Annotated in this window: 47 protein-coding genes (1 of these 47 running past the window's edge); 15 read left to right on the top strand and 32 right to left on the bottom strand. The window is 71.9% G+C overall.

Annotated elements, in window-relative coordinates:
• On the top strand, window positions 1–1428 hold the 3' portion of the coding sequence (locus tag ABTY04_RS33535; RefSeq protein WP_352217211.1) for a cytosine permease. 3 nt of this gene lie to the left of the window's left edge; only the last 1428 of its 1431 coding nucleotides appear in the window; the start codon falls outside the window, past its left edge; the stop codon is at window positions 1426–1428.
• A gap of 82 nt (window positions 1429–1510) precedes the next feature.
• On the opposite strand, the gene ABTY04_RS33530 is transcribed toward ABTY04_RS33535, so the two are convergent.
• The 4 genes from ABTY04_RS33530 to ABTY04_RS33515 all read right to left on the bottom strand — a co-directional run bounded on the left by ABTY04_RS33530 (window position 1511) and on the right by ABTY04_RS33515 (window position 5235).
• Window positions 1511–2596: a branched-chain amino acid aminotransferase gene (locus tag ABTY04_RS33530; protein WP_352217210.1), complete on the bottom strand. Its 1086-nt coding sequence runs from the start codon at window positions 2594–2596 to the stop codon at window positions 1511–1513.
• 231 nt (window positions 2597–2827) lie between these two features.
• Window positions 2828–3868: a 3-isopropylmalate dehydrogenase gene (locus ABTY04_RS33525; protein WP_352217209.1), complete on the bottom strand. Its 1041-nt coding sequence runs from the start codon at window positions 3866–3868 to the stop codon at window positions 2828–2830.
• An 80-nt stretch (window positions 3869–3948) separates the two neighbouring features.
• Entirely contained in the window at window positions 3949–4077 is a 129-nt protein-coding gene (locus tag ABTY04_RS33520; protein WP_352217208.1) for a hypothetical protein, read from the bottom strand.
• Window positions 4078–4338: 261 nt separating this feature from the next.
• Complete coding sequence (locus ABTY04_RS33515) at window positions 4339–5235, bottom strand: LysR family transcriptional regulator (protein ID WP_352217207.1); 897 nt, start codon at window positions 5233–5235, stop codon at window positions 4339–4341.
• Window positions 5236–5336: 101 nt separating this feature from the next.
• Here ABTY04_RS33515 and ABTY04_RS33510 point away from each other — a divergent pair, with 101 nt between their 5' ends.
• Window positions 5337–6353, top strand: coding sequence for an NADP-dependent oxidoreductase (locus ABTY04_RS33510; RefSeq protein ID WP_352217206.1), 1017 nt, complete (start codon window positions 5337–5339; stop codon window positions 6351–6353).
• A 119-nt stretch (window positions 6354–6472) separates the two neighbouring features.
• Window positions 6473–8503: a phosphocholine-specific phospholipase C gene (locus tag ABTY04_RS33505; protein ID WP_352217205.1), complete on the top strand. Its 2031-nt coding sequence runs from the start codon at window positions 6473–6475 to the stop codon at window positions 8501–8503.
• On the opposite strand, the gene ABTY04_RS33500 is transcribed toward ABTY04_RS33505, so the two are convergent.
• Both ABTY04_RS33500 and ABTY04_RS33495 read right to left on the bottom strand, forming a co-directional pair.
• Window positions 8455–8736: a hypothetical protein gene (locus ABTY04_RS33500; protein WP_352217204.1), complete on the bottom strand. Its 282-nt coding sequence runs from the start codon at window positions 8734–8736 to the stop codon at window positions 8455–8457. The two genes, ABTY04_RS33505 and ABTY04_RS33500, sit on opposite strands and share 49 nt — an antisense overlap.
• Window positions 8733–9440, bottom strand: a complete 708-nt coding sequence (locus ABTY04_RS33495; protein WP_352217203.1) for a tyrosine-protein phosphatase — start codon at window positions 9438–9440, stop codon at window positions 8733–8735. The genes ABTY04_RS33500 and ABTY04_RS33495 overlap by 4 nt, the downstream gene beginning before the upstream one ends.
• Window positions 9441–9527: 87 nt before the next feature.
• Here ABTY04_RS33495 and ABTY04_RS33490 point away from each other — a divergent pair, with 87 nt between their 5' ends.
• Window positions 9528–10229, top strand: a complete 702-nt coding sequence (locus ABTY04_RS33490) for a nitroreductase family protein (protein ID WP_352217202.1) — start codon at window positions 9528–9530, stop codon at window positions 10227–10229.
• 11 nt (window positions 10230–10240) lie between these two features.
• Here the strand turns inward: ABTY04_RS33490 and ABTY04_RS33485 are convergent, their stop codons facing one another.
• The gene (locus tag ABTY04_RS33485) at window positions 10241–10696 is read right to left on the bottom strand and encodes a MarR family winged helix-turn-helix transcriptional regulator (RefSeq protein WP_352217201.1); all 456 of its coding nucleotides are present in this window, start codon (window positions 10694–10696) and stop codon (window positions 10241–10243) included.
• A gap of 88 nt (window positions 10697–10784) precedes the next feature.
• Between ABTY04_RS33485 and ABTY04_RS33480 the strand changes: the two genes are divergently transcribed.
• The gene (locus ABTY04_RS33480; RefSeq protein ID WP_352217200.1) at window positions 10785–11807 is read left to right on the top strand and encodes a quinone oxidoreductase family protein; all 1023 of its coding nucleotides are present in this window, start codon (window positions 10785–10787) and stop codon (window positions 11805–11807) included.
• Here the strand turns inward: ABTY04_RS33480 and pruA are convergent.
• Window positions 11789–13420, bottom strand: a complete 1632-nt coding sequence (gene pruA, locus ABTY04_RS33475; RefSeq protein ID WP_352217199.1) for an L-glutamate gamma-semialdehyde dehydrogenase — start codon at window positions 13418–13420, stop codon at window positions 11789–11791. The two genes, ABTY04_RS33480 and pruA, sit on opposite strands and share 19 nt — an antisense overlap.
• A 20-nt stretch (window positions 13421–13440) precedes the next feature.
• Window positions 13441–14367, bottom strand: a complete 927-nt coding sequence (locus tag ABTY04_RS33470; protein WP_352217198.1) for a proline dehydrogenase family protein — start codon at window positions 14365–14367, stop codon at window positions 13441–13443.
• A gap of 200 nt (window positions 14368–14567) precedes the next feature.
• Here ABTY04_RS33470 and ABTY04_RS33465 point away from each other — a divergent pair, with 200 nt between their 5' ends.
• Window positions 14568–16016 (top strand): PucR family transcriptional regulator, encoded by a 1449-nt coding sequence (locus ABTY04_RS33465; protein ID WP_352217197.1) that lies wholly within the window; start codon window positions 14568–14570, stop codon window positions 16014–16016.
• Between the two features lie 46 nt (window positions 16017–16062).
• On the opposite strand, the gene ABTY04_RS33460 is transcribed toward ABTY04_RS33465, so the two are convergent.
• The gene (locus ABTY04_RS33460) at window positions 16063–16650 is read right to left on the bottom strand and encodes a TetR/AcrR family transcriptional regulator (RefSeq protein ID WP_352217196.1); all 588 of its coding nucleotides are present in this window, start codon (window positions 16648–16650) and stop codon (window positions 16063–16065) included.
• A gap of 89 nt (window positions 16651–16739) precedes the next feature.
• On the opposite strand from ABTY04_RS33460, the gene ABTY04_RS33455 reads away from it, so the two are divergent.
• The gene (locus ABTY04_RS33455) at window positions 16740–18269 is read left to right on the top strand and encodes an MFS transporter (protein WP_352217195.1); all 1530 of its coding nucleotides are present in this window, start codon (window positions 16740–16742) and stop codon (window positions 18267–18269) included.
• A gap of 114 nt (window positions 18270–18383) precedes the next feature.
• On the opposite strand, the gene serA is transcribed toward ABTY04_RS33455, so the two are convergent.
• From serA to ABTY04_RS33425, 6 genes are all read right to left on the bottom strand, one after another.
• Window positions 18384–19973 (bottom strand): phosphoglycerate dehydrogenase, encoded by a 1590-nt coding sequence (gene serA / locus ABTY04_RS33450; RefSeq protein ID WP_352217194.1) that lies wholly within the window; start codon window positions 19971–19973, stop codon window positions 18384–18386.
• Window positions 19974–20249: 276 nt separating this feature from the next.
• Window positions 20250–21251 carry a ketol-acid reductoisomerase gene (gene ilvC / locus ABTY04_RS33445; RefSeq protein WP_352217193.1) on the bottom strand — a complete coding sequence of 334 codons (1002 nt, stop codon included), beginning with the start codon at window positions 21249–21251 and terminating at the stop codon, window positions 20250–20252.
• A 145-nt stretch (window positions 21252–21396) separates the two neighbouring features.
• Complete coding sequence (gene ilvN / locus ABTY04_RS33440) at window positions 21397–21921, bottom strand: acetolactate synthase small subunit (RefSeq protein ID WP_352217192.1); 525 nt, start codon at window positions 21919–21921, stop codon at window positions 21397–21399.
• Between the two features lie 33 nt (window positions 21922–21954).
• The gene (locus tag ABTY04_RS33435) at window positions 21955–23841 is read right to left on the bottom strand and encodes an acetolactate synthase large subunit (protein ID WP_352217191.1); all 1887 of its coding nucleotides are present in this window, start codon (window positions 23839–23841) and stop codon (window positions 21955–21957) included.
• Window positions 23842–24045: 204 nt separating this feature from the next.
• Entirely contained in the window at window positions 24046–26907 is a 2862-nt protein-coding gene (locus ABTY04_RS33430) for a putative bifunctional diguanylate cyclase/phosphodiesterase (protein WP_352217190.1), read from the bottom strand.
• A 351-nt stretch (window positions 26908–27258) separates the two neighbouring features.
• The gene (locus tag ABTY04_RS33425; RefSeq protein WP_352217189.1) at window positions 27259–28206 is read right to left on the bottom strand and encodes a 2-hydroxyacid dehydrogenase; all 948 of its coding nucleotides are present in this window, start codon (window positions 28204–28206) and stop codon (window positions 27259–27261) included.
• Window positions 28207–28285: 79 nt separating this feature from the next.
• Here ABTY04_RS33425 and ABTY04_RS33420 point away from each other — a divergent pair, with 79 nt between their 5' ends.
• From ABTY04_RS33420 to ABTY04_RS33410, 3 genes are all read left to right on the top strand, one after another.
• Window positions 28286–29305 carry an aldo/keto reductase gene (locus ABTY04_RS33420; protein ID WP_352217188.1) on the top strand — a complete coding sequence of 340 codons (1020 nt, stop codon included), beginning with the start codon at window positions 28286–28288 and terminating at the stop codon, window positions 29303–29305.
• A gap of 131 nt (window positions 29306–29436) precedes the next feature.
• Entirely contained in the window at window positions 29437–30675 is a 1239-nt protein-coding gene (locus tag ABTY04_RS33415; RefSeq protein WP_352217187.1) for a PQQ-dependent sugar dehydrogenase, read from the top strand.
• 54 nt (window positions 30676–30729) lie between these two features.
• Complete coding sequence (locus tag ABTY04_RS33410) at window positions 30730–30897, top strand: DUF6191 domain-containing protein (protein ID WP_352217222.1); 168 nt, start codon at window positions 30730–30732, stop codon at window positions 30895–30897.
• On the opposite strand, the gene ABTY04_RS33405 is transcribed toward ABTY04_RS33410, so the two are convergent.
• The 6 genes from ABTY04_RS33405 to ABTY04_RS33380 form a co-directional block, all read right to left on the bottom strand.
• Window positions 30863–33916, bottom strand: a complete 3054-nt coding sequence (locus ABTY04_RS33405) for a helix-turn-helix transcriptional regulator (RefSeq protein WP_352217186.1) — start codon at window positions 33914–33916, stop codon at window positions 30863–30865. The two genes, ABTY04_RS33410 and ABTY04_RS33405, sit on opposite strands and share 35 nt — an antisense overlap.
• An 80-nt stretch (window positions 33917–33996) precedes the next feature.
• Window positions 33997–34164 carry a hypothetical protein gene (locus tag ABTY04_RS33400; RefSeq protein WP_352217185.1) on the bottom strand — a complete coding sequence of 56 codons (168 nt, stop codon included), beginning with the start codon at window positions 34162–34164 and terminating at the stop codon, window positions 33997–33999.
• Between the two features lie 168 nt (window positions 34165–34332).
• Window positions 34333–34926: a hypothetical protein gene (locus ABTY04_RS33395; protein WP_352217184.1), complete on the bottom strand. Its 594-nt coding sequence runs from the start codon at window positions 34924–34926 to the stop codon at window positions 34333–34335.
• A gap of 103 nt (window positions 34927–35029) precedes the next feature.
• The gene (locus tag ABTY04_RS33390; RefSeq protein WP_352217183.1) at window positions 35030–35584 is read right to left on the bottom strand and encodes a GNAT family N-acetyltransferase; all 555 of its coding nucleotides are present in this window, start codon (window positions 35582–35584) and stop codon (window positions 35030–35032) included.
• A gap of 36 nt (window positions 35585–35620) precedes the next feature.
• Window positions 35621–37870, bottom strand: coding sequence for an MMPL family transporter (locus ABTY04_RS33385; RefSeq protein WP_352217182.1), 2250 nt, complete (start codon window positions 37868–37870; stop codon window positions 35621–35623).
• Between the two features lie 174 nt (window positions 37871–38044).
• The gene (locus ABTY04_RS33380) at window positions 38045–38425 is read right to left on the bottom strand and encodes a cupin domain-containing protein (RefSeq protein WP_352217181.1); all 381 of its coding nucleotides are present in this window, start codon (window positions 38423–38425) and stop codon (window positions 38045–38047) included.
• A gap of 60 nt (window positions 38426–38485) precedes the next feature.
• Between ABTY04_RS33380 and ABTY04_RS33375 the strand changes: the two genes are divergently transcribed.
• From ABTY04_RS33375 to ABTY04_RS33360, 4 genes are all read left to right on the top strand, one after another.
• Complete coding sequence (locus tag ABTY04_RS33375) at window positions 38486–39283, top strand: GNAT family N-acetyltransferase (RefSeq protein ID WP_352217221.1); 798 nt, start codon at window positions 38486–38488, stop codon at window positions 39281–39283.
• Window positions 39284–39366: 83 nt separating this feature from the next.
• A complete protein-coding gene (locus tag ABTY04_RS33370) occupies window positions 39367–39867 on the top strand; it encodes a DinB family protein (protein ID WP_352217180.1) in 501 nt (166 codons plus the stop codon).
• Between the two features lie 126 nt (window positions 39868–39993).
• On the top strand, window positions 39994–42114 hold the full coding sequence (locus ABTY04_RS33365) for a penicillin acylase family protein (protein ID WP_352217179.1): 2121 nt from the start codon (window positions 39994–39996) through the stop codon (window positions 42112–42114).
• The gene (locus ABTY04_RS33360; RefSeq protein WP_352217178.1) at window positions 42111–42713 is read left to right on the top strand and encodes a GNAT family N-acetyltransferase; all 603 of its coding nucleotides are present in this window, start codon (window positions 42111–42113) and stop codon (window positions 42711–42713) included. The genes ABTY04_RS33365 and ABTY04_RS33360 overlap by 4 nt, the downstream gene beginning before the upstream one ends.
• Here ABTY04_RS33360 and ABTY04_RS33355 read toward each other — a convergent pair.
• A complete protein-coding gene (locus ABTY04_RS33355) occupies window positions 42703–43746 on the bottom strand; it encodes a S66 family peptidase (RefSeq protein ID WP_352217220.1) in 1044 nt (347 codons plus the stop codon). The two genes, ABTY04_RS33360 and ABTY04_RS33355, sit on opposite strands and share 11 nt — an antisense overlap.
• Before the next feature lie 222 nt (window positions 43747–43968).
• Here ABTY04_RS33355 and ABTY04_RS33350 point away from each other — a divergent pair, with 222 nt between their 5' ends.
• Entirely contained in the window at window positions 43969–45825 is a 1857-nt protein-coding gene (locus ABTY04_RS33350) for a protein kinase domain-containing protein (protein ID WP_352217177.1), read from the top strand.
• On the opposite strand, the gene ABTY04_RS33345 is transcribed toward ABTY04_RS33350, so the two are convergent.
• The 9 genes from ABTY04_RS33345 to ABTY04_RS33305 form a co-directional block, all read right to left on the bottom strand.
• Complete coding sequence (locus ABTY04_RS33345; RefSeq protein ID WP_352217176.1) at window positions 45815–46036, bottom strand: hypothetical protein; 222 nt, start codon at window positions 46034–46036, stop codon at window positions 45815–45817. The two genes, ABTY04_RS33350 and ABTY04_RS33345, sit on opposite strands and share 11 nt — an antisense overlap.
• A 155-nt stretch (window positions 46037–46191) precedes the next feature.
• Window positions 46192–47703, bottom strand: coding sequence for an Asp-tRNA(Asn)/Glu-tRNA(Gln) amidotransferase subunit GatB (gene gatB / locus ABTY04_RS33340; protein WP_352217175.1), 1512 nt, complete (start codon window positions 47701–47703; stop codon window positions 46192–46194).
• Between the two features lie 15 nt (window positions 47704–47718).
• On the bottom strand, window positions 47719–47964 hold the full coding sequence (locus ABTY04_RS33335) for a hypothetical protein (RefSeq protein ID WP_266842460.1): 246 nt from the start codon (window positions 47962–47964) through the stop codon (window positions 47719–47721).
• Window positions 47961–49457: an Asp-tRNA(Asn)/Glu-tRNA(Gln) amidotransferase subunit GatA gene (gene gatA, locus ABTY04_RS33330; protein ID WP_352217174.1), complete on the bottom strand. Its 1497-nt coding sequence runs from the start codon at window positions 49455–49457 to the stop codon at window positions 47961–47963. The genes ABTY04_RS33335 and gatA overlap by 4 nt, the downstream gene beginning before the upstream one ends.
• A 5-nt stretch (window positions 49458–49462) precedes the next feature.
• Complete coding sequence (gene gatC / locus ABTY04_RS33325) at window positions 49463–49759, bottom strand: Asp-tRNA(Asn)/Glu-tRNA(Gln) amidotransferase subunit GatC (protein ID WP_007266718.1); 297 nt, start codon at window positions 49757–49759, stop codon at window positions 49463–49465.
• A gap of 257 nt (window positions 49760–50016) precedes the next feature.
• Window positions 50017–52215 (bottom strand): putative bifunctional diguanylate cyclase/phosphodiesterase, encoded by a 2199-nt coding sequence (locus ABTY04_RS33320; RefSeq protein ID WP_502996770.1) that lies wholly within the window; start codon window positions 52213–52215, stop codon window positions 50017–50019.
• A 398-nt stretch (window positions 52216–52613) separates the two neighbouring features.
• Window positions 52614–54827: an NAD-dependent DNA ligase LigA gene (gene ligA, locus ABTY04_RS33315; RefSeq protein ID WP_352217173.1), complete on the bottom strand. Its 2214-nt coding sequence runs from the start codon at window positions 54825–54827 to the stop codon at window positions 52614–52616.
• Window positions 54828–54858: 31 nt separating this feature from the next.
• Entirely contained in the window at window positions 54859–55842 is a 984-nt protein-coding gene (locus tag ABTY04_RS33310; protein WP_352217172.1) for a methionine synthase, read from the bottom strand.
• On the bottom strand, window positions 55839–56528 hold the full coding sequence (locus tag ABTY04_RS33305; protein WP_352217171.1) for an SDR family oxidoreductase: 690 nt from the start codon (window positions 56526–56528) through the stop codon (window positions 55839–55841). The genes ABTY04_RS33310 and ABTY04_RS33305 overlap by 4 nt, the downstream gene beginning before the upstream one ends.
• Window positions 56529–56651 lie beyond the last annotated feature (123 nt).

Here is a 56651-nt window from a genome sequence, read left to right as displayed (position 1 = left end):
CCCATCGAACAGCGCGGAGTCGACACCATCCCCGAGGAGGAGCGGACGAGCGGTCCCCGTGACCTGATCTCGATCCTGCTCGGCTCCAACCTCTGCCTCGGCGTGATCGTCTTCGGCTGGCTGCCCCCGTCGTTCGGACTGGGCCTGTGGCCCTCGGTCACGGCCATCGTGACCGGCACGCTGGTCGGCATCGCCTTCACCGCGCCGCTGGCGCTGGTGTCGCTGCGCACGGCGACCAACCTCTCCACCTCCAGCGGCGCCCAGTTCGGCGTCCGCGGCCGGCTCGTCGGCTCCGTCGTCGGCCTGCTGCTCGCCCTCGGCTACACGGCGCTCACCCTGTGGATCGGCGGCGACGTGATGGCCGCCACCCTGTCCCGGCTCGTCGGTCTGCCGGACACCGGTGTCACGCGGGCCGCGATGTACGGCGTACTGGCCGCCTTCACCGTGGTCGGGGCCGTCTTCGGCTACCGGCTGCTGCTGCGCATGAGCAAGATCCTGTCCATCGGCATGGTGGTCCTGCTCGCCGTCGGCCTGTACGCCTACGCCCCCGGCCTCACCACCGCCGCGCCGCCGCAGACCCCGTACCTGCTCGGCTCCTTCTGGCCGACCTGGCTGCTCGCCGCCGTCGCCGCCGGGCTCAGCGGCCCCGTCGCCTTCATCACCCTGCTCGGCGACTACACCCGCTACATCTCCCCGAGCCGGCACAGCTCCCGCAAGGTGTTCTGGGCCACCGGTCTCGGCCTGCTGATCGGCCTGCTGATACCGCAGCTGTTCGGCACCTACACCGCCCTCGCCGCCAAGGCCGGCGCCGACTACGCCGGGCCCCTCGTCGAGGCCGCGCCGTTCTGGTACCTGCTTCCGCTGCTCGCCGCCGCCGCGGCCGGCTCGGTGGGCAACGCCGGGCTGATGCTCTACTCCATGGGCCTCGACCTCGACGCCATCGTGCCCAAGGCCACCCGGGCCAAGGCCACGCTGGTCGCCGCAGGCATCGCCACCGGCTTCGTCTTCATCGGCTCCTTCGAGTGGGACGTGCAGTCCGCGATGACCTCGTTCGTCCTGCTGCTGACCGCGATCGGCACCCCGTGGGCCGTCATCACCCTGACCGGCTACGTCCGCTGCCGCGGGCAGTACGACGCCGACGCCCTCCAGGTCTTCAACCGCCGCTCGGTGGGCGGGATCTACTGGTACCGCGGAGGCTGGAACGTGGCCGCGACGCTCTCCTGGGCCGTCGGCGCCGGCGTCGGGCTGCTCGCCGTGACCACCCCGTTCTACGAGGGCCCGCTGCTCGCCCTGACCGGCGGAGTGGACTGCTCCTTCGTCCTCTCCGGCCTGGCGGGCGGCCTGCTCTACACGGCCCTCACCGCCGGGCGCTCCCCCGCCCCGGTCCCCGCTCCCGCCGCCCCCGCCGAGGAGCCGGCCGCCGTCTGACCGTGCCCCGTACGCACGAAGCCCGCTCCCGGATCCGGGAGCGGGCTTCGTGCGTGTGCGGGCCGCGGGCCGCGGATGCGGACTAGCCGAGCGGGTGCATCCAGCCGTGGGTGTCGGCGGTGTGGCCGGTCTGGAGGTCCAGCAGCGCCTTGCGGAGCTTCATGGTGACCTCGCCGGGCTCGCCGCTGCCCTGGGTCCAGTTGGCGCGGTCGGACTTCACCGAGCCGACCGGGGTGATGACCGCGGCGGTGCCGCAGGCGAACACCTCGGTCAGGGTGCCGTTCTCGTTGTCGCGCTTCCAGTCCTCGGTGGAGATACGTCCCTCCTCGGCGGTGTAGCCGAGGTCGCGGGCGATGGTGAGGAGCGAGTCGCGGGTGATGCCCGGCAGGAGCGAGCCGGTCAGCTCCGGGGTGACGATGCGGTCGCCGTACACGAAGTACAGGTTCATGCCGCCCATCTCCTCGATCCAGCGGTGCTCGACGGCGTCGAGCCAGACCACCTGGTCGCAGCCGTGCTCGGCGGCCTGCGCCTGGGCGACGAGGGAAGCCGCGTAGTTGCCGCCGGTCTTGGCCGCGCCCGTACCGCCCTTGACGGCGCGGACGTACTCCTCGGAGAGCCAGACCGAGACGGGCTTGACGCCGCCGGGGAAGTACGCGCCAGCGGGCGAGGCGATGACCATGAAGAGGAACTCGTTGGCCGGGCGGACGCCCAGGCCGACCTCGGACGCGAACATGAACGGCCGCAGGTACAGGGAGGCTTCGCCGGACGAGGGCACCCAGGCGCTGTCCTGCTTGATGAGCGCGTCGCAGGCCTCGATGAAGAGCTCGGCCGGCAGCTCCGGCATCGCCATGCGGCGGGCGGAGGCCTGGAACCGCTCGGCGTTGGCCTGCGGGCGGAAGGAGGCGACGGTTCCGTCGGGCTGGCGGTAGGCCTTGAGGCCCTCGAAGATCGTCTGCGCGTAGTGCAGGGTCATGTTCGCCGGGTCCATCGACAGCGGCGCGTACGGGACCAGCTCGGCGTCGTGCCAGCCGCGGCCCTCGGTCCACTTGATCGTCACCATGTGGTCGGTGAAGTGGCGGCCGAAGCCGGGGCTGGCCAGGATCGCTTCGCGCTCCGCATCGGACAGCGGGTTCGAGGAGGGCTTGAGCTCGATCGTGGGCGTCGTCATGAGTGCTTGTCCTTCACCGGTTGTGTATGGCGGACCGCGCTCACGGCGTACCAGGACGTCCGAGCTTCCCCGCATTCCGCGGTCTCGCGTTCGATTATCGCGCGCAAGGTGCCTTCGGTGAAGCGGGGTAATGCGGCCCAGGGGAGATGGTGGCACCCGGGGCCGCACAGGAAAAGCCGCCGGGTGCGTTGATCGCGCGACCCGGCGGCTTCCTGAGGTGGAGCTGCCGGGTCAGCCGGCTACCCGAGCGGCGAGCGCGTCGCCGATCTGGTCGGTGGTGCGGAAGGTGCCGTCGCGCTCCGCCAGGTCGGCGGAGACCGCGTCCTCGATGCGGACGGCCTGGTCCTCGTGGCCGAGGTGGCGCAGCAGGAGGGCAACGGAAAGGATCGTGGCGGTCGGGTCGGCCTTGCCGGTGCCCGCGATGTCCGGGGCCGAGCCGTGGACGGGCTCGAACATGGACGGGAAGGCGCCGGTCGGGTTGATGTTCCCGGAGGCGGCGAGGCCGATTCCGCCGGTCACGGCGGCGGCCAGGTCGGTGAGGATGTCACCGAAGAGGTTGTCCGTGACGATGACGTCGAAGCGCTCGGGCTGGGTGACGAAGAAGATCGTCGCGGCGTCGACGTGCAGGTAGTCGGTGGTGACTTCGGGGTACTCCTGGCCGACCTTGTCGAAGATGTTCTTCCACATGTGGCCCGCGTACACGAGGACGTTGTTCTTGTGGACCAGCGTCAGCTTCTTGCGCGGCCGGGAGTTGGCCCGCTCGTACGCGTCACGGACGACGCGCTCCACGCCGTACGCGGTGTTGATGCTGACCTCGGTGGCCACCTCGGCGGGGGTGCCGGTGCGCAGGCTGCCGCCGTTGCCGGTGTAGGGGCCTTCGGTGCCCTCGCGGACCACGACGAAGTCGATGTCCGGACGGCCGGCGAGCGGGGTGGCCGTGTTGGGGAAGAGCTTCGACGGACGCAGGTTGATGAAGTGGTCGAAGGCGAAGCGGAGCTTCAGCAGCAGGCCGCGCTCCAGGACGCCCGACGGAACCGACGGGTCGCCGATGGCGCCCAGCAGGATCGCGTCGTGGTGCTTGAGGGCCTCCAGCTCCGCGTCCGGGAGGGTCTCACCGGTGCGGTGCCAGCGCTTGGCGCCGAGGTCGTACTCCTTGGTCTCCAGCTTCACATCCTGGGGCAGGACCGCGGTAAGGACCTTGAGGCCCTGAGCCACGACTTCCTGGCCGATGCCATCACCGGGGATCACTGCGAGATTGATGCTGGTCGACATGTCGGAACCGTACTCCCTGTCCCAGCCCTCAGACATCTTGCGTCCACCATGTGGACGCAAGATGTCCCCGGACCGGGCGCTCAGTGGCCGGTCGAGCCGCCGTTGTCCCGCCGGTCCAGGGCGCGCTGCAGCGCGGCGGCGGCGTTCTTGCGGTCGGCGTCGGCGGAGGAGGCCTGGCGGACGCGGCGGGGTGCGGTGGTGGGGGTCATGGTGATCGACTCCTTGAGATCACGGCGTGGCGGGGCCACGGATGAGGGGTTCCTTCAAGGCGCCGGAAGAGGCGGGGAGCAGTGCGCCGCAGGGGTTGCCTGCCAAAGGGCGCGCGCTCTCGACCGCCATTCGCCGGATCAGCGAGACGTTCGGCTTCTACAAAGCTAGGGCAGCTCCGGTTGTATGTCTCCGCAATTACTCGGGCTTCCTACTATCTGAGACAGCCAACCCTCTGAAAGCCCCTCTCCAGGGCATCCGTTTCAGCCTGCCTCGGAGCGAAGTTCCCTGATCAGAGCCCTTACGCCGAAGGTGGCGGCCAATTCCGGCGTGGTGACGTATCCCACGCGTCTCACCGGCCCCGAAGGGCCCAGTCCGGTGATGTCGACGGCCTCCGTGGCCTCGCGGAGCGACAGCTCGGGCAGGATCGCCATGCCGAGCCCGCGCCCGACCATGGTGAGCACCATCCCGTCGTCCTCCGCCTTGACGGTGGCGCTCGGGATCCAGTTCTGGGCCCGCCACCAGTCGCGGGTGTACGAGCCGCAGTTCTCGTCCCAGTCGAGCAGGGGCAGTGTCTTCGGGTCCGGGTGTCCGGCCGGGTGGACCAGCGCGTACGCCTCCTCCCGGAGCACCCCGGTCAGCAGGCCCGCCGCACCGCCCTCCGGTACGGGCCCGGTCGCGTTCAGCGTGGCGATGCCGAGGTCGGCGCGGCCGGCGGCCACCTCCCCGGCCGTGCCGGCGCCGAGCTCGCGCACCACCCGTACCTCGGGGCGGAGGCCGGGGTGGCGGGCTTTGAGCCGTTCCAGGGCCGGGGGCAGCAGGTGCAGGGCCGCGCTGCGGAATGCCGCGATGCGCAGCACCCCGTCGGCCGCCCTGTCCCGGCCGGCGGCGCGCGCTTCGGCGCCGAGGACCTCGTACAAGCGCAGGATCCGGCGGGCGAGGCCGACGGCCCGCTCCCCCGCCGGGGTGGGCGAGGCCCCGGTGCGCCCGCGGTCGAAGAGCACCGCGCCGACCTTGGCCTCGCTGCCGCGCACGGAGTGCGACACGGCCGACTGGGTGAGGCCGAGCCGGGCGGCCGCGGCGGAGAAGCCGCCGGTCTCGGCGACGGCGACCAGGATCCGGAGTTCGTGCGGAGCGAGCTCGGCACTGCTTCCCGCCATGGGCGCTTCCACCTCGTTCTATGAGCGGTGTTCATGGATGTGCGGCTTCCATGAACGCAACCCTCTGCCCGCGCCGTTGATTCCTTCCTAACGTCCTCGCCATGACCACGAACCACACCGCTCACACCGTCCACCAGATCGCCCGCCCCACCGGCTTCCCCGCCGCGACGGACTTCGCTTGCGTCGAGACCCCGGTCCCCTCCCCCGCTCCGGGCACCGCCCTGGTGGAGAACCTGCTGCTCTCGGTGGACCCGTACCACCGCGGGCTGATGGACGGCGACGAGGGCGGCTTCGATCTGAACACCCCGCTGGAGGGCCGCTCGGTGGGCCAGGTGCTCGCCTCCCGCGACCCGGGGCTGCGCGAGGGCGACCTGGTCTTCCACCGCGAGGGCTGGCGCACCCACGCCCTCGTCGCGCTCGGCGTGAACGGCGCCCGGAAGCTGCGCGGCCATCAGGGCGTCCCACTGGAGGCGTACCTGAGCATCCTCGGCGGGACCGGCCTGACCGCGTACGCCGCACTGACCCGGACCGCGGCCCTGCGCGAGGGCGAGGACCTGTTCGTCTCCGCCGCCGCCGGCGGGGTCGGCACCGCGACCGGCCACATCGCCCGGCTGCTGGGCGCCCGCCGGATCATCGGCAGCGCGGGCTCGGCGGCGAAGGTCCGCCACCTCACCGGCGTGCTCGGCTTCGACGCGGCGTTCGACTACCACGACGGGCCGGTCGGCGAGCAGCTCGCGCAGGCCGCACCCGACGGCATCGACGTGTACGTGGACAACGTGGGCGGGGACCACCTGGCGGGCGCCATCGACGTGCTGCGCGAGTACGGGCGGATCGCCTGGGTCGGCGGGATCTCGATGTACAACGGGGACCGCTCGCCGGCGGCACCCCGCAACCTCTTCGAGGTCGTCCACAAGTCGCTGCGCCTGGAAGGGGTATTGGTTCGCAATCACACCAATCTGCAGGATGAGCTGGAAGACTTCCTGGTCCCCCATCTGCGCAGCGGCCGTGTGGGCACGGACACCACCGTTGTCCAGGGAATAGATCACACGGTGGATGCCTTCCTCGGCATGCTCCGGGGGGACAATCTGGGCAAGATGCTCGTCCGTCTCGGGGACTGATTCCGGCCAACCGGATGTTCACCGAGTTCTTGCCGCACGGATGTAGACCTTTGGCCCGGCGCCCGCCACTCTTTCCGTCAATGTGCCAGCGGGGCACGTGAGTTGGAGGCGAGTAGCCAGTGACACCGATCAGCCGCAGAGGTTTCGTGGGAATCGGCGCCGGGCTGATGGCCGGGGCCGCCCTGCCGGCGATCGCGCCGACGTCGGCGGCCGCGGCCGCCGCGGGCGGCACGATCACCGACGTGAAGCACGTGGTGATCCTGATGCAGGAGAACCGCAGCTTCGACCACTACTTCGGCAGGCTGAAGGGTGTCCGCGGCTTCGGCGACCGTGCCGCCGGCAACATCCCGGGCGGCTGGAGCACGTTCAACCAGCCCAACTGGGGCGGCCGCCAGTACCCGTGGAAGCTGTCCGCCACCCCGGCGGCCGGCGGGGTGGACGGCGAGACCCTCGCCCAGTGCAACGGCGACCTCCCGCACAGCTGGACCTCGCAGCACGCAGCCTGGAACAAGGGCCGGATGGACAACTGGGTGATGGGGGTCGGCAACACCCGCACCCTCGGCTACCTGGACCGCGGCGACATACCGTTCCACTACGGGCTCGCCGACAACTACACCGTCTGCGACGCCTACTTCTGCTCCACGCTGAGCGCGACCGGCCCCAACCGCACCTTCCTGTGGAGCGGCAAGGTCGACGCGGGCAGCAAGGACGGCGGCGACGAGTCCGGGCTGACCTGGGAGACGTACGCGGAGGCCCTCCAGCGGGCGGGCATGAGCTGGAAGGTCTACCAGAACGCCCAGGACAACTACGGGGACAACGGCCTGGCCTACTTCAAGAAGTTCACGGACGCGGCGCCCGGCAACCCGCTGTGGGACCGCGGCATGGGCTCCGTCCCGAAGGTCACCGGCTCCACCCCCGACGACATCGCGGCCGCCATCCGGGCGGACGTGGTCGCCGGCACCCTGCCCCAGGTCTCCTGGGTCGTGGCGAACGAGGCCTTCTCGGAGCACCCGTACGCCCCGCCCGGCGACGGCGCGCACTTCGTGGACCTGGTCTACCGGGCGCTGGCCGCGAACCCCGAGGTCTTCGACTCCACCGTCCTCTTCCTGAACTACGACGAGAACGACGGCTTCTTCGACCACGTCCCGCCGCCGGTCGCCCCGCCCGGCACCCCGGACGAGTACATCGACGGCATCCCGGTGGGCCTCGGATTCCGCGTGCCGATGCTGGTCATGTCCCCGTGGACGCGCGGCGGCTGGGTGAGCTCGGAGGTCTTCGACCACACCTCCGTGCTCCGCTTCATGGAGACCTGGACGGCGGCCCTCGGCACCCCGGCGGCCTGCCCGAACATCAGCGCCTGGCGCCGCAGGGTGGTGGGCGACCTGACGGGCGTCTTCGACTTCGCCCACCCGGTGTACGGGGTGCCGTCCGGGCTGCCCTCGACCGCGAAGGTCATCGGCCAGTCGACCTGCGGCCCGCTGCCCAACCCGGCGCCGCAGGACAACGCGCTCCCGGCGCAGGAGGCCGGTACGCGCCCGGCGCGGGCCCTTCCGTACCAGGTGAACGGCAATCTGGACCGCTTCGAGTTCGGCGCGGCCGGCCAGATCCTGGCCTGGTTCTCGATGACCAACCAGGGGGCGCAGGCGAAGCGGGCGGCGCACTTCTCGATCCACCCGCACCAGTACCGGGACACGACGGCCTGGCAGTACACGGTCGACCCGGGCGCGACGTCGACGGACTGGTTCAGCATCGGGCTCGGCAGCGGCTCCGGGAAGTACGACATCTCGATGTACGGGCCGAACCGGTTCCTGCGCCGGTTCATCGGCGACGCCTCGAAGGCGGGCAAGGCGATCGAGGTGGCGGCCCGCTTCGCGGTGGAGCCGGGCACGGGCAAGACGGCGATCTGGTTCAAGATGACGAACACGTCGGCCGCGCCCGTCACGTTCACGATCCGCTCGAACGCCTACCGCTCGGACGGCCCGTGGACGTACACCGTCCCGGCGAACTCCTCGCGCGAGGACTACTTCAACGCGGTCGCCTACAACAAGGGCTGGTACGACTTCACGATCCTCGCGGACAACGACGGCACCTGGTCGCGCCGCTACACGGGGCACATCGAGACGGGCGCGCCCAGCATCAGCGGCTCGTAGCACCGGCGGTCACAGCACGTCTCCGTTGCGCCAGTCGAACCACAGCCCCAGCGGCGGGGTCCGGCAGGACCCCGCCGCCGGGCACCCACAGGTACGTCGCCGCCGGGGGCGTGCTCGAAGTCCTCGTCCGAGAACTCCCCGTCGAAGGCCTCATCGGGCAGGGCGCGTACCTCGCCGAGGACGTCCGCGCCGAGCTGCGAGGTGTGGGCGAGACGGGCGCGGGTGTCGCTCATGCCTCCAGTCTGCCGCGCAGCCGGGCGAGGTCCGCGCAGCTCAGGCCTGCCGCCCGCAGATACTCCTGCGGCTTCAGCCAGGCCGCGGTGGAGCGGGCGAGCTCGTGGACGGTGGCGCCCAGGCCCGCCGTGTACTCCTCGATCCCGGCGGAGTCGTACGGACGGCCCTGCGCGGCGTACATCGCCCGCACCCTGGGTTCGCTCAGCCCGTGGTCGGCGGCGATCTCCTCCGGGTCTGCACCGGCCAGCCTGAGCAGGACCAGCGCGATGATCCCCGTACGGTCGCGGCCCAGTCCGCAGTGGAACGCCACTCCCCCGGGCGGGGCATCGGCGATCGCACGGGCGACGGCGCCCACGCGATCCGGGAACCGTTCCAGGAAAGGCCGGAAATACGCGGGGGTTCCGAAACCCGGAGTGCCCCACCAGACGTCCCAGAAGTCCCGGTGCTCGATCCCGTCGAGGGGGATCCGCAGCGTGGTCAGCCCGGCCGGCCGCGCGGAGTGGTCCACCGCGGCCTCGTCGTCGTTGCGCAGGTCGACGACGGTCCGGATGCCGTGCCGGGTCAAGCTGGTCCAGCCGTGCGCGGTGAGCGCGTCGAGCCGGTCGGCGCGGACCGCGGCCCCCGGCGCGACCCGCCCCACGCCCCCCAGATCCCGCACGTTGAAGCAGCCGTCCCACTCCAGGAATCGACCGGTGGTCGCCATGCGCATAGCCCCCCTGTCAGTACACAACGGACAGTGGGTCATGACGCGGCCCTGGTCCCGCACGGTTCCCGGCGTGAAGATCTGTCCATGTCGCCCGAGACGCAGCAGTGGACCCCGACCCATGGCGAGCCGTATCGCCCCGTCACCTACCGGCCGGAGCGGATGCCGAGCGGGGAATCGCTCGCGCGCTCCGCGGAGTTGCGGGCGCGCATGGGCGAGCGGCGGACCGTCCGCCGGTTCTCCCCCGACCCCGTTCCGGAGCAGGTCATCCGGGACGCCATCGCGTGCGCCGCGACCGCGCCGTCGGGGGCCCACCAGCAGCCGTGGACCTTCGTACTGGTCAAGGACCAGGCCGTGCGCCGACAGATCCGCGACGCCGCCGAGCAGGAGGAGCTGCTCTCCTACGACGGCCGCCTCGGCGACGAGTGGCTCGCCGCCCTGCGCCCCCTGGGGACGGATGCCGTGAAGACCCATCTCACCGACGCCCCGGGCCTGATCGTGGTGTTCCAGCAGCGCTACTGGCTCGGCCCGGACGGCACCAAGCGCAAGCACTACTACGTCGACGAATCGGTCGGCATCGCCGTCGGCATGCTCCTGACCGCCCTCCACCTCGGCGGCCTCTCGGCCCTGATCCACACGCCGAGCCCGATGCGCTTCCTCTCCCACGTCCTGCACCGCCCGGAGAACGAGAAGGCCTTCGCGGTCATCCCGGTCGGCTACCCCGCCGACGACTGCGAGGTCCCGGACCTGCTGCGCAAAACACTCGACCAGGTCATGGTCGAGGTCTGACACCAGGGGCGTCAGGCCTCGGACCCCCCGGAGGCCTCCGCCGCCTCGCGGACGCGGGTCAGCAGGGCCGTCAGGGTGCCCTGCTCCGCCGGGGTCAGCGGGGCGAGGAACTCCGCGTTGGCCGTTTCGGCCAGGGCCGCGCAGCGGGTGAGGGCGGCCGTGCCCGCCGGGGTGAGGGTGATCGCGTTCTTGCGGCGGTCCGCCGGGTCCGGGGCGCGCAGGACGAGGCCGGCGCCTCCCAGGTGGTTCAGGAGGCCGACCAGGTCCTTGGGGTCGATGCCGAGGCGGCGGCCGAGGTCGGCCTGGGCCACCGGGCCGTAGTCGGCGGTCGCCGCCAGTACCGCGTGGTGGGCGAGCTTCAGCCCCTCCGCGGCGAGCGCCTCGGCGACCAGGCTGCGGCCGCGGGCCGCGACCCGGCCGGCGAGCCAGCTCGGCAGGGACTGGATGTGTGCGAGGGCCGGCGTCATGGGCCCAGCCTAGCAATTCATTGGCATTCCCCACGATCTCCCATATCGTTGGGACTCCCAATGAATCCCACATGGTCCGGGAGGCCCTGTGCTGCGCATCCGTTACGCCGTCCCCGGCGGGCCCGAGGTGCTGTTCGCCGAGGAGGTGCCCGTGCCCGCACCCGGGCCCGGGGAGCTGCTCGTGCGGGCCGAGGCCGTCGGGGTCACGCTGCCCGTCGTCCGCAAGGTGCGGGAGGCCTCCGAGCCGATCGCGCTGGGCGGGGAGGTCGCCGGGACGGTGACCGCGCTCGGCGAGGGAGTGACGGGCTTCGCCGTCGGGGAGCGCGTCACCGGGCTGTGCTTCGGCCACGGCTACGCCGAGTACGCCGTCCTGCACACCGCCATGGCCTCCCGCGTGCCCGGCGGAGCCACCTCGGTGGACGCGGTCGCGCTCATGCGCAGCGGGCTCGTCGCCCGCGGCGCGTGGGAGGCCGGGCGGGTCCGGTCCGGGGAGTCGGTCCTGGTCACGGCCGCCGCGAGCGGGGTCGGCAGTCTGGCGCTGCAGCTGGCCCGGGCGGGCACGACCGGCCGGGTGGTGGCCGCCGTGTCCAGCCCGGACAAGGCGGACTTCGTGCGCGGTCTCGGCGCCGACGACGTGGTGCTGTACGAGGACCCCGCATCCTGGGGCGACCCCTACGACGTGGTGCTCGACGGCGTCGGCGGCGAGCTGCTCGGCCCGGCCGTCCGGGCCCTGGCCACGGAAGGGCGGCTGGTGGCGTACGGCTCCGGCGGCGGCACGGTGGAGGCGTACGAACTGCTGGTGCGCGGCGCCTCGGTGACCGGCTTCCAGATCCGGGCGATCGCGCAGGGCCGGCCCGAGGTGTACGAGAGCTGGCGGCGGGCGCTGTGGGAGGCGTACGCGGAGGGAACGCTGCGCCCGGCCGTGCACGAGGAGATCCCGCTGGCCGAGGCGGCCCGCGCGCACCGGCTCGTCGAGGAGCGGCGCAACCTCGGCAAGGTGGTCCTGGTCCCCCGAGGCCCGGGGTCCACTGGAACCGCCCCCGATCCGGACTTGGGGGTACCGGAACGGGGGCGGGGTCGCTGGGGCCGGTGTCAGCCCATGTGCGGGTAGCCGTACTCGGTCGGCGGAACCAGCGTCTCCTTGATGGAGCGGGTCGACACCCAGCGGGTCAGGTTGCTGGCGGCACCGGCCTTGTCGTTGGTGCCCGAGGCCCGGCCGCCGCCGAAGGGCTGCTGACCGACGACGGCGCCGGTCGACTTGTCGTTGATGTAGAAGTTGCCCGCTGCGAAGCGGAGCTTCTGCATCGCGTCCGCGGCCGCGTAGCGGTCGGCGGCGATGATCGAACCGGTCAGCGCGTACGCCGAGACGGACTCCATCTGCGCGAGCATCGCGTCGAAGTCGGCGTCCTCGTAGACGTGGACGGCCAGGATCGGGCCGAAGTACTCGGTCGTGAAGACCTCGTTCTCCGGGTCCGTGCAGGCGATGACGGTCGGGCGGACGAAGTAGCCCTCCGAGTCGTCGTACGTGCCGCCCGCGATGATCGTGCAGGTCGGGTCGGCCTTGGCCCGGTCGATCGCGGCCTTGTTCTTCGCGAACGAGCGCTCGTCGATGACGGCGCCGATGAAGTTGGTCAGGTCGCGGACGTCACCCATGGTGATGCCGTCGACCTCGGCCGCGAAGGCCTCCTTGAAGCCGTCGTTCCAGATCGAGGCCGGGACGTAGGCGCGGGAGGACGCCGAGCACTTCTGGCCCTGGAACTCGAAGGAGCCGCGGGTCAGGGCGGTCTTCAGGATCGCGCGGTCCGCCGAGGGGTGCGCGACGACGAAGTCCTTGCCGCCGGTCTCGCCGACCAGGCGCGGGTAGGAGCGGTACTTCTCGATGTTGTTGCCGACCGTCTTCCACAGGTACTGGAAGGTCTTGGTCGAGCCGGTGAAATGGATGCCGGCCAGTTCGGGGTGGTTCAGGGCCACCTCGGACACGGCGATGCCGTCGCCCGTCACCAGGTTGATGACGCCCTTCGGCAGGCCGGCCTCCTCCAGAAGCTCCATCAGGAGGACCGCGGAGTGGGTCTGCGTCGGGGACGGCTTCCAGACGACCACGTTGCCCATCAGGGCGGGGGCGGTCGGCAGGTTGCCGGCGATGGCCGTGAAGTTGAACGGCGTGATCGCGTAGACGAAGCCCTCGAGCGGGCGGTGGTCGCTGCGGTTCCACACACCGGCGGAGTTCGCCACCGGCTGCTCGGCCAGGATCTGGCGGGCGAAGTGGACGTTGAAGCGCCAGAAGTCGACGAGCTCGCACGGGGTGTCGATCTCGGCCTGCTGCGCGGTCTTCGACTGGCCCAGCATGGTGGAGGCGGCCAGCTTCTCGCGCCACGGGCCGGACAGCAGCTCGGCGGCGCGCAGGATGATCGCGGCGCGGTCGTCGAACGACATCGCGCGCCAGGCCGGGGCGGCGGCCAGGGCGGCGTCGACGGCCTCCTGGGCATCGGCCTGCGTGGCGTTGGCGTAGGTGCCGAGCACGGACTTGTGGTCGTGCGGCTGGACCACGTCGAAGCGCTCGCCCCCGCCCATGCGCTTGACGCCGTTGATCGTCATCGGCAGGTCGATCGGGTTCTCGGACAGCTGCTTGAGCTGCGCTTCGAGACGCGCGCGCTCGGCGCTGCCCGGGGCGTACGAGTGGACCGGCTCGTTGACCGGGGCGGGGACCTGGGTCACAGCATCCATGGGTCTGGTAACTCCTTGACCTAGTTCTTGGTGATCATCGAGCGGAGGAAGAACAGGAGGTTGGCCGGCTTCTCGGCGAGGCGCCGCATGAAGTAGCCGTACCAGTCCGTCCCGTACGCGGTGTAGACGCGCATGCGGTGGCCCTCGGCGGCGAGCCGCAGGTGCTCCTCGCTGCGGATGCCGTACAGCATCTGGAACTCGTACTCGTCCAGCTTGCGCCCGGCCGTGCGGGCGAGCTCCTGGGCGATGGCGATCAGGCGCGGGTCGTGCGACCCGATCATCGGGTAGCCCTCGCCCTCCATCAGCGTCTTCAGGATGCGGACGTACGCCTTGTCGATCTCCGCCTTGTCCTGGTACGCGACCTCGGCGGGCTCCTTGTACGCGCCCTTCACGATCCGGACGCGGCTGCCGGCGGCGGCCAGGCGGCGGGCGTCGGCCTCGGTGCGGAAGAGGTACGCCTGGATCACGCAGCCGGTCTGCGGGAAGTCCCGCCGCAGCTCCTCGTGGATGGCGAACATCGAGTCGAGGGTGGTGTGGTCCTCGGCGTCCAGCGTGACGGTGGTGCCGATGGCCGCGGCGGCCTCGACGACCGGGCGGACGTTGGCGAGCGCGAGCTCGTGGCCGCCCTCCAACGCCTGGCCGAACATCGACAGCTTGACGGACATCTCGACCGTCTCGCCCAGCTCCAGGCCCGCCAGGTGCTCGATGAGTTCGAGGTAGGCGTCGCGCGCGGCGTGGGACTGTTCCACGGTGGTGATGTCCTCGCCGACCACGTCGAGCGTGATTTCGAGGCCCTTCCGCGTGAGGTCCTTGACGATCGGGATGACCTGGTCGACCGTCTCGCCGGGGATGAAGCGGGTCACCACGGGCTTGGTCACGGGGGCGGCAGAGACGATTCGGCGCATCTTGTCGCTGCGTGAAGCGGCGAGGATCGCGGGACCCAGCACGGGGCACCTCCAACAGGTGGCAGAAGCAAGCGGACGGCCTCCGCGGGGGTGGGCGGGGGACGCACGGGAAAACGCGAGTAAAACCACCGTGAAACCTAAGGATCGCTTTGATCCTCTGCCATCGACAGCTGTCACGCATCCCTGTACCCAATCTCATACATCTGTCTGAAGACCGGGTTTCCGGGTGGGAGAATGTCCGGGTGAAGGGCGATTACCAGGACCTGGTCGATGAGATCTCGGCGCTTCTCGGTGCCCCGGCGACGCTGGAGAACCGGGATTTCCGCCTCATTGCCTTCGGCGCGCACGACAGCGACGGCGACGGCGGCGAACTCGTCCTGGACCCGGTGCGCACCAGCTCGATCCTGACCCGGCAGTCGACGGCGGCCGTCCGGGCCTGGTTCGAGGCCTTCGGGATCGCACGGGCCACCGGGCCGGTACGGATCCCGGCGGCGCCGGACGCGGGGGTCTTCCGGGGCCGGATCTGCCTGCCGGTGCGCTACCGGGGGATCGTCCAGGGCTACGTGTGGCTCCTCGACCAGGAGCCGGGCCCCGGGCCGGACGTCCTGGCGGCGGCCATGGAGGTGGCCGAACGGATCGGGATCCTGCTCGCCGAGGAGGCGAAGGCCGGGGCCGACCTGTCGCGGGAGTTCCGGGCGGTGCTCACGGCCGGGCGGGGCGCGCAGGACACGGCGGCGGTCGCACTCCGGGGAGTGCTGGGCCCGGGGGCGGACGGGCTGCACGCGGTGGTGTGCGTGACGCCGTGGGCCGGCGAGGCCCCGGCGTCGGTACCGGGCGCGGCGGCGGTGTGCACCGTCCCCTGGCCGGGGCTCGGGAACGAGGGCGGGCCGGCCCGCCGGGCCGGTGCGGGTCCCGCGTCCGAAGCCGGGTCGGCCACCGGGTCCGGCTCCGCTGCCGGATCCCCTTCCGGATCCGGTTCCACGGCGGGCTCCAGGACCGGACCGGGGGCCGAGGCCGGGCCCGCCGCCGAGGCCGGGGACCGGGCGGACCGGAAGGCCGGCCAGGCACTCGCCGTACTGGTCAGACTCCGCTCGGCGGAGGTGCTCGTCCCCGCCGTGGGCGTCGCGACCCGGCTGCTGAGCCACGGCAACGCGCCGGCCAGGGGCGAGATCCGGGCGCAGCCGGGCCGCCCGGCGGCGGACGGCCGTGTTCCGGGGCACTCCCCGAACGCGCCGGCTGCTGCCGGGGTCACGGCCGCGCGGCCGCACACGGGGCCGACCGCCGGGATCGCGGAGCCCCGCCGGGGGGTGGCCGCCCTGGCCGACGCCTGGGTGGAGGCATCCGCTGCGGCGCAGGCGGCCGCGGCCCAGCCCCGGTTCGGCCCGGTGGCCCGGTGGTCGGCGATCGGTCCGTACCGGATGCTGGCCGCGCTCGCCGCCGCCGGCCTGGCGGACGACCCGGCGACCCGGGTCCTGCTCGGCCCCGCGCACCGGGAACTCGCCCGTACCGCCGAGCTGTTCCTGGACTGCGCGGGCCAGGCGGGGCGCGCGGCGGCGGCCCTGGGCATCCACCGCCAGACCCTGTACTACCGGCTCTCCCGGGTGGAGCAGCTGACCGGCCTGGACCTGGACGAGGGCGAGGACCGGCTGTTGCTCCACATGGCCCTCAAGGCGGCCCGCCTGAAGGGCTGAACGGGAGCGCCGGCGCGCCCCGTACGCGGACGACGGCGCCCGCGGCTCAGGCGGGGGCGCCGCCGCCCTTCACCATCATCTCCGCCACGCGCCGCATGCCCTCCGTCAACTCCTCCGCGGTGAGCGCGCCTTCCGGGTCGAACAGCCACTGCGCCATCACGCCGGTCAGCAGGGTTTCGTATAGCGCGCCGAGCGTCCGCTCGTCCCGCTCGTCGAGGTCGTCCTCGGGAATGCCCGCGAGCAGGGCGACGAGCCCCCTGCGGCCCTCCCCCCGCGAGGCCGTCAGCATCGCCCGCAACTCCGGGAGCCGGTCACGGCTGAGCGCGACCTCCATGCTGGCCGCCCACATCGGGGCCGACTCCTCCTGGCGTTCCATCACGCCTTCGAACACGGAGCGGAAGCGTTCCAGCGAGCCACCCTCGCCGGTGACCTCCGGGGAGAAGGAGTCGCCCCACTCCTGCGCGAGTTCGGTGTAAGCCTGCGTCAGCAGGGCGTCCTTCGAGCCGTAGTGGTAGCCGATCGACGCCAGGTTCGCGCCGGAGGCATTGACGATGTCGCGCGCTGTCGTCCGCACGAACCCCTTCTCGACCAGGCACTTCTTGGCGCCTTCGAGCAGATCTTCACGGTGTCCCATGCCCTCACCGTACCAAGACGGCCGTCACAGACAACGGTCCTACACATCCGTACTAGACAAGCGTTTATGACGCTTGTACATTGCTGCTCATGACGAACTCAGCAGCACGTCTCGCCGGCCGCCGGGAATGGACCGCCTTCACCGTCCTCCTGCTGCCCCTGCTCCTGGTCTCCATGGACGTCTCCGTCCTCTACTTCGCCATCCCCGCCATCACCCAGGAGCTCGACCCGAGCGCCACCCAGCAGCTCTGGATCTTCGACAGCTACGCCTTCGCCCTCGCGGGGCTGCTCATCACCATGGGTTCGCTCGGCGACCGGATCGGCCGCCGCAAGCTGCTGCTGCTCGGAGCGGCCGCCTTCGGGCTCGCCTCCGTCGGCGCCGCCTACGCCACCAGTGCCGAAATGCTGATCGCTGCCCGCGTGCTGCTCGGCGTCGGCGGCGCGACCCTGATGCCCTCCACGCTGGCGCTCGTACGCAACCTCTTCCAGGACGACAGGCAGCGCGGCCAGGCCATCGCCATCTGGTCCGGGGCCATGACCGGCGGCATCGCCCTCGGCTCGGTGCTGAGCGGCCTGATGCTGAACCACTTCTGGTGGGGTTCGGTCTTCCTGATCAACGTGCCCGCGATGCTGCTCCTGCTGATCCTCGTCCCCGTGCTCGTCCCGGAGTTCCAGGACCCGGCCCCCGGCCGCTTCGACCTGCTGAGCGTCCCGCTGTCGACGGCCGCCGTGCTCCCGGTCGTGTACGGCCTCAAGGAGATCGCCGCCGAGGGCCTCGAACCGCTCTACGCCGCCTCCGTGGCCGTCGGCCTCGCCTTCGGCTTCGTCTTCGTCCGCCGCCAGCGCACCCGTGACGACGCCATGGTCAGCCGGAGCCTCTTCCGGGGCCGCGGATTCGGCGCGGGGATCGCCCTCAACACCATCGCCGCCTTCGCCATGATGGGATCGGCCTACTTCACCACCCAGTACCTGCAGTCGGTGCTCGGCATGGGCACGCTGGAGGCCGCCCTGTGGAGCCTCGCCCCCTCCCTCGTCATCGGCGCCGCCGCACCGGTCAGCGCGGCCCTGGCGCAGAAGACCGACCGGGCGTACGTCATCGCCGCCGGCTTCGTCCTCGCCGCCGCCGGCTTCGCCCTGATCAGCCTGGTCGGCGGCGACTCCCTGTGGCTGCTGCTGACCGGCGCCGGCGTGCTGGCCTCCGGCCTGGTCACCGTGATGTCCCTGGTCTCCGACATGGCCCTCGCCTCGACTCCCGCCGAGAAGGCCGGTTCCGCCGCCTCCCTGCTGGAGACCGGCTCGGAGTTCGGCGGGGCGCTGGGCATGGCCGTCCTCGGCAGCCTCGGCACCGCCGTCTACCGCTCCGACCTGTCGGGTGCGGAGCCCGCCGTACAGGAGACCCTGGGCGGCGCCGTCGCCACGGCCCACCAGCTCGGCGGCAGCGCCGGCGAGCAGCTGCTGGCCCTGGCCCGAGAGGCCTTCGTGCACGGCATGCAGTACGCGGCATGGGGCGGTGCGGTCCTGCTGCTGGCGGGCGGCGTCCTCGCGGTGGCCCTGATGCGAGGGCTCCCCGCCCCGGCCCCGGCCGGGGATGCCGAGCCGGCCCAGGCCCTCGCGGGCTGATCCCCGTACGGCCGAACGGAGCAGCGGCGGAACACGAGGAAGGGCCCGGGGAGTTCCCCGGGCCCTTCGTGTACTGCCGGGCGGCCGCCGGTCGGCTGCCGCCCGCTACGGGATTCAGGCGAGGCTGACCGTGCGCGCCGAGACCGCACCGATCTCGGCGGAGATCTCCGCGACGACGTTCACCGGCACCTCTGCGTCGACGGTGAGCACGCCGAGCGCCTCGCCGCCCTCCTCGGCGCGGGCGACCTGCATGCCCGCGATGTTCAGGCCGGCCTCGCCGAGGATGCGGCCGACGGTGCCCACCACGCCCGGGCGGTCGGTGTAGCGCAGCACCAGCATCTGGTCGGCGAGCGCGAGGTCCACGTCGTACTCACCGATGCCGACGATCTTCTGCTGGTGCTTCGGGCCCGCCAGCGTGCCGGAGACCGAGACCTCCTGACCGTCCGACAGGGTGCCGCGCACGGTCACCACGTTGCGGTGGTCCGGGGACTCCGAGCTGGTGGTCAGGCGCACCTCGACACCGCGCTCCTGCGCGAACAGCGGGGCGTTGACGTAGGAGACCGTCTCGTCGACGACGTCCTCGAAGACTCCCTTGAGGGCGGAGAGTTCCAGCACCTTGACGTCGTGCTGGGTGATCTCGCCGCAGACCTCGACGTCGAGGCGGACCGCGACCTCGCCCGCAAGGGCGGTGAAGATGCGGCCGAGCTTCTCCGCGAGCGGCAGGCCCGGACGGACGTCCTCGGCGATGACACCGCCCTGGACGTTGACCGCGTCCGGCACGAGCTCGCCGGCGAGCGCGAGGCGCACCGACTTGGCGACCGCGATGCCGGCCTTCTCCTGGGCCTCGTCCGTGGACGCGCCGAGGTGCGGGGTGCACACGACCTGGTCGAGCTCGAACAGCGGGGAGTCCGTGCAGGGCTCCTTCGCGTACACGTCGAGGCCGGCTCCGGCGACGCGGCCCTCCTTGATGGCCGAGTACAGCGCGGCCTCGTCCACGATCCCGCCGCGCGCGGCGTTGACGATGCGGACGGACGGCTTCACCTTGCGCAGGGCCTCGTCCCCGATGAGACCGATGGTCTCGGGGGTCTTGGGCAGGTGCACGGTGATGAAGTCGGCGACCTCAAGGAGCTCGTCCAGCGTCAGCATCTTGACGCCCATCTGGGCGGCGCGCGCGGGCTGTACGTAGGGGTCGTACGCGACGATCTTCATGCCGAAGGCCGACATGCGCTGGGCGACCAGGACGCCGATGCGGCCGAGGCCGACGACACCGAGGGTCTTCTCGCTGAGCTCGACGCCCGTGTACTTGTTCCGCTTCCACTCGCCGTTCTTCAGGGCGGTGTTGGCCTGCGGGATGTTGCGGGCCGTCGCGACGAGCAGGCCGCAGGCGAGCTCGGCGGCGGTCACGATGTTGGAGGTCGGGGCGTTCACGACCATCACGCCGGCCTTGGTGGCCGAGGAGACATCGACGTTGTCGAGGCCGACACCGGCGCGCGCGACGACCTTCAGCTTCTTGGCGGCGGCGATGGCCTCCGCGTCGACCTTGGTGGCGGAGCGCACCAGGATGGCGTCGACGTCCACGATCGCGGGGAGCAGCTCCGCGCGGTCGGCGCCGTTGACGTGCCGGATCTCGAAGTCCGGACCGAGCGCGTCCACCGTGGCGGGCGACAGCTCTTCGGCGATGAGTACGACAGGTTTCGAGCTCACGTGGGTCCTCACAAGTCCAGTGCGGACGGCCGTCCCGACGGCCGCAGGCGGTGGAGGGGGTAGCCGCGTGGAAGACGCACGACACTGTGGGCCTGACGCGTTGTGTTGAGCAGTGTAGTGGCGGATCCCGGCCGGAATTCCGCCTGTACGGAAGGATCACCCGTCCGAGGTTGGCCGGGGTGGACAAGCCGTACTGCAGAAGGCCGGTATTCCGCCGTTCCGGTGATGGCCTGCGGGGCCGGGACGGCGCACCGTCCCGGCCCCGGGCCCCCGAGATCAGCTCTCGTCGCTGTCGACCCAGCTCATCAGCTTGCGCAGCTTCTTGCCGGTGGTCTCCAGCAGGTGCGCCTCGTCGGCCTTCTTGTACTCGTTGTACTTCGGCAGACCGGCCTTGTACTCGGCCATCCAGGTGTTGGCGAACTCGCCGCTCTGGATCTCGGCGAGGACCTGCTTCATCTCGGCCTTGGTGGCGTCGGTGATGATGCGGGGACCGGTGATGTAGTCGCCCCACTCGGCGGTCTCGGAGACCGACCAGCGCATCTTCTCCAGGCCGCCCTCGTACATGAGGTCCACGATGAGCTTCAGCTCGTGCAGGCACTCGAAGTACGCGATCTCCGGCTGGTAGCCGGCCTCGGTCAGGGTCTCGAAACCGGCCTTGACCAGGGCGGAGGCGCCACCGCAGAGGACGGCCTGCTCACCGAACAGGTCGGTCTCGGTCTCCTCCGTGAAGGTGGTCTTGATGACGCCGGCGCGGGTGCCGCCGATGCCGGCCGCGTACGAGAGCGCGAGGGCGAAGGCACTGCCCGAGAAGTCCTGCTCGACCGCGGCGATGCAGGGCACGCCTCGGCCTTCCTCGTACTGACGGCGGACCAGGTGGCCCGGGCCCTTCGGGGCGACGAGGGCGACGTCCACGTTGGCCGGGGGCTTGATGAAGCCGTAGCGGACGTTGAAGCCGTGGCCGAAGAAGAGCGCGTCGCCCTCCTCAAGGTGGTCCTTGACGGACTCCTCGTAGATCTCGGCCTGGAGCGGGTCCGGAGTGAGGATCATGATGACGTTGGCCCACGCGGCAGCCTCCGACACGGAGACGACCTTCAGGCCCTGCTCCTCGGCCTTGGCCTTGGACTTCGAGCCCTCCTTCAGGCCGACGACGACGTCGACGCCGGAGTCACGCAGCGACAGCGCGTGGGCGTGGCCCTGGCTGCCGTAGCCGATGACCGCGACCTTGCGGCCCTGGATGATGGACAGGTCGGCGTCGTTCTCGTAGAACAGCTCGGCCACTGGGATATCTCCTTGGTGCGCTGGTGTTGCTCCCACCGTACGGCGGGGAACGTGGAGGAAGTTTCTTGGTCTCGCTATGCGAGAGGCAACGCGGCCCGGGGGTGTTGCGATGCCCCGGCACCGCGGTGCCCGTTCGCTGACGTGCTCAGGCGCTGCGGTCGAGCGAGCGCAGGCTGCGGTCCGTGATGGACCGGCCGCCGCGCCCTATGGCGATCGTGCCGGACTGCACGAGCTCCTTGATGCCGAACGGCTCCAGCATCTTGAGCATCGCGCCGAGCTTGTCGGCACCGCCGGTGGCCTCGATGGTGACGGCCTCCGGGGAGACGTCGACCGTCTTGGCGCGGAACAGCTGGACGATCTCGATGATCTGGGAGCGGGTCTCGTTGTCGGCGCGGACCTTCACCAGAACGAGTTCGCGTTCGATGGCGTTGTGCGGCTCCAGCTCGACGATCTTGAGCACGTTGACCAGCTTGTTCAGCTGCTTGGTCACCTGCTCCAGCGGAAGGTCCTCGACGTTCACGACGATGGTGATGCGCGAGATGTCGGGGTGCTCGGTGACGCCGACCGCGAGGGAGTCGATGTTGAACCCGCGGCGGGAGAACAGCGCGGCGATCCGGGCGAGGATGCCGGGCGTGTTCTCGACCAGGACGGAGAGCGTGTGCTTGGACATGTGAGTCGTTCTCTCTCTGAAGGCTCTCGCGGCTCAGTCGTCTTCGTTGTCGCCGAAGTCGGGACGGACGCCCCGGGCTGCCATGACCTCGTCGTTCGAGGTGCCGGCGGCGACCATCGGCCACACCATGGCGTCCTCGTGGACGATGAAGTCGATCACGACGGTACGGTCGTTGATCGCGTTGGCCTCGGCGATGACCTTGTCCAGGTCGGCCGGGTCCTCGCAGCGCAGCGCGACGCAGCCCATCGCCTCGGACAGCTTGACGAAGTCCGGGACGCGGGTGCCCTTGCGGGGGCCGACGGACTCGCCGAGCTGGGAGCCGACGGCGTCGTGGCCCGTCTCGTCAGCGTGCAGAACGGTGCTGGAGTACCGCTGGTTGTAGAACAGGGTCTGCCACTGGCGGACCATGCCCAGCGCACCGTTGTTGATGATCGCGACCTTGATCGGGATGTTGTTCAGCGCGCAGGTGACCAGTTCCTGATTGGTCATCTGGAAGCAGCCGTCACCGTCGATCGCCCAGACGGTGCGCTCCGGCATGCCGACCTTGGCGCCCATCGCTGCGGGGACCGCGTAACCCATGGTTCCGGCGCCGCCGGAGTTCAGCCAGGTGCGGGGCTCCTCGTAGTTGACGAAGTGCGATGCCCACATCTGGTGCTGGCCGACACCGGCCGCGTAGATGGTGTGCTCGGGGGCGAGCTCGCCGATGCGCTGGATGACCTGCTGCGGTGAGAGCATGCCGTCCGCGGGGGTCTCGTAGCCCAGCGGGTAGGTCTCGCGCCAGCGACTGAGGTCCTTCCACCAGGCGGAGTAGTCCCCGGTGTTGCCCTCGGTGTGCTCGGCCTGGACCGCCTGGATCAGGTCGGCGATGACCTCGCGGGCGTCACCGACGATCGGGACGTCGACCTCGCGGTTCTTGCCGATCTCGGCCGGGTCGATGTCCGCGTGGATGACCTTGGCGAAGGGGGCGAAGCTGTCCAGCTTGCCGGTGACGCGGTCGTCGAAGCGGGTGCCGAGCGCGATCAGCAGGTCCGACTTCTGCAGGGCGGTGACGGCGGTGACCGCACCGTGCATGCCCGGCATGCCGACGTGCAGCGGGTGGCTGTCGGGGAAGGAGCCCAGCGCCATCAGGGTGGTGGTGACCGGGACCCCGGTCAGCTCGGCCAGGACCTTCAGCTCTGCGGTCGCGCCGGACTTCATGACGCCGCCGCCGACGTACAGGACGGGGCGCTTGGCCTGGCAGATGAGCTTGGCGGCCTCGCGGATCTGCTTGGCGTGCGGCTTGGTGACCGGCCGGTAGCCGGGGAGGTCCTGGGACGGCGGCCACGAGAAGGTGGTCTGCGCCTGGAGGGCGTCCTTGGCGATATCGACCAGGACCGGGCCGGGGCGGCCGGTGGAGGCGATGTGGAAGGCCTCGGCGATCGTCTTCGGGATGTCCTCGGCCTTGGTGACCAGGAAGTTGTGCTTGGTGATCGGCATCGTGATGCCGACGATGTCCGCCTCCTGGAAGGCGTCGGTGCCGATCGCCTTGGAGGAGACCTGGCCGGTGATCGCGACGAGCGGCACGGAGTCCATGTGCGCGTCGGCGATGGGCGTGACCAGGTTGGTGGCGCCGGGGCCGGAGGTGGCCATGCACACACCCACTTTGCCGGTGGCCTGCGCGTAGCCGGTCGCGGCGTGTCCGGCGCCCTGCTCGTGGCGGACCAGGATGTGGCGCACCTTGGTGCTGTCCATCATCGGGTCGTACGCCGGGAGGATGGCTCCGCCCGGGATGCCGAAGACGGTGTCGCACCCCACCTCTTCGAGAGAGCGGATGAGGGACTGCGCACCCGTGACGTGCTCAACTGCGGCGGGCTGGTGTCCGCCGGAACGGGGCCGCGGCTGCGGATGGTGGGCCCCGGTGGCCTGCTCGGTCATCGGCATTCTCTTCTCGAGGCTGAGGGTTTTACGAGGATTCGAAGGTGTGCCAGTGCAACAAAAAACCCCTCGTGCCGGGAGGCAAGCGAGGGGAGCGCGTCGGGTGCACGGAGCGGGGACGTGTTGGTCCCAGCTTCAGCCGACGCGCTTTCCAAGTACGAGAATTCGGGTGCGCATGGCACTGACCCTCCCTCCGGCGGGAGGGGGATGTCAAGTGGGTGGGACGGGCGTCTCATTATGTGAGCCTCTGCGCATGACCATCGAGCCACCGGACGAACCACCCGCCAGGGCTGGCTGGGCCGTTCCGCCCGGTACAGGGAAAGTACCGCGCACCAGCGCACGCCGCAGCCTGTACTCGTCGAGTGGGCCGGAAAAAGCCACTCCCTGGCCGTGGGTGCACCCCATTGCGCGCAGCGCCGTGACCTGTTCGGGGAGATCGACCCCGTCGGCCACCGACTGCATGCCCAGATCATTTGCGATGCGCAACAGACCAGCGGTGATCTTGTGGAGGCGGGCGGACTCGACCACGCCTTCGACCAGGCCCCTGTCCAGTTTCAGGATGTCCACGGGGAGCCGGCGCAGGGCACTGATGGCCGCGTAGCCGCTGCCGAAGCCGTCCAAGCCGATCAGGACCCCGAGCCGGCGCAGGGCCGCCAGGCGCCGCTCCAGCTCGTCGAAGGGGACTCTGGGGTCGGAAACCGTCAGTTCGATCACCAGGGACCCGGACGGCAGTCCGTGGCGGCTCAGCAGGGCCTCCACCGAGCCGGCCGGCACGGCTCCCCCGGCCGCCGCCGGGGATACCCCCGGGTCCAGCAGCCGCTGGGCGCTCATCCGGACCGCCACCGGTACGCCGTGCCCGATCCGGTGCCGCTCGGCGGCCTGCACCACGGCCTCCTCCAGCAGCCAGCGGCCCAGCTCGGCGGCCCGGGCGGGCGCTCCGGCGGGGAGCCCGGAGCGCCCGCCCGGCCCCGCCGCGGCGCCCTCGCCGTACTCGGCCACCCGGAGGAATTCCGCCGGGGTGAACAGGATCCCCTGGGCCGAACGCCAGCGGGCCTGCGCGGCCACGACCGTGACCTCGCCGGTGGCCAGCGAGACCACGGGCTGGTGCAGCAGGGCGAACTCCCCGTCGTGGAGCGCGGTACGCAGCCGCCCGGCCACCTCCGCCTTCCGGACCACCTCGGCCTGCATCCGGGGCGCGTACAGCTCGACCCGGTCCTTGCCGCCCGCCTTCGCCCGGTACATCGCGAGGTCCGCGTTGCGCATCAGGTCCGAAGGGGTGATGCCGGGGTCGGCGAAGGCCACGCCGATGCTTGCGGCGACCCGGACCTCGCTGCCGCCGATCCGGTACGGCTGGGAGAGCGTGGTACGCAGCCGGTCCGCGATCTCGTGCACCTGGTACGCGCGGGCGGTGCGGTCGCGACTGCCGTCACCCGCGATCAGTGCCGCGAATTCGTCGCCGCCGAGGCGTGCCGCGGTGTCCCCGGCGCGCACCGAGTCCTGGAGCCGGTGCGCGGCCTCGATCAGCAGCTCGTCGCCGGCCTGGTGGCCGATGCTGTCGTTGACGGCCTTGAACCCGTCGAGGTCGATGAAGAGCACGGCGGTGCTGTGGTCCCCCGCGCGCCGGCCGGTCAGGGCCTGGCGGACCCTGCGGGTGAACAGCGCCCGGTTGGGCAGGTCGGTCAGCGGGTCGTGCTCGGCGCTGTGCTGGAGCTGCGCCTGGAGGCGGACCCGCTCGGTGACGTCGCGGCTGTTGAGGATGAGGCCGCCCTGGTGGCGGTTGACGGTGGACTCCACATTGAGCCATTCGCCGCTGCCGGACTTGAAACGGCATTCGATGCGGGTGGTGGGCTCCTCGGCCGGCGGCGCGGCGAGGAAGCGGCGCACCTCGTGGACCACCCGGCCCAGGTCGTGCGGGTGGATCAGGCTGGCGAGCTCGGTGCCGACGAGCTCCTCGGCCTCGCGGCCGTAGACCCCGGCGGCCGCGGGGCTGACGTACCGCAGGGTCCCGGTCGGTGCGGCGATCATGATGACGTCGCTGGATCCCTGGACCAGGGAGCGGAAGTGGTTCTCCTTCTGGGCCAGTTCCTGTGTCAGCGCGATGTTGTCGACGAGCATGATGCCCTGCCGGATGACGAGGGCGAGCACGACCGTGCAGCCGGTGAAGACGACCACCCGGTCGACCTTCCGGCCGTCCACCACGTTGTACAGGATGCCCAGGGTGCAGACGGCTGCCGCGAGGTACGGCGTGAGGGCGGGCAGCGATCCGGTGATGGGGCGGCCGGCCGTGCGGTCGGCGCGCTGGAGCCCCGGCGTCCCCGGGTCCGGGTGGATGCGCCGGGCCCCCCACGGTGCGTACGCGAGCAGCAGCGAGCCGGCGAACCAGCCGGCGTCGAGCAGCTGCCCGGACTGGTATTCGGCGCTCAGCAGCGGTGAGGTGAACAGGGCGTCGCTGAGCACGGTCAGGGCGAGGGCCGCGATGGCGGTGTTGACGGCCGAGCGGTTGGCCTCGGAGCGCCGGAAGTGGAGCACCAGCACCATGGAGACGAGCGCGATGTCCAGCAGCGGGTAGGCGAGGGAGAGCGCGGCGCGCGGGACGCTGCCGGGGGCCCCGGACTGGGCGGTCCGCGCCGCGTGCGCGAGGGCCAGGCTCCAGGACAGGGTGAGCAGCGAGCCGCCGATGAGCCAGGAGTCGAGCCCGAGGCAGACCCAGCCGGCGCGGGTGACCGGGCGTTTGGCGAGGACGAGCAGGCCCACGATGGCGGGCGGCGCGAAGCAGAGGAACGCGAAGTCGGCGAGCGACGGCTTCGGCACGGCCTCGCCGAGGACCACCTCGTACCAGCCCCAGATACCGTTGCCGCAGGCGCCCATGAGGGAGGAGAAGGCGAAGAGGAGCCAGGCCGGGCGCTCCCGGCTGTCGATCACCCGGGCATACGTGTAGCAGGAGACGGCGGCGAGCAAGGCGGCCGCGCTGAGCCCGAAGTCCCCCATGATCTCGGCGAGCTCTTCGGACCCCCAGCCGAGGGCGGCTCCGACGGCGTACCCGCCGCTGATCACGGCGAGGAGCAGTTGCATCGCAAGGCTCCTGCCACCGCCGCCGGAGAGGGGCGGCCTGGTCAGCAGCGCCGCCCCCGGGGCACTCACCGGTCCCCCTCGCCGGCTGGTTCCGGCGCAGACCAGTCCCGGCACCGTCGCTTCCGGCGGCTGTGCCGCATCGGATCCTTCGTCCATTGGCCGTGCATCGCCCGTCGCCCCCCAAAGTGTCCGATCACTCCCCAGCGCCAGACGAATGCGCTGCAGCCCCTTGTTCCGGACGATACACCACTTTCGTCACTCAGGGACATAGGCCGTCTACGCTCCGTTACCACGCGGGGAGTTGTGGCCACTGCGTGCGTCCGGACGGATGCGGAGCGTGCGCACAGCGTGTCAGCCGGTGATCAGGACCGTGTTCTCCACGGGCTCCCCGGCGGCGAACCGCTGGAGCTGGCGGGCCACCAGACGCTTGGCCCGCGGCTCGAACGCGGTGCTGCTGCCGCCGACGTGAGGCGTGATCAGGACATTCGGAGCATGCCAGAGCGGATGCCCGGCCGGCAGCGGTTCCGGGTCGGTGACGTCGAGTGCCGCGCACAGCCGGCCCGACTCCAGTGCCGCCAGCAGCGCGGCGGTGTCGGCGACGGGGCCGCGCGCCACGTTCACCAGCAGGGCGCCGTCCTTCATCCGGGCGAGGAACGCGGCGTCGGCCAGGCCCCGCGTCGCGTCGGTCAGCGGTGTGGAGAGGATCACCACGTCGGCCTGCGGCAGGAGTTGGGGCAGATCGGCGTGAGCGTGCACGGGCCCGCGCGTGGTGGTGCGCGCCGAGCGTGCGACCCGCGTGACCCGCGCGCACTCGAACGGCGCGAGCCGGTCCTCGATGGCCGCACCGATCGATCCGTAGCCGACGATCAGTACGGACTTGTCGGCGAGGGCGTCGTAGAAGCCGGAGCGCCACTCCTCCCGGTCCTGGCCGCGCACCATGCCGGGGATGCCGCGCAGCGAGGCGAGGGTGAGGGCGAGCGCCAGCTCGGCGGTGCTCGCCTCGTGCACCCCGCGCGCGTTGCACAGCCGCACGCCGGAACGCAGGCGGTCGAGACCGCCCAGGACGTGGTCGATGCCGGCGGTCAGCGTCTGCACGACCTCCAGGTCCGGCATGCCTGCCAGCGGGCGCAGGGTGATCTCGGAGGACTTCATGTACGGGGTGACGTAGAAGACGCAGGCGGCCGGATCGGCCGGGAAGGAGTCCTCGCCGTCCCAGTGGCGGTAACGGAACGAGTCGGGGAGGCCCTCGATCTCCTCGGCTGGGAACGGAAGCCAGACGTCCGCTGTCTTTGCAGTCATGATCACGAGGCTATGCCAAGGCCAAAGGATCCTGATCAAGCCGTTAGTTTGTTTGCCGGACCGGGAGGGGGACGCACGGGTGGAGCGCAGGTCGATCGGGGCGGGGGCGCTGGCGGTGGGCGCCGTCGGACTCGGGTGCATGCCGATGAGCTGGGCGTACGCGCCCTCGCGGCGCCACGGCGAGGAGTCGCTGGCCACGGTGCACACGGCGCTGGACCTGGGGGCGAACCTGCTGGACACCGCCGACGTGTACGGGCCGTTCACCAATGAGCTGCTGCTGGGGCGGGTGCTGCGGGAGCGACGGGCGGAGGCGTTCGTGTCCGCCAAGGTGGGGCTGCGGGCGGGCGAGCAGCACGTGGTGGCGGACGGGCGGCCCGGATACGTGCGGCGGGCCTGCGACGCCTCGCTGCGGCGGCTGCGGACGGATGTCATAGACCTCTACCATCTACACCGGGTGGACCCGGACGTCCCGGTGGAGGAGACCTGGGGGGCGATGGCGGAGCTGGTGGGCGCCGGGAAGGTGCGGGCGCTCGGGTTCTGCGCGCTGGGCGCGGGTGCCGGGCCGGGTGCGGGGCGGCGCGGGGACCGTGCGTACCGGGTGACCTTGGGGCACCTGGAGCGGGTCCAGCAGGTGTTCCCGGTGAGCGCGGTGCAGGCGGAGCTGTCGGTGTGGTCCCCGGAGGCGGCGCGGCAGCTGCTGCCCTGGTGTGCGGCGCGCGGGGTGGGGTTCCTGGCGGCGATGCCGCTGGGCAGCGGGTTCCTGACCGGGACGCTCAGGCCCGGTGAGGGCTTCGAGTGGGAGGACGTGCGGGCCAGGCACCCGCGGTTCACGGCGGATTCGATGGCGGCGAACCAGGTGCTGGTGGCGGGCCTGCGGCGGGTGGCCCGGCGGCACGGACCGCACGTGACGGCGGCGCAGGTGGCGCTGGCGTGGGTGCTGGCGCAGGGTCCGCAGGTGGTGCCGGTGCCGGGGGCCGACCGGGCGCACTGGGCGGAGGAGAACGCGGGGGCGGCGGAGGTCCGGCTCACGGCCGGGGACCTGGCCGAGATCGCGGCCCTGCCTGCGGCGGTGGGGGCCTGGGACTCGGCCGGGGACTGAGCCGGGACCGGGCCGCGGGCCGGGCCCGGACAACCACTCGATCGAGTGTACGAGTGGTGGAACTTCGGGAAGTGCCGGATCTGTTGAGACGGATGGAAGGCACGATCGCAGGACCGGAGGGGAGCAGGACGATGCGATACGGACAGGCGCACAAGCTGTACGAGGGCCCGCGCACCCGGACCCGTGGAGTGCTGGCGGCGTTCGCCCTGGCCGGATGCGGGGCCCTGCTCGCGGCCGGCTGCGCACCCGCGGGCGCCCCCGGCGCCGGGGCGGGCACGTCACCACCACGCGGGGCACCCACCGCATCGGGGAGCGGCTCCGCGGGCTCCCCGTCCGGCTCCTCCTCCGCGTCCCCGGAGGCCGCCGCGCCGCCGGCCAAGGGTTCCGTGACGGTGACGGGCGAGATCGCCAAGGGCCTGGAGTCGCCGTGGGGCGTGGCCCCGCTGCCCGACGGGGACCTTCTGGTCGCCTCGCGGGACAAGGGGACGATCAGCAGGGTCAAGGCGGCCACCGGCGCGGTGACACCGATCGGCAAGGTGCCCGGGGTGGCGCCGGGCGGGGAGGGCGGACTGCTGGGGCTCGCGCTGTCGCCGTCGTTCGCCTCGGACCGGATGGTGTACGCGTACTTCACGACGGAGTCCGACAACCGCATCGCCCGGATGCGCTACGACGAGCAGAGGGACGCCGGACAGCAACTGGGCGCGCCGGACACGGTATTGCGGGGCATCCCCAAGGGCCTGGTCCACAACGGCGGCCGGATCGCCTTCGGTCCGGACAAGATGCTCTACGCGGGGACGGGCGAGACCGGTGACACCGGGCTCGCGCAGGACAAGAAGTCGCTGGGCGGCAAGATCCTGCGGATGACCCCCGACGGCCGGCCGGTGCACGGCAATCCGGAGGCGGACTCCGTCGTCTACTCCTACGGGCACCGCAATGTGCAGGGCCTGGCCTGGGACAAGGACAAACGGCTGTGGGCGTCCGAGTTCGGCCAGAACACCTGGGACGAGCTGAACCTGATCGAGCCCGGCGGGAACTACGGCTGGCCGGAGGCCGAGGGGAAGGCGGGCAAGGCGGGCCTGCGCGATCCGGTGGCCGTGTGGAAGACCGACGAGGCCTCGCCGAGCGGGATCGCCTGGGCGCAGGGATCGGTGTGGATGGCCGGGCTGAAGGGCGAACGGCTGTGGCGGATCCCGCTGGCCGGGGCGAATCCGGTGGCCGAGCCGGAGGCTTTCCTGACGGGGAAGTACGGCCGGCTGCGCACGGTGATCGCGCTCGGCGGGGACAGATTGCTGCTGGTCACGAGCGAAACGGATGGGCGCGGCTCGCCGGAGGCGGGCGACGACAGGATCCTGACACTGACAGTGCGGTGACCGACGTGGCCCCGGCGGGGGGGGGCGAAAGGCACGGTGGACGCGGTGTTCAACATGTTCGAAGAGCTCTTCAACCCGGGACGCAAGCACACGGACGAGGAGAAGAAGCGGCTGGAGCTGTCCCGGACCGACGTGAACGACGGCGATCCGGGACGCGGTCCGATAGACCTCGACTCAGGCACGGTGCTCATAGGCCCGGCGGAGCAGCCCCCGCAGGAGTGAGGGGCGCGAACAGCCGCAGCCGGTGGGCCAGGGCGGCCGCCTCGCCGCGGCCGACGACGCCCAGCTTGGCCAGGATGTTCGAGACGTGCACGCTGGCCGTCTTCGGGGAGATGAAGAGCTCCTCGGCGATCTGGCGGTTGCTGTTGCCCGCCGCGACCAGGCGCAGGACGTCCCGCTCGCGGCTGGTCAGGCCCAGGGCTTCGGCGGGGTCGGTGTCCGGTGCGGGCAGGGCCGGAGCCGGGCCTGCCTCGGTGAGCGGGAGCCGGGCCCGCTGGGCGAGCAGGGCCAGGTCCTCGCGGAGCCTGCGGGAGCCGAGCCGGTCCGCGGTGGCGTAGGCCTCGCGGAGCAGGACGGCGGCGGGCTCCCGGTCGCCGCCGGAGGCCAGCATGGCTTCGGCGAGCCGGTGGCGGGCGCGGGCCAGCAGGTACGGACGCTCCAGCGGGCGGACGGCCTGCTCGACTCCGGCCCAGTCGGCGACGGTGTCCCGGTCCTGGGCCCGCAGCAGCTCGGCCCGGAAGAACTCGGCGTGGGCCGTCCACGCGGGTACGGGGGTGGCCAGGCCGCGGGCGGCGCCGCGGAGCACGTCCAGGGCGGCTTCGCGGTCGGCGTCGGCGACCGGGAGTCCCCGGGCGTCCGCCTCGGCGGAGGCGGCGGCGAGCAGCAGCGGCCAGGCGTAGCGGTGGTGGCCGAGCGGGAAGCCGTAGGCGACGGCCTCTGCGATCTCCGCGCGGACGTCGGCTATCCGCCCCTCCCCCGCGGCGATGCCGACGGCGAGGCGGTACAGCGGTATGCGGTGCTGGGGCTGGCTGTCGTGGGTGCCGAAGTGGGCGTGGGCGGAGGCGAGTCGGGCGGACGCCTCGGTCAGTTCGCCGCGTGCCAGGGCCAGGTAGGACAGCCGTGCGGAGGCCGAGCCGCGCGGCGCCGCGCTCTGGCCGACGCTCAGGGCGCGCTGGGCCGCTTCGGCGGCCTCGTCCCAGCGGCCGAGGCTGTACAGGCTCTCGGCCATGTTCCCGCCGATCCAGGCCTCGGTGTCGAGCAGCCTCGATTTCCTGACGAGTTCGACCCCTTGTTCGGCCAGTTCCACGGCTTCGCGGGACCGGCCCATGCTTTCCAGCTGAGAGGTGAGGTTGATATGTGCACGTCCCGCCGCCATGACGAGCCCGAGTTCCGCGGCCCGCTCCCGGACCGCGAGCATCTCGGCGATACCGCGCTCGGGGTCTCCGGAGTCGGTGAGCAGGCAGCCCACCGTGATGCGGGCATTGAGCTCGATGTCCTCGGCTCCGAGCATCCGCGCGTACGCGGCGGCGCGTTCCGCGGCGGCGAGGTTGCCGGGGCCGGGGTTGTGGAGCATGCCCCAGCCCGCGGCCGCGACCAGGACCTCGGCGTGCACCTGCGACGGGGGCAGCCCCTTGACGAGCTCCTGGGCCTTGGCGAGCTCCTCCCAGCCGTCGCCGCGGGCCAGACTGGAGACGAGCCGGGAGCGCTGGGTCCAGAACCAGGCGGCACGCAGCGGGTCCCGGTCCTCCTCCAGCAGCCGCAGTGCGGTCTTTGTGATCTTCAGGGCGCGTTCGCGCTCGCCGCCGAAGCGGGCGGCGACGGTCGCCTCGGCCAGCAGGTCGAGCCGCTGCAGCGGGGTGGTCGCCGGGTCGCACCCGCACGGAGGGTAGACATCGGTGTAGTCCACCGGGCGCAGCGCCTCGCGGACCTCCTCCGAGGTGCTCTCCCACAGGTCCAACGCCCGCTCCAGCAGCCGCAGCTGTTCGGAGTAGGCGTGCCGGCGGCGGGCGGCGACCGAGGCGGCGAGGACGGCGGGCAGTGCCTTGGCCGCGTCGTTGGCGCAGTACCAGTAGCTGGCCAGCCGGATGACCCGCTCCTCGGCGCGGATCAGCGATTCGTCGGCCTCCATGGCCTCGGCGTAGCGGCGGTTGACGCGGGCGCGTTCGCCGGGCAGCAGGTCGTCGCTGACGGCCTCGCGGACCAGCGAGTGGCGGAAGCGGTAGCCGTCCCCGTCGGAGGTGGCGAGGAGGATGTTGGCGCCCACGGCGGCGCGCAGCGCCTCGATCAGCTCGTCTTCCGTCAGCCCGGCGACGGCGCGCAGGAGCGGGTACTCCACGGTGGAGCCGCCCTCGGCGACGATGCGCACCACGCGCTGGGCAGCCTCAGGCAGTACCTCGACGCGGACGAGCAGCAGGTCGCGCAAGGACTCGGTGAGTCCGGCACGGCAGCCGCTCTCCCTGCAGGCGACGAGCTCCTCGACGAAGAAGGCGTTCCCGTCGGAGCGGTCGAACACGGAGTCCACGAAGGCCTCGTCGGGCTGCGAGGCGAGGATGCCGGCGAGCTGGCGGCGCACCTCGGCCCGGTTGAACCGGGACAGTTCGATGCGCTGGACGGTGCGGAGCCGGTCGAGTTCGGCGAGCAGCGGGCGCAGCGGGTGGCGGCGGTGGACGTCGTCTGCCCGGTAGGTGGCGACGACGACGAGCCGGCCGCTGCCGAGGGTGCGGAAGAGGTAGGAGAGCAGGTGCCGGGTGGAGGTGTCCGCCCAGTGCAGGTCCTCCAGGACGAGGACGACGGTGCGGTCTGCGGCGAGCCGTTCCAGCATCCGGGCCGTCAGCTCGAAGAGCCGGGCGGTGCTCTCCTCGTCGTGCGGGCCGCGCGGGGTGTCGCCGAGTTCGGGCAGGATCCGGGCGAGTTCGTCCTCCTGGCCTGCGGCCGCGGCGGCCAACTCCCCGGGGAGCAGCCGGTGCAGGGTGCGCAGAGCGGTCGAGAACGGGGCGAAGGGAAGCCCCTCCGCCCCGATCTCCACACATCCTCCGACGGCCACCACCGCTCCGCGGCGCGCCGCCTCGCAGAGGAACTCCTCGGTGAGGCGGGTCTTCCCGACCCCGGCCTCGCCTCCGATGAGGACCGCCTGCGGCTCCCGGCCCGCGGCCCGGCCCAATGCGTCGGTGAGTACGGCCAGTTCGTCGGCTCGGCCGACGAACACCGGGCTGACAGATCTGGTCTCCACGTCGCCGAGCATCGCACAGGATCCCGGGCCGACGGCACTCGTTATCGGTGCGCTTCGCATCACGCGTCAGTCCACGCGGTTCGCGGTGCGGATCACGCGGCCCGGGTGAAGCGGCTGCGCTGCCCCCTCACCGATCCTTCGGGTTCCTGGCTGCGCGAGGAGACGCGGCGCGCCTTCTTGGCCTCCTGGACCCGGCGGAACTCGTCGGCCTCGCGGATGAGGTCGGCGCGGCGGGCGGTGGCGATCTCGTACTCGAACATCTCGTACTCCCTGGTTGCTCTTCTCGGGCACCTCGTTCGGTGTGATCCAAGATTCGCGTCCCAGAGGGTGCCGGCACATCGGGCGCATGCCGCATCTGTACGGGGCGGGGGTCCTTAGGCCGGGGCCGGTGGACCCCGGGCCGGACCGGGAGTGCCTAGGAAGGGGTCTTAGGCGGCCTTCGGGAGGGGAGCCAGGATGTCGAAGTACATGAGGCCGAAGAGCAGTACGCCCAGGGCGCCGAGCGCGACGGCGGCCCAGGAGACGGCCCGGACCCAGGTCGGCAGGGTGCGGCCGGGGGCGCCGAAGGCGGGGCGGGCCAGCACGAAGACGGCGAGGAGGAGGGCGAGGGTGGACAGCACGCCGTTGACGAGGGCGGTCATGTGCCAGGCGTTGCCGTACAGGGCCTGGATCTTCGCCTCGGTGGTGGTGGCGTTGACCGACTCGATCTGGCCCACGAGGGTCTGGCGCTCGGCTATGACGCGCGAGACCCAGCTCCCGCTGAGGGCGACGAGCCCGAGCCCGGCCGCGACGACGGCGGAGGCTGCGGCGCCGACGCCCTCGGACCGCTCCTCGCCGTCGTGGAGCTCGTCGTCGAGCGCCTCCTCAAGGTCCTCGTCGGAGAGGTCGGACTCGGGGGCCTCGGCGGTCTCGGCGGCGGTCTCCGCGGCGGCGTCCTTGGTGTCGGCCTCGGTCTCGGCGGCCTGCGGCGCGGCGGTGTCCGCCTCGGGAGCGGTCGGGTCGGCGGTCTTCGTGGTGTCCATGCGGGGCACCGTAGGCGGCTTGTCTGAGAGGTTTCTGAGAACGGGCCGGCGCCGTCGGGCCAGCCCGGCCGCGGCCACGGAACCGGGGCCGCGGCGGGTCGGGTCAGGCGGTGGGAGCCGGCGGCCACTCGTGGGCGAGGACCGCCCAGATCTCGGTGTCCTGGCGGACACCTCGGTACGGGTGGCTCTCGCGCAGGACGCCCTCGCGGGTCATGCCGAGGCGCTCCGCGACGGCGAGGCTCTTCTTGTTGGCGGAGGAGGCATGCCACTCGGCGCGGTGCATGCCGCGCTCGTGGAAGGCCCAGTCGATCAGGACGCGGCAGGCCCTGGTCACCAGGCCCCGGCCGGCCGCGGCGGGCTCCAGCCAGCAGCCGACCTCACAGTTGCCCGACTCGGCGTCGAAGATCCGGAAGAGGACCCCGCCGACGAGGGTGCCGCCGACCCGGATGCCGTAGATCCGTCCGCCGTCGGCGGCCGTCTTCTGCGCGTACGCGGAGAGGAACCCGCGGGCCGAGTCGAGGTCGGTGACGAAGTCGGCCAGGGCGATGTGCTCGCCGATGAACTCCCGGCCGCGGTCCATGTGCGCCAGGAACTCCTCGGCGTGCCAGACCTCCAGCGGGAACAGCTGGGCGTCGTCGGCGAGGGCTGTCGAGAACATGCGTCTTCCTTGGGTCTTCTACGGCGGGTTGCCGGATCACCTGGATGCGGTGGCGGGCTCGGCGCCGTCCTCGCTCGTGGCGGGGTCCGTACCGGGCCGCTGCGCGGGCGGTGTCGCACGCGGACCGCACTCCGGGGGCTCGATGCTGATCTTGGGGAGCCGGCGGTCCAGCCAGGCGGGGAGCCACCAGTTGGCGGCGCCGAGCAGGTGCATGAGCGCCGGGACGAGGAGGGTGCGCAGGACGAAGGCGTCGAGCGCGACGGCCGCGGCGAGCGCGATGCCGAACATCGCGATGATCCGGTCGCCGCTGAGCACGAACGCCAGGAAGACGGAGATCATGATGACCGCCGCCGAGTTGATCACCCGGCTGGTCTCGGCGAGGCCGACGCGGACGGCCCGCCGGTTGTCGCCGGTCTCCAGCCATTCCTCGTACATCCGGCTGACCAGGAACACCTGGTAGTCCATGGACAGCCCGAAGAGGACCGACACCATGATCACCGGCAGGAAGGGCTCGATGGGGCCGGCGCTGCCCAGGCCCAGCAGCTCACTGCCCCAGCCCCACTGGAAGATCGCGACGACGACTCCGAAGGAGGAGGCGACGGCCGCGACGTTCATGGCGGCCGCCTTGAGCGGAATGCCGATGGACCGGAAGGCCAGCAGCAGGAGGATGCAGCCGAGGGTGATCACCACCCCGACGAAGAGCGGCAGTTTCCCGACGATGACGTCGGCGAAGTCGTCGTAACCCGCGGTTACGCCGCCGACGTGGACGGTCAGGGTGCTGTCGTGTCCGGCGCCCGGAATGACGTTCTCGCGCAGCGTCGTGACCAGCTCACTGGTGGCGCGGGACTGCGGGGCGGAGTCCGGGATGACGGTCAGGACGGCGGTTTCCCCGCTCCGGTTGAAGACGGCCGGGCCGGTGGCGGCGACGCCGTCGGTCGTGCGGAGCGTCTCGGCCAGGTGCTCGACGGCGATCCGGTCCCCGGGGCCGCCGAGCCGGGTGACGACGGCGAGCGGGCCGTTCACCCCGGGACCGAACCCGTCGGCGAGCAGGTCGTAGGCCTGCCGGGTGGTGGAGCTCGCCGGATTGTTGCCCTGGTCGGAGGTGCCCAGGTGGAGCGAGAGGGTGGGCAGGGCGAGCACCACCATGACCAGCGTGGCGACGGTGCCGAGCAGCTTGGGGTGCCGCTCCACGAAGGCGGACCAGCGGGCGGCGAACCCGGTGGGCAGCTCCGGGCGCGGCCCCTCGGCGGCGAGCCTGCGGCGCTCGCGGCGCGAGAGGGCGCGCATGCCGATGTACGAGAGGAGGGCTGGGAGCAGCGTGACGGAGGCGGCGACGGTCAGCACCACGGTGAGGGAGGCGGCTATCGCGACACCGTTCAGGAAGTTCAGCCGCAGCACCAGCATGCCGAGCAGCGCGATGCAGACGGTGGCCCCGGCGAAGACGACGGCCCGGCCGGTGGTGGCGACGGCCCGCTCGGCGGCTTCCTCGACCGGCAGGCCGCTCATGAGGCCCTTGCGGTGCCGGGTCACGATGAACAGCGCGTAGTCGATGCCCACGCCGAGCCCGACGAGGGTGCCGAGCATCGGGGCGAAGTCGGCGACGGGCATGGCGTGCCCGAGAAGGGTGATGCCGCTATAGGCGGTGCCGACGCTGACCAGGGCAGTCGCGATGGGCAGCAGACTCGCCGCGAGCGAGCCGAAGGCGAGGAAGAGGACCAAGGCCGCGACGGCCACGCCTATGACCTCGGCGACATGGGCGGTGGGCGCCTCGGTCAGGCCGATCGCCCGGCCGCCGAGCTCGACCTGCAGGCCGTCCGCCTCGGTGGTGGGGTTCTTCGCGGCATCGACGACGGCCTTGGCCTGCGCCTTGGGTACGGAGTCGGCCTGCCGGTCGAAGGTCACCACGGCGTAGGCGGTGCGGCCGTCGGGGCTGATCTGCGCGGCGCTCTCGGGTGCGGTGCCGTAGGGACCGGCGACCGAACCGACGCCGGGGAGCCCGGCGATGGTGTCGAGGGCCTTGGTCATGCGCTGCTGGACGCCCGGCGTCCGGACTGTCTGGTGGTCCGGGGTCCGCCACACGACGGTGTCGGTGTCGCCGCCCTGGCCATGAAAGCCCGACCGGAGGAGGGCCTGGGCCCGGCCGGACTCGGTGCCTGGGACCTCGTAGTCGTTGGAGAACGCCGATCCGGCGGTCAGGGCGCCCGCGGCGGTGCCGAAGAGCGCGAGCATCCACAGGAGAACGGCTGCCAGTCGGTGCCGCAGGCACCACCGTGCGATCACTGCCAACGGACGTGCTCCCTGGTGGTTCGGATCTTTACCGGGAGCTGCCCGACGCAAAGAACGCTGGAACTCGTGAAGGTCCGGAGGGTCGCTCCGGGGACCGGCCGAGAGGGTATACAGCGCCACGATCGCAGCGTTTCGTGATCGTTGGCCCCTTTCGTGCGCATCGTCACAGGACGGTCATCCGCCCGACGGGCCGTCTGCCCTGTAACCCGGGACGGAGGGCCACCTGACGGTGAGCACCACGGCGTCCTCCTCCGCGTACCAGGAGTGGTCGACACCGCGGCCCCACACGACGTAGTCCCCCTGCTCGGCGAGGACGACGGTCCGGCCGGGGAACTCCAGCCGGAAGCGCCCGCTGATCAGCACCTGGAGCGCGGTGCGCTCCTCGCCCCGCACCCACTGGGCCCGCTCGTCGCCCTGCGGGTGAACTCCCCACTTGATCTCCACGTCGGTGCTGTGGCGCGGATCTTCGGGGTCCTTGAAGTGGCCGAGCAGCCATCCGCGGTCGGTGGCGGCGTCCGGACCGGCCTTGCCGGTGTAGATGGAGTCGTCGTTCACGGGGTGAGGCTAATGCAGTTGTGCGGCCGCACGAATGGCTGATGAGCTGGGGCAATGGCGATGGATCTTGACGAACTGCTGAAGGTACGGGCCGCATTCGACCGGGAGATGCGCCGCGACGCCCTGCCGGACGCCGCGCAGGCCCGGGTGGAGCGCGCGGGGGCGGTCGTCCGGCAGACCGTGGCCGGGCCCGGATGGAGCGGCGTGCTCTGGTCGGACCTCGACGAGGAGACTGCGGACGCCGAGATCGCGGCGCAGGTGGCGTACTTCGCGGGGCGCGGGGCCCCCGACTTCGAGTGGAAGCTGTACGGCCACGACCGGCCGGCGGATCTCGCGGACCGGCTGCGCACGGCGGGCTTCGTACCGGAACCCGCCGAGACCCTGCTGGTGGGACGGGTGCACGAGCTCGCCGCACTCCCGGTGGAACCGCCGGAGGGGATCACCCTGCGGCCGGTGACGGACGAGGCGGGCGTCGACCTGATGATGGACGTCCACGCGAAGGCCTTCGGAACGGAGCGCCCCAGGATCCGCCACCTGCTGCTCACCCTGCTGAGGGACGAGCCGGAGACCGTCGCGGCGGTGGTGGCGATGGCCGGGGACACCCCGGTGAGCGCGGCCCGCATGGAGATGCGCCCGGGCTCCTCCTTCGCAGGCCTCTGGGGCGGCGGCACCCTCCCCGAGTGGCGGGGCCGCGGCATCTACCGCCTCCTGGTCGCCCACCGGGCCCGCATCGCGGCGGAACGCGGCATCCCCTACCTCCAGGTGGACGCGTCGGACGACAGCCGCCCGATCCTGGAACGCCTGGGCTTCGACGTCCTGGGCACGACGGTCCCGTACGTCTGGACCGCGACGGCCTAGCGGTGCCGCCCTGGGCGGGGCGGCCCGGTCCCTCAAGGGCGCCCGCCCTTCCGCCCCACACCCCTCCGGGGCAAGATCACCCCATGGAACGCATTGGACCGCCCCTGACCGGGAACGAACGCAAAACCCTGCGCGCATTCCTCGACTACCACCGGGCCACCCTCGCCTGGAAGTGCGAGGGCCTCACCGACGAGGAGTTGCGCCGCCCCTCGATGCCGCCGTCCACCCTCTCCCTGCTGGGCCTGGTCCGGCACATGGCCGAGGTCGAGCGGCACTGGTTCCGCCGCACCCTGAACGGCGAGGAAATCCCCCACCTCTGGTCCGACACCCACGACTTCCAGGCCGCCTACGACGCCTCCGGCGCCACGCGCGAGGAGGCCTTCACCGCCTGGGAGACGGAGGTCGCACACGCCCGCCGCATCGAGGCGGCCGCCGAGTCCCTCGACGTGACGGCGTACGTGACCGGCTGGAAGGAAGAGGCCTCACTGCGCCTCGTCATGCTCCACCTGATCCACGAGTACGCGCGCCACAACGGCCACGCCGACTTCCTCCGCGAGGCCATAGACGGCGCCACCGGGGCCTGACGCCCCCGGGAGGCGGAGCCCGGAGGCCGCATCCGGGCTCCGCCCCGCCGGGCCGGTGCGGCGGACCCTCCCCTCACCACCCCATAGACTTAGGGAAGCCTAACCTAATGAAACGGGGGGAAGAGTGTGAACCTTGTGCCCAACGCCGACGCCTTCGAGCTCTACCGGGACGACTGGGGCATCCCCCATCTCCGCGCCCCCGATGCCAACCGACTCGCCTACGCCCAGGGCCGCATCACCGCCCACGACCGCGCCTGGCAGTTGGAGGTCGAGCGGCACCGCGCCCAGGGTTCCAGCGCCGCCTTCCTCGGACCGGACTCCGTCGCCTGGGACCGCTTCGCCCGCCAGTCCCGGCTCGCCGACACCGCCCGCCGCTGCCACGAGGCACTCGACCCCGACACCGCCGCCTGGGTCCGGGCCTACGTGGACGGCGTCAACGACGGGCTCACCCAAGGCGCCGCCCGCGACTCGCGGTTCACCCGCACCGGCCACACCCCGACCCCCTGGGAGCCGTGGGTTCCGCTCGGCATCTGGATCGCCACCCACATCCTCTTCGCCGGGTTCGCCACCAAGCTGTGGCGCGAGCGCGTGGCTCGCGCCCTGGGCGAGGACGCCGTCACCCTCTTCGCCACCGACGGCCCCGGCACCGCCGGCAGCAACGGCTGGCTGGTCCCGGGCGGCCGGACCGGCAGCGGCTCGGCGATCATCGCGGGCGACCCGCACCGGTTCATCGAGGACCCGGGCGTCTACCAGCAGATCCGGCTCTCCTGCCCCGAGTACGACGTCCTCGGCCTCGCCGTCCCCGGCATCCCCGGCTTCGGCCACTTCGGGCACACCGGCAGTGCCGCCTGGGCGATCACCAACGCCATGGCCGACTACCAGGACCTGTACGTCGAGCAGCTGCGCCCCGCCGAGGGCGGTGCCGGGGACGGAGGCCGGGACGGAGACCGGGACGGAGACGGGAACGGAGGCGGCATCGAAGCCCTGGGCCCCGACAACACCTGGGAGCCCGTCCACCGGCACACCGAGACCATCACCGTCGCCGGCGCCGACCCGGTCGAGGTCGAGGTCCTGGAGACCGCCCGCGGCCCGGTGATCACACACGGCGGAACGGCGGAGCAGACCCTCTCGCTGCGCTACCCGCCCCGCGTCCGCCGCGACCTCGGCTTCGCCGTCCTGCCCGCGCTGCTCCGCGCCCGCACCGTCGCCGACATCGACCGCGCCCTCGACGGCTGGGCCGAGCCCGTCAACGTCGTCCAGGCCGCCGACTCCGAGGGCGGCCTGCTGCACCGCGTCGCCGGCGCGGTCCCGCTGCGCCACCGGGCCAACCGGCTGCGCCCGGTGCCCGCCTGGGATCCGCAGTACGTCTGGCAGGGCTGGGCCGAGACCCCCGCCGAACCCGTGCAGGGCTTCGCCGTCATGGCCAACGCGCGCGGGATCGCCTCGCCGCTCGGCGTGGAGTTCGCGCCTGCGCACCGCGCGGAGCGCATCCGCGAGCTGCTCTCCGGCTCGGCCGACTGGTCCCCGAAGGCGATGGCCGACGTACACCGGGACACGTACCTGGCCTCGGCCGCCCCGCTGCTGGCCCTGCTCCCCGGGCTCGACGGCCTGTCCCCCGCCGCGCGGGCGCTGCGCGCCCGGCTGCTCGCCTGGGACCGGCACATGGCCGCCGAAAGCACCGATGCGACCGTCTTCTCGGCGTTCCGGGCCTGCGTCGTACGCCGCTTCGCCGCCGATCCCGCCCTCGCGGACCTGGCGGGCGCGCCGGCCGGCCCCGAGGTGTTCCACCCGTGGCTGTACCTCGTCCCGCGCGTCGGCTACGCCCTGGAGGGCCTGCTGACCACCGCCCTCCTCCCGGCCCTCGACCGGGCGGCCCACGTACGCGCCGCCCTGGAGGAGACCGCCGCGGCGGGCGCCCCCGACACCCCGTGGTCGCAGGTGCACCGCCTGGCACCCTGGTCGGCGCTCCCCGACCCGGACGCACAGTGGCCCGGCCTCGGCGGTGACCACGACTGCGTGAACGCCACCTCCACCGTCCCCGGTTTCACCGATCTCACCGCCCGTGCATCGGCGGCCCGTTACGTCTGGGACCTGGCCCGCCGCGAGGACAGCCTCTGGGCGGTCCCGCTCGGCGCGGACGGCGTCACCGGATCACCCCACCACCGCGACCAGCTCCCGCTCTGGGCGCAGTGCGAACTCGTCCCCGTCGTCACCGACTGGACCCGCCTCACCAAGGAATCCGTATGACCAGCAGCAGCGCCTCCGCCCGCCAGCCCGTCCACTCCCAGCGGATCGAGGGCGTCGGCACGGTCACCCTCACCCCCGTCGACCCGGCCGCCGACGCCGCGCTGATCCACTCCTGGGTCACCGAGGAGCGGGCCCGGTTCTGGGGCATGGGCGAGGCCAGCCGGGAACTCGTCCAGGAGATCTACGAGGACGTCGACCGCCGCACGACTCACCACGCGTTCCTGGCGCGCCGCGACGGAGAGCCGGTCGCGCTGTTCCAGACGTACGACTGCGCCGAGGACCGGGTCGGCGAGTGCTACGAGGTCCGGCCCGGCGACACCGGCGTGCACATGCTGCTCGCCCCGCCGCCGAGCGGGACCGAACGGGGCTTCAGCGCGGGCCTGATCAGGGCCTTCCTCTCGTACGTCTTCTCGGACGGGACCACCCGGCGGGTGATCGCGGAGCCCGACGCCCGCAACGAGAAGGCCGTCGCCCGCCTCGTGCGGACCGGGTTCGTACTCGGCCCCGAGGTCGAGCTTCCCGAGATCGACCTGCCCGAGGTGTACCTGCCGGCGAAGCAGGCCCGCCTGGCCTTCCTCAGCGCGCCGATCAGTACGTGACGCAGATCCGCCGACCCGGCCCGTCGACCCGGATCCGCCCTCCGACGGGGATCACGAGTTGCGGGTCGGTGTGGCCGAGGTCGACGTCGAACACCACCATGGTGTCGGGGGCGTACTGCTGAACGGCCCGCAGGACGGCCCCGCGCTGGTCACTGCGGAAACGCGCCTTGTCCTGGGCGCCGAGCCTGTTCTGGAACGACCAGCTCTTCGCTCTGCCCATCAGCAGGGCGGGAAACCGGCGCAGCAGCCCGCGTTCACCCATGCACCGGAGGATCCGGTAGACCTCCTCGGCCCGCGGCATCTCCTCGGACGTCTCCAGGAAGAGCACGTCTCCGGTGTAGGTGTCGGCCGGTTGCACCGCGCGGTCGGCCATCAGCAGCCAGGAGATGATCTCGATGTTGCCTCCCCAGCCGGCCCCTTCGACCACTGTGCCGGCGTTGTGCCATGTCCAGCCGTCGGCGGGCTCCATCGGGGGTTCGGCCGCGAAGGTGAGCGGGTCGTCCCAGGGGCGGTCGACGTCCCGGCAGGCGGACGAGGGGGTGAGTTCGTACGTGCCCGAGGTGAACAGGGCCGCCCGGAAGGAGTCGGCGGTCTGCGGGTGCATCGCGCCGGGCCGTCCGAGCTCGGTCATCACCGAGGCCCCGTGGTAGCCGACGATGCCCAGGTTCCGCAGGAACAGCAGCAGGTTGGTGTTGTCGCTGTACCCGAAGAACGGCTTCGGGTGGGCGCGCAGGAGCTCGGCGTCGAGATGGGGGAGCACGGTGATCTGGTCGTCGCCGCCGATGCTTGCGATCACCGCCTTGACCTCGGGGTCCGCGAAGGCCGCGTGGATGTCGGCGGCGCGTTCCTCGGGCGTCGCACCCATCGTGCGGGTCGTCGGGTATTCCACCGGAATCAGCCCGAACGTGTCCCGGAGCCTGTGCAGCCCCAGCGCGTAGGGGCGGGGGAAGAGCCCGGGCAGCCCGGACGACGGGGAGAGCACCGCGATCCGGTCTCCGGGGCGGGGCTTGGCGGGATGGAGGGGAGCCGTCATCGGAGCCGTCATCGGAGCCGTCATCGGAGCCGTCATCCGGCGATCGTAGGAGCGGTCGGCGCGCGCGCCGAAGCGATTTGTTCGGTCCGCCGCCCCGGAACGCCGTTCGGGGCCGCTGCGCCCCGGCCTTCGTCACCCCTCCGGGATACCCATTCCGATTGACCGCGCCCCCTCCGTCCCGGGAAGCTGATTTCCCATCACATCAGCGGCGCTGGGGGGAAATTGACCAGCCAGAACCTGCACATCGGGCCGGATGCGGCAGCGGACCGGTACCGGTTGCTCCGGTCGATCGGGCGCGGCGGAGAGGCCGTGCTCTATCTCGCCGAGATCGAGCTGGCCGGCGGGGCCGAGCCCGTGGTCGTGAAAGTGCTCGACTCGAAGACGACCATCACGCCCGACGTCTTCGACCGGATCAGCCGGAAGTGGAACGAGCAGGCGGAACTGCTCCGGTTCGTCCACCGGCCCGGGGTGGTGGGCGTACGGGAACACTTCGAGGGGCCGCCGATCCACCGGCCCGGGGAGTCCTCGACGCTGACCGGCCGGGCCCTCGTACTCGTCATGAACCATGTCGACGGGCTCGACCTGCGCGACTGGCGGGCCGAGCTGACGCTGGCCACCGCCGCCGAGCGGCGCGAGGTGATGCGGACGCTGGAACAGCTCGCCGACGTACTGGACTGGCTGCACTCGGGGAAGGCCACCCCGTCCGGGCGCCAGGTGATCCACGGTGACCTGTCACCGGGCAATGTGATGGTCGACGGCCATGGACAGGCCACGCTGGTGGACTTCGGGCTGAGCAAGCTGACCGCCGACCACCAGACGGCGGAAGTGTGGTTCACGCCCGGGTACGCGGCTCCCGAGGTCTTCGACGGCAAGCGCACACCGGGCACGGACCGGTACGCCTTCGGGGCCATCGCGTACTTCCTGCTGAGCGGCCAGTCCCCGCCGGCCACGCCGGAGCTGCTGGCCCGGGCCCTGACCGGGCTCCCGCAGATCGCAGCGCTGGATGCCGAGCAGCGGGCCCGGATCGCCGCGATCTGCTCGGCCGACCCCGGGGAGCGGCCCCTCAGCCTGGCCGGGTGGATGAAGGACATCCGGCACGCGGTGGTCTCCACGACCACCTCCGCCTCGCAACCCGCGGGCAGCGTGCGCGACGCCGTCCCGGCGCGGCCGGCGACCCCGCCGCAGCCGGTGGTTCCGCCCCAGCCCGCGACCCCGCCGGCCCCGGCCGCGCAGGTCCCCCCGCCGCCCGCGCAGAGCCCGCCGGCCACGCAGGTCCCAACCCCCGCCCCCGCCCCGGCCCCGGAGCCCGAACCCACGACGGCGGCAGCGGCTGCGACGGCCGCGATGGCGTCCGTACCCGCCGGCTACGGGCCCGCCCACAGCCCGGCCCCGCCGTCGGGGCCGACGCAGACCCCGCCTGCGCGCAGGAAGCGCAGGGCCGGGCTGATCCTCGGCGCCGTCGCCGGGGTCCTGGTCGTGGCCGCGCTCGCGGTGGCCGGGATCCGGCTCCTGGGCAGCGACAAGGACAAGGGGGCGGACGGGGCCGGGGGCGACAAGCCGGCCGCGAGCTCCGCACCCGCCACGTCCTCCCCGACCCCGGCCGCCACCCCTTCGCGGAGCGAGGAGGCCGAGGTTACGGCCGAACCCACGGCATCGGGCTCCAAGCCCCCGTCCGGCATTGCGCCGGACATCAAGGCGGCGGACCTCACCGTCATGTCCCCGGTGTCGGACCTGGGCGGCTTCAGGATCGGAGCAGCGAAGATCAACACGAAGCAGTACGGGGCCGCATTCATCGCGCACCCGGACTGCAACGACGAGGCGTACGCCGAATTCGACCTCAACCGCGAGTGGAAGGAGCTGGAGTTCACGGCAGGGATCGACGACGGCTCCACCAACGAGCAGGGCCGGGTGACCATCTCCCTCGACGGGCAGCCCGCCGCCTTCTCCGAACTGGTGGAACTCGGCAAGCCCATCACCCGGTCGGTACAGGTGTCGGGGGCCCTGCGGCTGCGCGTCAAGGTGGACAAGGGCTGCAACAACGGCACGGTCGTCATCGCCGGCCCCGTCCTCAAGCGCTGAGGGAGCCCTCCGGCACCCAGAGGTCATGGCGCATCGCCGCCCGCATGGCGGAGATGCGCCGCCAGGCCTCCTCCTTGGCCAGGGAGGCGGTCGCGGCCGTCTCACCCGGCTCGGGGGCTCCCCGCTCCAGCCGCTTCACCTGCCCGTAGACGTCGTTGAGGGCGCGGTTGACGGACGCGGCCCGCGCCAACACCCCGTCGGGCGCGGCCACATGGGCCTCCGAGTGCCGGCCCCGGTGGGCGCTCTTCGCCGCGTCGAGGGCCTCCCGGTCGGCCTCCGGTCGCCCGGTCTGCGGGAGACGGGATACGGGGAAGGCCCCGCACCACCAGGTGCGGGGCCTTCGGCCGTACTGCGGGCGGGAAGGGGTCAGCCCTCCGTCACGCCCAGGCGCTCCAGGATGAGCTCCTTGACGCGAGCCGCGTCGGCCTGGCCGCGGGTGGTCTTCATGACCGCGCCGACCAGGGCGCCGACAGCGGCGATCTTGCCGCCGCGGATCTTGTCGGCGATGGCCGCGTTGCCCGCGATCGCCTCGTCGACGGCCGCGCCGAGCGCGCCCTCGTCCGAGACGACCTTCAGGCCGCGCTTCTCGACGACCTCGTCCGGGGTGCCCTCGCCGGCGAGGACGCCCTCCAGGACCTGGCGGGCCAGCTTGTCGTTCAGCTCGCCGGCCGCGACCAGCGCCGCGACGCGCGCGACCTGGACCGGGGTGATAGGCAGCTCGTCGACGACGACGCCCCGCTCGTTGGCGTTGCGGGCCAGCTCGCCCATCCACCACTTGCGCGCGGCCGTCGAGTCGGCGCCCGCCTCGATCGTGGCGACGATGGAGTCCACCGCGCCCGCGTTGAGGATCGACTGCATGTCGTGCTCGCTGACGCCCCAGTCCTCGCGGAGGCGGTTGCGGCGCACGCGCGGCATCTCGGGCAGGCCTGCGCGCAGCTCCTCGACCCAGTCGCGGGCCGGGGCGACGGGGACCAGGTCGGGCTCCGGGAAGTACCGGTAGTCCTCGGCGTTGTCCTTGATGCGGCCGGAGGTGGTGGAGCCGTCCTCCTCGTGGAAGTGACGGGTCTCCTGCACGATCGAGCCGCCGGACGACAGCACGGCTGCGTGGCGCTGGATCTCGAAGCGGGCGGCCCGCTCCACGGAGCGCAGCGAGTTGACGTTCTTGGTCTCCGAGCGGGTGCCGAACGTCTCGGTCCCGTTGGGGCGCAGCGACAGGTTCACGTCGCAGCGCATCTGGCCCTTGTCCATCCGGGCCTCGGACACGCCGAGGGCCTTGATGACCTCGCGCAGCTCGGCGACGTACGCCTTGGCGACCTCGGGGGCCCGCTCGCCCGCGCCCTCGATCGGCTTGGTGACGATCTCGATGAGCGGGATGCCGGCGCGGTTGTAGTCCAGCAGGGAGTGGGACGCGCCGTGGATACGGCCGGTGGCGCCGCCGACGTGCAGCGACTTGCCGGTGTCCTCCTCCATGTGGGCGCGCTCGATCTCCACGCGGAAGATCTCGCCGTCCTCCAGCTGCACGTCGAGGTAGCCGTTGAAGGCGATCGGCTCGTCGTACTGGGAGGTCTGGAAGTTCTTCGGCATGTCCGGATAGAAGTAGTTCTTCCGGGCGAAGCGGCACCATTCGGCGATCTCGCAGTTCAGCGCAAGGCCGATCTTGATGGCCGACTCGACGCCGATCGCGTTGACGACGGGCAGCGAGCCGGGCAGACCGAGGCAGGTGGGGCAGGTCTGCGAGTTGGGCTCGGCGCCCAGCTCGGTCGAGCAGCCGCAGAACATCTTGGTCTTGGTGCCGAGCTCGACATGGACTTCGAGGCCCATGACGGGGTCGTACGACGCGAGGGCGTCCTCGTACGACAGCAGTTCGGTGACGGTCACAGTGAAACTTCCCTCTCAGCCCAGCAGAACGTCGTCGTCGCCGAGGCGCTTCAGCTCGCGGTACAGGATCGCGAGGCCGGTGACGATGGCGGCGGCGGACACAACGGCGTCGACCAGCTTCAGCGTGTCGTGCTCGGAGCGGGCCTTCCTGGCCTGCTTGATCACGCTGATGGCACCGAACGCGGTGGTGCCGATCGACAGGTACGTACCGGACTTGGACTTCTTGAAGCCCTTGGCCTTGGACAGAGCACTCGAACTCACAGCGACGGTGCCTCCTCAAGCAGCGGGTGACCCCAGCGCTCGACGAAGGCGGCCTCGACGGCTGCACCGACCTTGTAGAGGCGGTCGTCCTTCATCGCCGGGGCAATGATCTGCAGGCCGACCGGCAGGCCGTCCTCGGGCGCCAGGCCGCAGGGCAGCGACATGGCGGAGTTCCCGGCCAGGTTGGTCGGGATGGTGCACAGGTCCGCGAGGTACATGGCGAGGGGGTCGTCGGTGCGCTCGCCGATGGCGAAGGCGGTGGTCGGGGTCGTCGGGGAGACGATCACGTCGACCTGCTCGAAGGACTTCTCGAAGTCCTTGCTGATGAGCGTGCGGACCTTCTGGGCGGAGCCGTAGTACGCGTCGTAGTAGCCGGAGCTGAGCGCGTACGTACCGAGGATGATGCGGCGCTTGACCTCGTCGCCGAAGCCGGCTTCGCGGGTCAGGGCGGTGACGTCCTCGGCGGACTTGGTGCCGTCGTCGCCGATGCGCAGGCCGTAGCGCATGGCGTCGAAGCGGGCGAGGTTCGAGGAGCACTCGGACGGCGCGATCAGGTAGTACGCGGCCATCGCGAGGTCGAAGGAGGGGCAGTCCAGTTCGACGATCTCGGCGCCCAGCTCCTTGAGGAGCTCGACGGACTCGTTGAAGCGCTGGACGACGCCGGCCTGGTAGCCCTCGCCGGCGAACTGCTTGACGACACCGACGCGCATACCGGCGACGGAGCCGTTGCGCGCCGCCTCGACGACCGGCGGGACCGGGGCGTCGATGGAGGTGGAGTCCATCGGGTCGTGGCCGGCGATGACCTCGTGGAGGAGCGCCGCGTCCAGGACCGTACGGGCGCAGGGCCCGCCCTGGTCGAGGGAGGAGGAGAAGGCGACCATGCCGTAGCGCGAGACACCGCCGTACGTGGGCTTCACGCCGACCGTGCCCGTGACGGCGGCGGGCTGGCGGATGGAGCCGCCGGTGTCCGTGCCGATGGCGAGGGGGGCCTGGAAGGCGGCCAGCGCGGCCGCGGAACCGCCGCCGGAGCCGCCGGGGATGCGGGTGAGGTCCCAGGGGTTGCCGGTGGGCCCGTACGCGCTGTTCTCCGTGGAGGACCCCATGGCGAACTCGTCCATGTTGGTCTTGCCGAGGATGACGACGTCGGCTTCCTTGAGCTTGCGCGTCAGGGTGGCGTCGTACGGCGGGATCCAGCCTTCGAGGATCTTCGAACCGACGGTGGTCGGGACCCCGACGGTGGTGAAGATGTCCTTGAGGGCGAGCGGGACGCCGGCCAGCGGGCCGAGCTTCTCGCCGCGCTCTCGCTTGGCGTCGACGGCGCGCGCCTGGGCAAGGGCGCCCTCGCGGTCGACGTGCAGGAAGGCGTGGACCTTCTCGTCGGTCGCGTCGATGCGGGCCAGGTGGGCCTCGGTGACCTCGACGGCCGTCAGCTCGCCGGAGGAGATCTTCTCGGCGGTCTGGGCGGCCGTGAGCTTGATGATCTGGTCAGTCATGGTTGTTAGTCCTCCCCCAGGATCTGCGGCACCTTGAAACGCTGCTGCTCCTGGGCGGGAGCGCCGGAAAGCGCCTGCTCGGGGGTGAGCGACGGTCGGACCTCGTCCGCGCGCATGACGTTCGTCAGCGGCAGCGGGTGGGAGGTCGGCGGGACGTCTTGGTCGGCGACCTCGGAAACGCGGGCGACCGCGCCGATGATGTCGTCGAGCTGTCCGGCGAAGTGGTCGAGCTCTTCGCTCTTCAGTTCCAGACGTGCCAGCCGAGCGAGGTGGGCGACCTCCTCGCGCGTGATGCCAGGCATGCAGCGATCCTCTGGGGGTGGTGAGTGTGTAGTTTCGTGACCAATCCTATGGGGCTGGGCCCCGGACCCACGAAACCGTTTACCCCGGGGCGCTCGCGGCACCGCTGCACGGGCTCTGTCCCCGCCTCGCGCTCTCTGCCGTTTCCCGGGGCGGGCCCGGACCCGTTCGGCCGGCCGCGGACCCCACCGACGGGGTCCGCGGCAAGGCCTGCGGGGTCCGGGCACGGCCGGGCCGGCCGGCGGCCGGGGCCGCCGGACTACTGGGCCGGGGTTTCCGCGCCCGTCGGTGACGCCGAGAGTTCCGCCGTGATGTCCGCCGGGCGGCGCCAGCCGCGTTCGCCGCGGGCCAGGAGCCAGGCCGTGGCCTCCTGCGGGGGCATGGCGGCCGCGACCAGCCAGCCCTGGACGGCGTCGCAGCCCAGGTCGCGCAGGCGCTCCCAGGTCTCGTCGTCCTCCACGCCCTCGGCGACGACGAGCAGCCCCAGCGAGTGCGCGAGGTCGACGGTGCACCGGACGATCTCCGCGTCCTGCGCGTCCACCGCGAGCCGTGCCACGAACGAGCGGTCGATCTTCAGCTCGCTGACCGGCAGCCGCCGCAGGTGCACCAGGGAGGAGTAGCCGGTGCCGAAGTCGTCGAGCGACATCTTCACGCCGTGGCCCGTCAGGCCCGCCATGGTGTCGGCGGCGCGCTGCGGGTCCTCCAGGAGGACGTGTTCCGTTATTTCCAGCTGGAGGCCGCTGGCCGGGACCCCGTGCCGGGCCAGCCGGGCCGCGACCGCGCCCGCGAAGCCGGGCGTGTGGACGTCGCGTGGGGAAACGTTGACGGCGACGGGGACCTTCAGGCCCTGGGCCCGCCAGCGGGCCACCTGGGCGAGGGCCGTCTCCAGCACGTATTCGGTGAGGTGGGGCATCAGCCCCGAGGTCTCGGCGATCGCGATGAACTCGTCGGGCGACACCCTGCCGCGTTCCGGGTGCACCCACCGCACCAGGGCTTCGAGCCCGGCCACCTGGCCGTCGAAGCGGACCTTGGGCTGGTAGTGGAGTTCCACTTCGCCGGCGTCGAGGGCCCGGCGCAGATCGCCGAGGAGGCCGAGCCGGTCGGGGGTGTTGCTGTCCCGCTTGGACTCGTACACCTCCACGCCGGTGCGGTCCCGCTTCGCCTGGTACATCGCGACGTCGGCGCGGCGCAGAAGCCCTTCCGCGTCCAGCGCGTGGTCGGGGAAGACGGCGAGTCCGGCGCTGGCTTCCAGGACCAGGGTCAGTCCGTCCAGGTCGAGGGGGGAGCTGAGCTCGGCGACGAGGTGGCGGGCGACCCGCTGGGCGCTGGTGGTGGAGTCGGTGGTGGGCAGCAGGACGGCGAACTCGTCCCCGCCGAGGCGCGCGGCCTCGGCTTCCTCGGGCAGGGCCTGGCGGAGCCGGTCGGCGATCTGGAGCAGCAGCCGGTCGCCGGCGAGGTGGCCGAGCGTGTCGTTGACCGCGCGGAACCGGTCCAGGTCGATCAGCACGAGAGCCGACCGGGTGCCCAGACGTTCCGCCTCGTCCAGTGCGGACCAGGCGCGCTCCAGCAGCCACTGCCGGTTCGGCAGCCCGGTCAGCGGGTCCCGCAGCTGCTCCTCGGCGCGGGCCCGGGCGATCCACAGGGTGGAGTCCAGGGCGATCAGCGGTACGGCGAACAGCGGCAGCAGCACCGGCTGCGTCACGGCGACGACGCAGATCAGCGGCGCGATGCCGAGGAGGGCGACCGCGACTAAGGCCTGGCGGAGCAGTGCCGTCCGGGCGATGGTGGGCAGTGCGCCCCCGCGCGGGGTCAGCGCGATCCACAGCAGCACCTTGGTGACCATCAGGTAGGCCAGGGCGACCAGGATGATCTCGGGGGCGGCCTCCAGCCCCCAGGTGGTGGGCCGCCACGGCGTCTCGACGGTCGGCTCCTGGCCGAACGCGGCGAGTACGAGGGCTCCCGCGCCGATGCCGAGGATGTCGGTGGCGCCGTGCAGCAGCCCCTGGCGCCAGCGGTGCCGGCGCGCGGCCCCGACCAGGGACACCACGGCGAGGGAGACGAGTCCCGCAGGCACCCAGCCGTAGAGGACGAGCACGCCAAGGGTGAGTGCCGCGCCCGAGCCCGTGCCGCCCGACCAGCGGTCCCGGCCCAGCGCGACCAGGTGGCCGACGATGATGCCGGTCAGCAGGGCGAGCGCCCAGCCGACGGGGCCGCCGGGAAACAGGGCATGACGGCCACTCAGCGCGGAAACGGTGCCGGCCGCGAGGACCGCGACGGCCACGCCCACGACGATGAAGGGCAGCACGGTGCGCTGCGGCGCCCGTCCCGATCCCGCGCCGGTGTCGAGCGGGTGGGTGTCCGGTGTCCTGGAACCCAGGACACCGAGCCGGCCCGCCCGCATGGACGGGATCTCCCCGCCGAATTCAGGTGACGGGTCGGCGCTTTCGGTGGGTTTCATGCCCGTCCCTCTCACAGCCGGCAATGCCGATGCCACGCGATGGCCCCGATGTCATGCCATCACGGCTGGAAGCGCATCACGCAGCCGTGCACGACAGGCGCACCCCTCAACAGTAGGACGCGAGAGGCTCCCAGGGGCAGCGGTCGGCGGCGGTTGCCCGAATGCGACCCAGCCATCCTCATCAGTACGGTATCCGCCGAACGGGTGAGTTTGGACCAGGACCCCCGGGTAGCCCATCCGATGATCCGACAGGCAACGGCCCTGCGAACAGCCCTGTACCAGCCTTTTACCACCGGGCGTTGCGCCTGGCGTGCGCCCGCCCGTATGGCCGCACGCCACGCATCCGTTCGCCTTCGCTACTCCCCCGGGGCGCGTCCTGCCATTTCTCCCGGGGGGGGTTACTCCACTCCGGCGTCGCCTTCCACCGGGAGCGCCGCCTCGCGGGCCGCGTCGGGGCCCTGTTCGAGGAGCACCGCGAAGCCCGCGTCGTCGAGGACGGCCAGCTTCAGCTGCACGGCCTTGTCGTACTTGGAGCCCGGGTTGTCGCCGACCACGACGAAAGAGGTCTTCTTCGAGACGGAGCCGGTCACCTTGGCGCCGCGGCTCTGCAGGGCCTCCTTCGCGCCGTCCCGCGTGTGGCTCTGCAAAGTGCCGGTGACGACGACGGTCAGGCCTTCCAGTGGGCGCGGCCCCTCCTCCTCGCCGGACCCCTCCTCCTCCATCCGGACCCCGGCCTCCCGCCACTTGCGCAGGATCTCCTGGTGCCAGTCGACGGCGAACCACTCCTTGACCGCCGCCGCGATGATCGGCCCGACGCCCTCGGTGGCGGCGAGTTCTTCCTCCGTGGCCTGCTCGATCCGCTCGACGGAGCGGAACTCGCGGGCCAGGGTCTCCGCCGCGACGGGGCCCACGTGCCGGATCGACAGGCCGTTGATGAACCGGGCCAGGGGGCGCTCCTTGGCGGCCGCGATGTTCTCCAGCATGGCCAGGGCGTTCTTCTTCGGCTCGCCCTTCTGGTTGGCGAAGACCGTGACGATCTTCTCCTCGCCGGTCTTCGGGTCGCGCTTGGGCAGCCCGCTGTCGGCGTCCAGGACGTACGCCTTGATGGGCAGCAGCTGCTCGATGGTGAGGCTGAACAGGTCGCCCTCGTCGAGCATCGGCGGCTCGGCCGGCTCCAGCGGGTTGGTGAGCGCGGCCGCGGCCACGGCGCCGAAGTTCTCGATGTCCAGGCACTGGCGGCCTGCCAGGTAGAAGAGCCGCTCGCGCAGCTGGGCCGGGCACGTCTGCCCGTTGGGGCAGCGGAGGTCGATGTCGCCCTCCTTCATCGGCCGCAGCGCCGTCCCGCACTCGGGGCACTCGGCCGGCATGACGAACTCCCGCTCGCTGCCGTCGCGCAGGTCCACCACCGGGCCGAGGATCTCGGGGATGACGTCGCCGGCCTTGCGCAGGACCACGGTGTCCCCGATGAGCACGCCCTTGGCCTTGACGACCTCCTGGTTGTGCAGGGTCGCGAACTCGACCTCGGAGCCGGCCACCGTCACCGGCTCCACCTGCGCGTACGGGGTCACGCGGCCGGTGCGGCCGACGCCGACCTTGATGTCGATCAGCTTGGTGTTGACCTCTTCGGGGGCGTACTTCCAGGCGATCGCCCAGCGCGGGGCGCGGGCCGTGGAACCGAGGCGGCCCTGGAGCGGGATCTCGTCGAGCTTGACGACGACACCGTCGATCTCGTGCTCCACGGAGTGCCGGTTCTCGCCGAAGTAGGAGATGAACTCGCGGACCTCCGCGAGCGAGGACACCGCCTTGTTGTGCCGGGCCGTGGGCAGGCCCCACTCGCCGAGCAGCTCGTACGCGTGCGAGAGCTTGTCGATGTCGAGGCCCGCGCGGGCACCGATGCCGTGCACCACCATGTGCAGCGGCCGGGTGGCGGTGACCTTCGGGTCCTTCTGCCGCAGCGAGCCGGCCGCCGCGTTGCGCGGGTTGGCGAAGGGCTTGTCGCCCGCCTCCACGAGCCGGGCGTTGAGCTCCTCGAACTTCTCCATCGGGAAGAAGACCTCGCCGCGGATCTCGACCAGGTCCGGGATGCGGTCGCCCTTGAGGCGGTCCGGGATCTCGGCGATGGTGCGGACGTTGGGCGTGATGTCCTCGCCGGTGCGGCCGTCACCGCGGGTGGCGGCCCGGGTGAGGCGGCCCTTCTCGTAGGTGAGGTTGACGGCCAGGCCGTCCACCTTGAGCTCGCACAGGTAGTGGAAGTCGGGGGTGTTGACGTCCCGTGCCACCCGGTCGGCCCAGGCCGCCAACTCCTCGTCGTCGAAGGCGTTGTCGAGGGAGAGCATGCGCTCCCGGTGCTCGACGGACGCGAAGTCCGTCTGGTACGCCCCGGCCACCTTCTGCGTGGGCGAGTCGGGCGTGCGCAGCTCGGGGTACTGCGCCTCCAGCGCCTCCAGCGAGCGCAGCAGCTTGTCGAACTCGGCGTCGCTGACGACCGGCTGGTCGTTCACGTAGTACCGGAAGCGGTGCTCCTCGACCTGCTCGGCCAGCAGCGCGTGCTGCTCGCGCACCGCCGTCGGTGCGGCCGTGCCGTCGCCGGCCTGCTTCTGTTCGGCTGCCATGCCGTGTCCTCCCGTGGCCCGACTGTTTCCGTCACTCAGGGTTGTCGGCGAGGGACCTCGCCGCTCTGACGCAGTGCGCCTGCACCGCGCGGGCGTAGGCGGGCGAGGCGCCCGCCAGACCGCACGACGGAGTGACCACGACGGACTCCGCCAGAGTCCCCGGGGCCAGCCCCAGCCTGCGCCAAAGCTTCCTGACACCCATGACGCTACCGGCAGGGTCCGACAACGGGGCGTCGGTGCCCGGTACCACTCCGGCGAACAGTTTCGCGCCGCCTTCGACGGCCTCACCGATGGCGTCGTCCTCGCGCTCGGTGAGCAACGAGAAATCGAACGACAGGCCCGTGGCGCCGGCCCGCCGGAGCAGGCCGAAGGGCACCCCGGGTGCGCAGGAGTGGACGACGACCTCCCCGTCGTGGACGGCGAACAGGTCGCGGAGGGTGCCCTCGACGACCTGCCGGTCCACGGCCCGGTACGTCCGGTACTTGCTCGCGGACCGGACGCGTCCCAGCAGCACCGCGGCCAGGGACGGCTCGTCGAACTGGAGAACGATCTCGGCACCGGGGATGCGCCTCCGTACGTCGGCCAGGTGGTCGCGCAGCCCCTCCGCGAGCGATCCGGCCAGGTCGCGGCAGGCTCCGGCGTCCTGGAGCACCGCCTCGCCGCCGTGCAGCTCCAGGGCGGTGGCCAGGGTCCACGGTCCGACGGCCTGGATCTTGAGCTTCCCCCGGTACCCCTGGGTGAACTCCTCCAGCGCGTCGAGGTCTTCGCCGAGCCAGGACCGGGCGCGCCTCGTGTCGCGGCCGGGGCGGTCGCTGATCCGCCAGCCGCTCGGCTCGACGTGGGCGTACATGTCGACGAGCAGCCCGAGGGAGCGGCCGATCATGTCCGCGCCGGGCCCGCGGGCGGGCAGCTCGGGGAGGTACGGGAACTCCTCGAAGGACCCGGTGGCGGTCTTGGCGGCCTCGCGGGCGTCGCCGCCGGGGAGGGAGCCGACTCCGGTGGCCGCGGCGGTCATCGGCCCGGCCTCACGGTGAGGTCGTTGACCTCGGCGTCGCGCGGCAGGTCGACGGCCATGACGATGGTGGTGGCCACGGACTCGGGGTCGATCCACCGGGCCGGGTCGTACTCCTTGCCCTCCTGGGAGTGCACCTTCGCCTGCATCGCGGTCGCGGTCCGCCCGGGGTACACGGAGGTGACCCGGATGCCGTTGGGCTTCTCCTCGGCGCGCAGCGAGTCGGCGAGGGCCTTGAGCCCGTGCTTGGAGGCCGCGTACGCGCTCCAGTCGGCGTGGGCGGTGAGGCCGGCGCCGGAGTTCACGAAGACCACGGTGGCGCGGGAGGCCCGCAGGGTCGGCAGCAGCAGCCGGGTGACCTCGGCGGGGGCGACCAGGTTCACGTTGAGCTGCTGGTGCCAGGTCTTGGGGCGCAGCTCGCCGACGGGGCCGAGGTCGACGATCCCGGCGATGTGCAGGAGGGAGTCGATCCGCTCGGGCACGGCCTGCTTGGAGAACGCCCAGGACAGCCGGTCGGGGTCGGCGAGGTCGCCGACGAGGGCGCGCGAGCCGGGGTACTGCGCGGTGAGCTGCTTGGCACGGGCGGCGTCGCGGGCCAGGAGGACGAGGTCGTCGCCGCGGGCGTGCAGCCGGGCGGCGACGGCGGCACCGATGCCTGCGCCGGCACCGGTGATCAGGTGAGTAGCCATACGCCCCATGCTCGCAGGTCGCCGGTGCCGGACAGGGCACGGCCCGGACGCCGCCGGCGGCCCCGCCGCCACCCCGAATTCGCGCACGCCCCGGAGAAGTGGTCCGAACCCAACGAGACGAGC

Origin of the sequence: Streptomyces sp. NPDC097981 (assembly GCF_040302565.1) — a bacterium.
In the GTDB taxonomy this organism is placed as follows: Bacteria; Actinomycetota; Actinomycetes; order Streptomycetales; family Streptomycetaceae; genus Streptomyces.
This window is presented reverse-complemented; position numbering and strand designations above follow the sequence as displayed.

Coding starts and splice junctions, on each gene's coding strand:
- ilvN (WP_352217192.1), bottom strand. CDS start 21,921: ATGTCCAAGCACACGCTCTCCGTCCTGGTCGAGAACACGCCCGGCATC.
- ABTY04_RS33515 (WP_352217207.1), bottom strand. CDS start 5,235: ATGGCGGGAAGCAGTGCCGAGCTCGCTCCGCACGAACTCCGGATCCTG.
- pruA (WP_352217199.1), bottom strand. CDS start 13,420: ATGGATGCTGTGACCCAGGTCCCCGCCCCGGTCAACGAGCCGGTCCAC.
- ABTY04_RS33455 (WP_352217195.1), top strand. CDS start 16,740: ATGACGAACTCAGCAGCACGTCTCGCCGGCCGCCGGGAATGGACCGCC.
- ABTY04_RS33370 (WP_352217180.1), top strand. CDS start 39,367: ATGGAACGCATTGGACCGCCCCTGACCGGGAACGAACGCAAAACCCTG.
- gatA (WP_352217174.1), bottom strand. CDS start 49,457: ATGACTGACCAGATCATCAAGCTCACGGCCGCCCAGACCGCCGAGAAG.
- ABTY04_RS33520 (WP_352217208.1), bottom strand. CDS start 4,077: ATGACCCCCACCACCGCACCCCGCCGCGTCCGCCAGGCCTCCTCCGCC.
- ABTY04_RS33310 (WP_352217172.1), bottom strand. CDS start 55,842: ATGACCGCCGCGGCCACCGGAGTCGGCTCCCTCCCCGGCGGCGACGCC.
- ABTY04_RS33490 (WP_352217202.1), top strand. CDS start 9,528: ATGTCGCCCGAGACGCAGCAGTGGACCCCGACCCATGGCGAGCCGTAT.
- ABTY04_RS33320 (WP_502996770.1), bottom strand. CDS start 52,215: ATGAAACCCACCGAAAGCGCCGACCCGTCACCTGAATTCGGCGGGGAG.
- ABTY04_RS33485 (WP_352217201.1), bottom strand. CDS start 10,696: ATGACGCCGGCCCTCGCACACATCCAGTCCCTGCCGAGCTGGCTCGCC.
- ABTY04_RS33500 (WP_352217204.1), bottom strand. CDS start 8,736: ATGAGCGACACCCGCGCCCGTCTCGCCCACACCTCGCAGCTCGGCGCG.
- ABTY04_RS33375 (WP_352217221.1), top strand. CDS start 38,486: ATGGATCTTGACGAACTGCTGAAGGTACGGGCCGCATTCGACCGGGAG.
- ABTY04_RS33305 (WP_352217171.1), bottom strand. CDS start 56,528: ATGGCTACTCACCTGATCACCGGTGCCGGCGCAGGCATCGGTGCCGCC.
- ABTY04_RS33495 (WP_352217203.1), bottom strand. CDS start 9,440: ATGGCGACCACCGGTCGATTCCTGGAGTGGGACGGCTGCTTCAACGTG.
- ABTY04_RS33415 (WP_352217187.1), top strand. CDS start 29,437: ATGCGATACGGACAGGCGCACAAGCTGTACGAGGGCCCGCGCACCCGG.
- ligA (WP_352217173.1), bottom strand. CDS start 54,827: ATGGCAGCCGAACAGAAGCAGGCCGGCGACGGCACGGCCGCACCGACG.
- ABTY04_RS33525 (WP_352217209.1), bottom strand. CDS start 3,868: ATGTCGACCAGCATCAATCTCGCAGTGATCCCCGGTGATGGCATCGGC.
- gatC (WP_007266718.1), bottom strand. CDS start 49,759: ATGCCTGGCATCACGCGCGAGGAGGTCGCCCACCTCGCTCGGCTGGCA.
- ABTY04_RS33390 (WP_352217183.1), bottom strand. CDS start 35,584: ATGTTCTCGACAGCCCTCGCCGACGACGCCCAGCTGTTCCCGCTGGAG.
- ABTY04_RS33435 (WP_352217191.1), bottom strand. CDS start 23,841: ATGCCGATGACCGAGCAGGCCACCGGGGCCCACCATCCGCAGCCGCGG.
- ABTY04_RS33355 (WP_352217220.1), bottom strand. CDS start 43,746: ATGACGGCTCCCCTCCATCCCGCCAAGCCCCGCCCCGGAGACCGGATC.
- ABTY04_RS33425 (WP_352217189.1), bottom strand. CDS start 28,206: ATGACTGCAAAGACAGCGGACGTCTGGCTTCCGTTCCCAGCCGAGGAG.
- ABTY04_RS33460 (WP_352217196.1), bottom strand. CDS start 16,650: ATGGGACACCGTGAAGATCTGCTCGAAGGCGCCAAGAAGTGCCTGGTC.
- ABTY04_RS33360 (WP_352217178.1), top strand. CDS start 42,111: ATGACCAGCAGCAGCGCCTCCGCCCGCCAGCCCGTCCACTCCCAGCGG.
- ABTY04_RS33530 (WP_352217210.1), bottom strand. CDS start 2,596: ATGACGACGCCCACGATCGAGCTCAAGCCCTCCTCGAACCCGCTGTCC.
- ABTY04_RS33430 (WP_352217190.1), bottom strand. CDS start 26,907: ATGCAACTGCTCCTCGCCGTGATCAGCGGCGGGTACGCCGTCGGAGCC.
- ABTY04_RS33405 (WP_352217186.1), bottom strand. CDS start 33,916: ATGCTCGGCGACGTGGAGACCAGATCTGTCAGCCCGGTGTTCGTCGGC.
- ABTY04_RS33395 (WP_352217184.1), bottom strand. CDS start 34,926: ATGGACACCACGAAGACCGCCGACCCGACCGCTCCCGAGGCGGACACC.
- ABTY04_RS33410 (WP_352217222.1), top strand. CDS start 30,730: ATGTTCGAAGAGCTCTTCAACCCGGGACGCAAGCACACGGACGAGGAG.
- ABTY04_RS33400 (WP_352217185.1), bottom strand. CDS start 34,164: ATGTTCGAGTACGAGATCGCCACCGCCCGCCGCGCCGACCTCATCCGC.
- ABTY04_RS33510 (WP_352217206.1), top strand. CDS start 5,337: ATGACCACGAACCACACCGCTCACACCGTCCACCAGATCGCCCGCCCC.